Origin of the sequence: Sedimentibacter sp., from assembly GCF_038562225.1 — a bacterium.
Classification (GTDB): domain Bacteria; phylum Bacillota; class Clostridia; order Tissierellales; family Sedimentibacteraceae; genus Sedimentibacter.
Genome location: NZ_JBCFAS010000002.1, coordinates 865,072 through 922,742, shown reverse-complemented (window position 1 = coordinate 922,742; position 57,671 = coordinate 865,072). Strand labels below are relative to the sequence as shown.

The 57,671-nt window shown below is 41.0% G+C and carries 54 protein-coding genes, 1 tRNA gene and 2 riboswitches (2 of these 57 only partly in view); of the genes, 40 read left to right on the top strand and 15 right to left on the bottom strand.

Annotated elements, in window-relative coordinates:
* From AAGU76_RS10715 to AAGU76_RS10695, 5 genes are all read left to right on the top strand, one after another.
* Nucleotides 1–542 carry the 3' portion of a DegV family protein gene (locus tag AAGU76_RS10715; protein WP_342485474.1) on the top strand. Its footprint begins 283 nt before the window's first position, so the window shows 542 of its 825 coding nt (coding positions 284–825); its start codon lies beyond the left edge, outside the window; its stop codon occupies nt 540–542.
* 78 nt (nt 543–620) lie between these two features.
* Nucleotides 621–1,484: a nitroreductase family protein gene (locus AAGU76_RS10710; RefSeq protein ID WP_342485473.1), complete on the top strand. Its 864-nt coding sequence runs from the start codon at nt 621–623 to the stop codon at nt 1,482–1,484.
* A gap of 170 nt (nt 1,485–1,654) precedes the next feature.
* Nucleotides 1,655–2,560 (top strand): D-2-hydroxyacid dehydrogenase, encoded by a 906-nt coding sequence (locus tag AAGU76_RS10705; protein WP_342485472.1) that lies wholly within the window; start codon nt 1,655–1,657, stop codon nt 2,558–2,560.
* Nucleotides 2,561–2,572: 12 nt separating this feature from the next.
* Entirely contained in the window at nt 2,573–3,598 is a 1,026-nt protein-coding gene (locus AAGU76_RS10700) for a P1 family peptidase (RefSeq protein ID WP_342485471.1), read from the top strand.
* Nucleotides 3,599–3,618: 20 nt separating this feature from the next.
* A complete protein-coding gene (locus AAGU76_RS10695; protein WP_342485470.1) occupies nt 3,619–5,586 on the top strand; it encodes a sulfatase-like hydrolase/transferase in 1,968 nt (655 codons plus the stop codon).
* 22 nt (nt 5,587–5,608) lie between these two features.
* On the opposite strand, the gene AAGU76_RS10690 is transcribed toward AAGU76_RS10695, so the two are convergent.
* Nucleotides 5,609–6,478 (bottom strand): hypothetical protein, encoded by an 870-nt coding sequence (locus AAGU76_RS10690; protein ID WP_342485469.1) that lies wholly within the window; start codon nt 6,476–6,478, stop codon nt 5,609–5,611.
* 149 nt (nt 6,479–6,627) lie between these two features.
* On the opposite strand from AAGU76_RS10690, the gene AAGU76_RS10685 reads away from it, so the two are divergent.
* Together AAGU76_RS10685 and AAGU76_RS10680 are read left to right on the top strand one after the other, a co-directional pair.
* Complete coding sequence (locus AAGU76_RS10685; RefSeq protein ID WP_342485468.1) at nt 6,628–6,852, top strand: glutaredoxin family protein; 225 nt, start codon at nt 6,628–6,630, stop codon at nt 6,850–6,852.
* 42 nt (nt 6,853–6,894) lie between these two features.
* Nucleotides 6,895–7,962, top strand: a complete 1,068-nt coding sequence (locus AAGU76_RS10680) for a D-cysteine desulfhydrase family protein (RefSeq protein ID WP_342485467.1) — start codon at nt 6,895–6,897, stop codon at nt 7,960–7,962.
* 142 nt (nt 7,963–8,104) lie between these two features.
* Here AAGU76_RS10680 and AAGU76_RS10675 read toward each other — a convergent pair whose 3' ends face one another.
* Complete coding sequence (locus tag AAGU76_RS10675; RefSeq protein ID WP_342485466.1) at nt 8,105–8,290, bottom strand: DUF1858 domain-containing protein; 186 nt, start codon at nt 8,288–8,290, stop codon at nt 8,105–8,107.
* Nucleotides 8,291–8,544: 254 nt separating this feature from the next.
* Between AAGU76_RS10675 and AAGU76_RS10670 the strand changes: the two genes are divergently transcribed.
* The 3 genes from AAGU76_RS10670 (at nt 8,545) to pflA (ending at nt 12,596) form a co-directional block, all read left to right on the top strand.
* The gene (locus AAGU76_RS10670; RefSeq protein WP_342485465.1) at nt 8,545–9,480 is read left to right on the top strand and encodes a hypothetical protein; all 936 of its coding nucleotides are present in this window, start codon (nt 8,545–8,547) and stop codon (nt 9,478–9,480) included.
* A gap of 36 nt (nt 9,481–9,516) precedes the next feature.
* A riboswitch (ZMP/ZTP riboswitch) is annotated at nt 9,517–9,599 on the top strand.
* A gap of 41 nt (nt 9,600–9,640) precedes the next feature.
* Entirely contained in the window at nt 9,641–11,869 is a 2,229-nt protein-coding gene (gene pflB, locus AAGU76_RS10665) for a formate C-acetyltransferase (RefSeq protein ID WP_342485464.1), read from the top strand.
* A 1-nt stretch (nt 11,870) separates the two neighbouring features.
* The gene (pflA, locus tag AAGU76_RS10660; RefSeq protein WP_342485463.1) at nt 11,871–12,596 is read left to right on the top strand and encodes a pyruvate formate-lyase-activating protein; all 726 of its coding nucleotides are present in this window, start codon (nt 11,871–11,873) and stop codon (nt 12,594–12,596) included.
* A gap of 48 nt (nt 12,597–12,644) precedes the next feature.
* On the opposite strand, the gene AAGU76_RS10655 is transcribed toward pflA, so the two are convergent.
* A complete protein-coding gene (locus tag AAGU76_RS10655) occupies nt 12,645–14,006 on the bottom strand; it encodes a short-chain fatty acid transporter (RefSeq protein WP_342485462.1) in 1,362 nt (453 codons plus the stop codon).
* A gap of 607 nt (nt 14,007–14,613) precedes the next feature.
* A riboswitch (SAM riboswitch) is annotated at nt 14,614–14,716 on the top strand.
* A 91-nt stretch (nt 14,717–14,807) separates the two neighbouring features.
* On the opposite strand from AAGU76_RS10655, the gene AAGU76_RS10650 reads away from it, so the two are divergent.
* The 5 genes from AAGU76_RS10650 (at nt 14,808) to AAGU76_RS10630 (ending at nt 18,743) form a co-directional block, all read left to right on the top strand.
* Nucleotides 14,808–15,281, top strand: a complete 474-nt coding sequence (locus AAGU76_RS10650; protein ID WP_342485461.1) for a YbaK/EbsC family protein — start codon at nt 14,808–14,810, stop codon at nt 15,279–15,281.
* A gap of 33 nt (nt 15,282–15,314) precedes the next feature.
* Nucleotides 15,315–16,070, top strand: a complete 756-nt coding sequence (locus AAGU76_RS10645) for a tRNA threonylcarbamoyladenosine dehydratase (RefSeq protein WP_342485460.1) — start codon at nt 15,315–15,317, stop codon at nt 16,068–16,070.
* Nucleotides 16,071–16,083: 13 nt separating this feature from the next.
* On the top strand, nt 16,084–17,100 hold the full coding sequence (locus AAGU76_RS10640; RefSeq protein WP_342485459.1) for an ATP-binding cassette domain-containing protein: 1,017 nt from the start codon (nt 16,084–16,086) through the stop codon (nt 17,098–17,100).
* Nucleotides 17,090–17,752, top strand: coding sequence for a methionine ABC transporter permease (locus tag AAGU76_RS10635; RefSeq protein WP_342485458.1), 663 nt, complete (start codon nt 17,090–17,092; stop codon nt 17,750–17,752). The genes AAGU76_RS10640 and AAGU76_RS10635 overlap by 11 nt, the downstream gene beginning before the upstream one ends.
* Nucleotides 17,753–17,867: 115 nt before the next feature.
* Nucleotides 17,868–18,743, top strand: coding sequence for a MetQ/NlpA family ABC transporter substrate-binding protein (locus tag AAGU76_RS10630; protein ID WP_342485457.1), 876 nt, complete (start codon nt 17,868–17,870; stop codon nt 18,741–18,743).
* 75 nt (nt 18,744–18,818) lie between these two features.
* Here the strand turns inward: AAGU76_RS10630 and AAGU76_RS10625 are convergent, their stop codons facing one another.
* From AAGU76_RS10625 to AAGU76_RS10615, 3 genes are read right to left on the bottom strand one after another with little or no spacing between them, the layout of a single operon-like run.
* On the bottom strand, nt 18,819–20,204 hold the full coding sequence (locus AAGU76_RS10625) for an FAD-binding oxidoreductase (RefSeq protein ID WP_342485456.1): 1,386 nt from the start codon (nt 20,202–20,204) through the stop codon (nt 18,819–18,821).
* Between the two features lie 8 nt (nt 20,205–20,212).
* Nucleotides 20,213–21,181 carry an electron transfer flavoprotein subunit alpha/FixB family protein gene (locus AAGU76_RS10620; protein ID WP_342485455.1) on the bottom strand — a complete coding sequence of 323 codons (969 nt, stop codon included), beginning with the start codon at nt 21,179–21,181 and terminating at the stop codon, nt 20,213–20,215.
* A gap of 4 nt (nt 21,182–21,185) precedes the next feature.
* Entirely contained in the window at nt 21,186–21,980 is a 795-nt protein-coding gene (locus tag AAGU76_RS10615) for an electron transfer flavoprotein subunit beta/FixA family protein (RefSeq protein WP_342485454.1), read from the bottom strand.
* Between the two features lie 229 nt (nt 21,981–22,209).
* On the opposite strand from AAGU76_RS10615, the gene AAGU76_RS10610 reads away from it, so the two are divergent.
* Entirely contained in the window at nt 22,210–22,908 is a 699-nt protein-coding gene (locus AAGU76_RS10610; RefSeq protein WP_342485453.1) for a FadR/GntR family transcriptional regulator, read from the top strand.
* Between the two features lie 25 nt (nt 22,909–22,933).
* Here AAGU76_RS10610 and AAGU76_RS10605 read toward each other — a convergent pair whose 3' ends face one another.
* The 4 genes from AAGU76_RS10605 to AAGU76_RS10590 all read right to left on the bottom strand — a co-directional run bounded on the left by AAGU76_RS10605 (nt 22,934) and on the right by AAGU76_RS10590 (nt 28,214).
* The gene (locus tag AAGU76_RS10605; RefSeq protein ID WP_342485452.1) at nt 22,934–24,295 is read right to left on the bottom strand and encodes a YjiH family protein; all 1,362 of its coding nucleotides are present in this window, start codon (nt 24,293–24,295) and stop codon (nt 22,934–22,936) included.
* Between the two features lie 18 nt (nt 24,296–24,313).
* Nucleotides 24,314–25,474, bottom strand: a complete 1,161-nt coding sequence (locus AAGU76_RS10600; RefSeq protein WP_342485451.1) for a pyridoxal phosphate-dependent aminotransferase — start codon at nt 25,472–25,474, stop codon at nt 24,314–24,316.
* Nucleotides 25,475–25,682: 208 nt separating this feature from the next.
* A complete protein-coding gene (locus AAGU76_RS10595; protein ID WP_342485450.1) occupies nt 25,683–27,038 on the bottom strand; it encodes a YjiH family protein in 1,356 nt (451 codons plus the stop codon).
* A 12-nt stretch (nt 27,039–27,050) separates the two neighbouring features.
* Complete coding sequence (locus AAGU76_RS10590) at nt 27,051–28,214, bottom strand: pyridoxal phosphate-dependent aminotransferase (protein WP_342485449.1); 1,164 nt, start codon at nt 28,212–28,214, stop codon at nt 27,051–27,053.
* A 374-nt stretch (nt 28,215–28,588) separates the two neighbouring features.
* On the opposite strand from AAGU76_RS10590, the gene AAGU76_RS10585 reads away from it, so the two are divergent.
* On the top strand, nt 28,589–29,908 hold the full coding sequence (locus tag AAGU76_RS10585) for an HD domain-containing phosphohydrolase (RefSeq protein WP_342485448.1): 1,320 nt from the start codon (nt 28,589–28,591) through the stop codon (nt 29,906–29,908).
* 16 nt (nt 29,909–29,924) lie between these two features.
* Here AAGU76_RS10585 and AAGU76_RS10580 read toward each other — a convergent pair whose 3' ends face one another.
* Complete coding sequence (locus AAGU76_RS10580) at nt 29,925–30,482, bottom strand: NAD(P)H-dependent oxidoreductase (protein ID WP_342485447.1); 558 nt, start codon at nt 30,480–30,482, stop codon at nt 29,925–29,927.
* Nucleotides 30,483–30,679: 197 nt separating this feature from the next.
* On the opposite strand from AAGU76_RS10580, the gene AAGU76_RS10575 reads away from it, so the two are divergent.
* Nucleotides 30,680–31,552 carry a DegV family protein gene (locus AAGU76_RS10575; RefSeq protein ID WP_342485446.1) on the top strand — a complete coding sequence of 291 codons (873 nt, stop codon included), beginning with the start codon at nt 30,680–30,682 and terminating at the stop codon, nt 31,550–31,552.
* Nucleotides 31,553–31,772: 220 nt separating this feature from the next.
* Here the strand turns inward: AAGU76_RS10575 and AAGU76_RS10570 are convergent, their stop codons facing one another.
* Nucleotides 31,773–33,263, bottom strand: a complete 1,491-nt coding sequence (locus tag AAGU76_RS10570) for a sigma 54-interacting transcriptional regulator (protein ID WP_342485445.1) — start codon at nt 33,261–33,263, stop codon at nt 31,773–31,775.
* Between the two features lie 571 nt (nt 33,264–33,834).
* Here AAGU76_RS10570 and AAGU76_RS10565 point away from each other — a divergent pair.
* The 18 genes from AAGU76_RS10565 (at nt 33,835) to AAGU76_RS10480 (ending at nt 51,320) form a co-directional block, all read left to right on the top strand.
* Entirely contained in the window at nt 33,835–34,710 is an 876-nt protein-coding gene (locus AAGU76_RS10565; RefSeq protein WP_342485444.1) for a DUF6282 family protein, read from the top strand.
* 82 nt (nt 34,711–34,792) lie between these two features.
* Complete coding sequence (locus tag AAGU76_RS10560; protein WP_342485443.1) at nt 34,793–35,176, top strand: cupin domain-containing protein; 384 nt, start codon at nt 34,793–34,795, stop codon at nt 35,174–35,176.
* A 148-nt stretch (nt 35,177–35,324) separates the two neighbouring features.
* The gene (dctP, locus tag AAGU76_RS10555) at nt 35,325–36,347 is read left to right on the top strand and encodes a TRAP transporter substrate-binding protein DctP (protein WP_342485442.1); all 1,023 of its coding nucleotides are present in this window, start codon (nt 35,325–35,327) and stop codon (nt 36,345–36,347) included.
* A gap of 81 nt (nt 36,348–36,428) precedes the next feature.
* Nucleotides 36,429–36,938: a TRAP transporter small permease subunit gene (locus AAGU76_RS10550; protein WP_342485441.1), complete on the top strand. Its 510-nt coding sequence runs from the start codon at nt 36,429–36,431 to the stop codon at nt 36,936–36,938.
* Complete coding sequence (locus tag AAGU76_RS10545; protein WP_342485712.1) at nt 36,938–38,221, top strand: TRAP transporter large permease; 1,284 nt, start codon at nt 36,938–36,940, stop codon at nt 38,219–38,221. The genes AAGU76_RS10550 and AAGU76_RS10545 overlap by 1 nt, the downstream gene beginning before the upstream one ends.
* A gap of 42 nt (nt 38,222–38,263) precedes the next feature.
* Nucleotides 38,264–39,043: an aldolase/citrate lyase family protein gene (locus AAGU76_RS10540; protein ID WP_342485440.1), complete on the top strand. Its 780-nt coding sequence runs from the start codon at nt 38,264–38,266 to the stop codon at nt 39,041–39,043.
* A 16-nt stretch (nt 39,044–39,059) separates the two neighbouring features.
* Complete coding sequence (locus tag AAGU76_RS10535; protein WP_342485439.1) at nt 39,060–39,980, top strand: 3-keto-5-aminohexanoate cleavage protein; 921 nt, start codon at nt 39,060–39,062, stop codon at nt 39,978–39,980.
* 34 nt (nt 39,981–40,014) lie between these two features.
* The gene (locus AAGU76_RS10530; protein ID WP_342485438.1) at nt 40,015–41,976 is read left to right on the top strand and encodes an NAD(P)/FAD-dependent oxidoreductase; all 1,962 of its coding nucleotides are present in this window, start codon (nt 40,015–40,017) and stop codon (nt 41,974–41,976) included.
* Nucleotides 41,977–42,141: 165 nt separating this feature from the next.
* Nucleotides 42,142–42,231: transfer RNA gene (locus tag AAGU76_RS10525), tRNA-Ser, on the top strand.
* Nucleotides 42,232–42,639: 408 nt separating this feature from the next.
* Nucleotides 42,640–43,011 (top strand): VOC family protein, encoded by a 372-nt coding sequence (locus tag AAGU76_RS10520; RefSeq protein ID WP_342485437.1) that lies wholly within the window; start codon nt 42,640–42,642, stop codon nt 43,009–43,011.
* 15 nt (nt 43,012–43,026) lie between these two features.
* Nucleotides 43,027–43,401 (top strand): VOC family protein, encoded by a 375-nt coding sequence (locus AAGU76_RS10515; RefSeq protein WP_342485436.1) that lies wholly within the window; start codon nt 43,027–43,029, stop codon nt 43,399–43,401.
* Between the two features lie 138 nt (nt 43,402–43,539).
* Complete coding sequence (locus AAGU76_RS10510; RefSeq protein ID WP_342485435.1) at nt 43,540–44,067, top strand: hypothetical protein; 528 nt, start codon at nt 43,540–43,542, stop codon at nt 44,065–44,067.
* Between the two features lie 276 nt (nt 44,068–44,343).
* Nucleotides 44,344–45,528, top strand: a complete 1,185-nt coding sequence (locus AAGU76_RS10505; RefSeq protein ID WP_342485434.1) for an amidohydrolase — start codon at nt 44,344–44,346, stop codon at nt 45,526–45,528.
* 13 nt (nt 45,529–45,541) lie between these two features.
* Nucleotides 45,542–46,492 (top strand): ABC transporter permease, encoded by a 951-nt coding sequence (locus AAGU76_RS10500; protein WP_342485433.1) that lies wholly within the window; start codon nt 45,542–45,544, stop codon nt 46,490–46,492.
* Nucleotides 46,493–46,517: 25 nt separating this feature from the next.
* Nucleotides 46,518–47,447, top strand: coding sequence for an ABC transporter permease (locus AAGU76_RS10495; RefSeq protein ID WP_342485432.1), 930 nt, complete (start codon nt 46,518–46,520; stop codon nt 47,445–47,447).
* An 84-nt stretch (nt 47,448–47,531) separates the two neighbouring features.
* On the top strand, nt 47,532–49,208 hold the full coding sequence (locus AAGU76_RS10490; RefSeq protein ID WP_342485431.1) for an ABC transporter substrate-binding protein: 1,677 nt from the start codon (nt 47,532–47,534) through the stop codon (nt 49,206–49,208).
* A gap of 94 nt (nt 49,209–49,302) precedes the next feature.
* The gene (locus AAGU76_RS10485) at nt 49,303–50,358 is read left to right on the top strand and encodes an ABC transporter ATP-binding protein (RefSeq protein ID WP_342485430.1); all 1,056 of its coding nucleotides are present in this window, start codon (nt 49,303–49,305) and stop codon (nt 50,356–50,358) included.
* Nucleotides 50,355–51,320 (top strand): ATP-binding cassette domain-containing protein, encoded by a 966-nt coding sequence (locus tag AAGU76_RS10480; RefSeq protein ID WP_342485429.1) that lies wholly within the window; start codon nt 50,355–50,357, stop codon nt 51,318–51,320. Before AAGU76_RS10485 ends, AAGU76_RS10480 begins: the two co-directional genes overlap by 4 nt.
* Before the next feature lie 49 nt (nt 51,321–51,369).
* Here the strand turns inward: AAGU76_RS10480 and AAGU76_RS10475 are convergent, their stop codons facing one another.
* The gene (locus AAGU76_RS10475; protein WP_342485428.1) at nt 51,370–51,594 is read right to left on the bottom strand and encodes a hypothetical protein; all 225 of its coding nucleotides are present in this window, start codon (nt 51,592–51,594) and stop codon (nt 51,370–51,372) included.
* Nucleotides 51,591–51,914: a hypothetical protein gene (locus AAGU76_RS10470; RefSeq protein WP_342485427.1), complete on the bottom strand. Its 324-nt coding sequence runs from the start codon at nt 51,912–51,914 to the stop codon at nt 51,591–51,593. The genes AAGU76_RS10475 and AAGU76_RS10470 overlap by 4 nt, the downstream gene beginning before the upstream one ends.
* A 223-nt stretch (nt 51,915–52,137) precedes the next feature.
* Here AAGU76_RS10470 and cooS point away from each other — a divergent pair, with 223 nt between their 5' ends.
* Together cooS and AAGU76_RS10460 are read left to right on the top strand one after the other, a co-directional pair.
* Complete coding sequence (gene cooS / locus AAGU76_RS10465; protein WP_342485426.1) at nt 52,138–54,051, top strand: anaerobic carbon-monoxide dehydrogenase catalytic subunit; 1,914 nt, start codon at nt 52,138–52,140, stop codon at nt 54,049–54,051.
* 106 nt (nt 54,052–54,157) lie between these two features.
* Nucleotides 54,158–54,703: a TetR/AcrR family transcriptional regulator C-terminal domain-containing protein gene (locus tag AAGU76_RS10460; protein ID WP_342485425.1), complete on the top strand. Its 546-nt coding sequence runs from the start codon at nt 54,158–54,160 to the stop codon at nt 54,701–54,703.
* On the opposite strand, the gene AAGU76_RS10455 is transcribed toward AAGU76_RS10460, so the two are convergent.
* Complete coding sequence (locus AAGU76_RS10455) at nt 54,681–55,724, bottom strand: hypothetical protein (protein ID WP_342485424.1); 1,044 nt, start codon at nt 55,722–55,724, stop codon at nt 54,681–54,683. The two genes, AAGU76_RS10460 and AAGU76_RS10455, sit on opposite strands and share 23 nt — an antisense overlap.
* A gap of 211 nt (nt 55,725–55,935) precedes the next feature.
* On the opposite strand from AAGU76_RS10455, the gene AAGU76_RS10450 reads away from it, so the two are divergent.
* Both AAGU76_RS10450 and AAGU76_RS10445 read left to right on the top strand, forming a co-directional pair.
* Complete coding sequence (locus AAGU76_RS10450) at nt 55,936–57,309, top strand: radical SAM protein (RefSeq protein ID WP_342485711.1); 1,374 nt, start codon at nt 55,936–55,938, stop codon at nt 57,307–57,309.
* Between the two features lie 77 nt (nt 57,310–57,386).
* On the top strand, nt 57,387–57,671 hold the 5' portion of the coding sequence (locus tag AAGU76_RS10445) for a CCA tRNA nucleotidyltransferase (protein ID WP_342485423.1). The gene runs 936 nt beyond the window's last position; 285 of the gene's 1,221 nt are visible here — the first part of the coding sequence; the start codon lies at nt 57,387–57,389; the stop codon falls past the right edge of the window.

Genomic DNA, 57,671 nt, shown 5'->3' with positions numbered 1-57,671 from the left:
TAGAATCATTCAGGGAAAAGTTTCCGGAATCATTTGTCCATGTTTTTGACTCCAAGTCTGCATCATCGGGAGAAACACTTATTGCCTACAAGGTGAAGCAGCTCATGGAGCAAAACATCAACACAGCTGAAATCGTTGAGCAGACCAACAAGTACATCTCCAAGGTGAGAACGTTCTTCATACTTGATTCTCTGGACAATCTGGCCAAGAACGGAAGAATTACGAACTTCAAGGCAATGCTGGCAAACATCATGCACATAGTGCCCATCATGGGAGAAGACGGGGAAGGCAAGATTGTGCTTAAGGAACAGGTCAGAGGGAAGAAGAGGGCCTTTGCCAGACTGGTGGAAATGATATCGGAATACAACGTGGATTTTGAAAACACCATACTGGCTATAACCCATGTGAACTGCCTGGAAAAGGCTGAAAAGCTCAGGGATGAAATAATGGCGAAATATCCCTTCAAGGAAATAAAGATATTCAAGTCCGCGGGCTTAAGCACGGTCTACGCAGACGATGGCGGTATAGTAATAGCCTTCTGATTACAGAATTTTCATAAATTGTGTTATTTTATGCCATAAGTGGGTATATATAAAATATAACTTACATGGAGGTATAAAATGAATTACAAAGATATCATAGCTACAATCAAATCTGTCAGAAATTACAAGAAAGAAGAAATCAGTCCTCAGAAGCTGGACCAGCTGAAGGAATACTTCACTGAAGGAAGACGTCTGGATAAGGACATTCAAATAGAGGTTCTTTTAAAGAACAAGGACGAAGTATATGAGCAGCTTAAGGACATTGCAGGTTACAACGGCCTCATGCTTGAAGCGCCCCACTACCTGATTTTCCTTTCGGAAGAAAAGGACCACTTCATCGAAAACACGGGATATGCGGCTCAGGACATCATGTTCAAGGCATGGGAGCTGGGAGTCGGCTCATGCTGGATAACATTTAAGGATGGAGAGGAAATAAAGGGAAAACTGAACATCAATTCGGATAAAAAGCTTACAGCCCTTATATCCCTGGGATTTGACGACAACAAGAACAAGGTCGTTTACGACACCATGTATGAGCACAATCCGTCAAAGACGGACGTAAAGATCGTTGAAGACAATGTTTCAGAAAGAATAGGATTAAGGGATTTCGTATTCATGAATAAGTGGGGAGAAATTGCCGATCCCGATGAGCTGACAAACATGGGGCTTCTGGAAGCACTCGTAAGCGCAAAAAGAGCTCCGTCCACCATGAACAGACAGCCCTGGAGGTTTATTGTAGACAGCGGAACAATTGTACTGGCACTGAGATCCGATTCATATACAGATGAATACGAGGAAAAGATAGATGCTGCAGAAGTGATGTTTTACTTTGAGACTATAGTTGACACAACACTGTTTGATATGCACTGGAATTTCGGAAAACCGGAAAAGGATTACGAGGTTCCGGACGATTATAGGATTGTTGGATACTGCATCAGTTAATAAATTTATGCTGATGGGACTGTTACATTAAACAATTCATGTCATCCTGAGCGTCAGCGAAGGATCTCATCTGTTGAAATTATGAGATTCTTCGGGCTAAAGCCCTCAGAATGACATCATTAATGCAACAGCCCCTTTTGTTTTTTTGTTTTGGATAATGAGGAGGAATCATGAAAATAATAATTGACAAACACTATATCGGATTTGCAAGAAATGAATTTCCGGAGGTAGAATTCTTCGAGGATGTAAATGAATGCGCCGAAGCAGAAGCTTACATAGGAGAACCTGACAACATAAAACCGGAAATTCTGGATAAGCTGCCCAATCTCAGGTGGGTTCAGAATTTCAGGGCAGGCTACGACAACATTGACATGGAGTACATCAGAAAAAGAAGGATCACATTCTGCAACGGCAAGGACATATTTTCGGTTCCCATAGCCGAAGACGTTGTGTGCAGAATACTCATGCACAATACCAATGCATTGAAATACATCAGGAATCAAAGGGAACATAAGTGGGAGCGGGTCAAAAGAACCGAGCTGAAGGGTCAGACCGTGGGTTTGATTGGAACGGGCTCCATAGCCATGGAAATTGCCAAAAGGCTTCAGGCCTTCGGTGTGAGGATCATAGGCTACAAGAAGACTCCAGTACTGACGGTTGCATATTTTGATGAGATATATTCCGGCAAAAGGGGATTGGAATATGTCATGTCAAACAGTGACTACATTGTTGTGACAGTTGACCTGAACAAGGAAACGTATCACATGATAAACAGCAGCAACCTGAAGCTCATGAAGAATACTGCTGCATTGATAAACATTGCAAGAGGCAGTATAATAAAGCAGGAAGATCTTCTTGAAGCATTGAAGGACAATTCCATAAGCTATGCGGGACTGGACGTGTTTGAAAAGGAACCACTTGAAGAAGACAATCCGCTGTGGGACCTGGACAATGTGTACATAACACCGCATGCCACCGGCATAGTGAAAAACAACAAATCCAGATGGGAAAGTCTTATAAAACAGAACATTCAAAACTTCATTGACAATGAAGACTTGATAAATACAGTGAAATAAACGGAGGAACAAATGGGATTACAAAAGGACAGCAACATATCAATCGGAAGTCTTAAAAAGGGAAGCAAAAACCTCATTACTGACGTTAAGGGTGTGAAGGTCGGTCATGTGACGCTTGACGACGGTAAGGTCAAGACTGGCGTAACAGCCGTACTGCCCCACGAAGGCAACATTTTTAAGGAAAAGGTCATGGCTTCCTCCTGCGTAATAAACGGATTCGGAAAAAGCGTCGGCCTGGTACAGCTGGAAGAGCTTGGAACAATTGAAACGCCCATATTGATGACTAATACCTTAAGCGTTGGAACCGTCTCTGCAGGCCTGGTAAGGTACATGCTGGAGCAAAATGACGACATCGGAACAACTACCGGAACGGTCAACTGCCTGGTAACGGAATGCAATGACGGAAGGCTGAACGATATTAGAGGGCTTCACGTTAAGGAAGAGCATGTTTTTGAAGCACTACAAAATGCGTCGGAAAATTTTTGCGAAGGGGCAGTAGGTGCAGGCACGGGAATGGTGTGCTTCGGCCTGAAGGGCGGAATCGGCTCTTCTTCAAGGATTGTTGAGCTTGACGGCAGCGAGTATGTGCTGGGCGCGCTGGTGCTCTCAAACTTCGGTTCCCTGAAGGATCTGACCATTAACGGCGACAGCATAGGCGAAAGGATTTACAGGGAACAGAAAGAGGAGCAGGACAAGGGATCCATAATAATGCTTATTGCTACCGACATACCCTTAAGCGAAAGGCAGCTTAAAAGGGTGGCCAAAAGGTCCGTCATCGGCCTGGGGAGAACAGGCTCCCATCTTGGCAACGGAAGCGGTGACATTTGCATAGCCTTCACAACAGCCAACAGGATAAAACATTATTCTCAGACAAACATCATAGATGTGAAGATGCTTGACGATGATTCCATCGACAAGGTGTTCAGGGCTGCGGTTGAAGCAGTGGAGGAATCCATAATAAGTTCCATGTACCATGCGCACACAACCGTGGGCATCAATGGCAACACAAGAAGAAGCCTCAGGGAGTATCTGAAATAATATAGAAGGAAGCAGCAAACGTGAATGCAGATTATAAAAAGACAGTCAGAGCATTGTTTTTTCCTGCTCTTATAATATATTTCGAGACAGTTTTGAAATTCTCGGCATACGATGAGGTGTTCAACGTCGGATACCTGCTCATGTGCCTTTTTTCCGTACCTGCGGGACTACTTTTATACATGCTGACATCAGCTTTTGGCGAGAAGACCAACAAGGCAGTCTACATGTGCACGGTTTTCCTTCTGACGTTCTTCTACGGTGCGCAGCTTGTTTACTATCAGATATTTTCAACGTTCGCCAGCCTTTATTTCTTCATAGGGGCAGGCAAGGCCGCTCAGTTTATGGATGTGCTCATTGATGCAATATTAGGAAATTTCCATATGATATTGCTGGTGCTTTTACCTGCAGCCTTGTCACTCATATTCTTCAGAAAAATTAATCTTCAAAGGAACGAAGTAAAAAAACGCTTTGTTCTTGCAGCAGCTGCTGTGGTACAAGCGGCTGCGGTAATGATAGTTCTTGCCTCAGACAGCGGCATGCTCAGTTCTTCCTACCTTTATACGGAAACGTTCCTGGTTGTTGACTCCATTGACAGGTTCGGCCTTCTGACCACAGAAAGGCTTGATATTCAAAACATCCTGAAGGACAGCCAGGTGCTTGCAAGCGAATCTTCTTCCGAAGAAAAGGACGAAGTAAAGTCAGAAGAACAAGTCCCGGAGGAAGAAATTGAGAAGGCTATTGAAGTAAAGACGGTGGAATACAACGTCATGGACATAGATTTCATCTCCCTGGCACAGTCGGAACAAAGACGGGAAATAAAAGAAATGCACGAGTATTTCAACAGCCTGGAGCCTACAAAGAAAAACAGCTACACGGGAATGTTCAGGGGCAAGAACCTGATCCTCATAACAGCGGAAGGATTTTCGCCCTATGTCGTTGATGAAAAACTCACTCCCACCCTTTACAGGCTGAGGGAGGAAGGCTTCAAGTTCACAGATTTCTACACTCCGCTATGGGGCGTGAGCACATCCGACGGGGAGTATGTGGCATGCACAGGACTGCTTCCCAAGGAAGGAATATGGAGTTTTTACAAGTCATCAAGAAACTACATGCCCTTCGCCATGGGCAATCAGCTTAAAAAGCTGGGCTACGCTGCCAATGCGTACCACGACCACTACTTCGACTATTACTTCAGAAATGAGTCCCATCCCAATCTGGGATACAACTACAAGGGGTTGGGAAACGGCCTTGACGTGACTGAAACGTGGCCGGAATCCGATGTGGAGATGATGGAGCTTACAGTAGACGAATACATTGACAGCCAGCCGTTTCACACGTACTATATGACAGTCAGCGGACATTTGCAGTATACATTTTCCGGAAACTACATTGCCAGCAAAAATCGTGAGCTGGTTGAAGACCTGCCCTATTCGGAGAGGGTCAAAGCGTATCTTGCCTGCAACATAGAGCTGGACAGGGCTCTTGAGAAACTGGTTAAGCGCCTTGAGGAAGCAGGAATAGCAGACGACACTGTTATAGCCATCAGTCCGGACCATTACCCCTACGGTCTTGAGAAAAACGAAATAAGCGAGCTGGCGGGACATGATATCGGTTCTGAATTTGACCTTTACAAGGGTGTTTTCCTGCTCTGGACAAAGGGCATGGAGCCTGTTGTTGTTGACAAGACATGCTCAAGCCTGGACATAATTCCTACTTTATCAAACCTGATGGGTATTGAGTACGATTCAAGGCTTTTGGCAGGAAGAGACATATTGTCGGATTCGGAGCCGCTGGTCATGTTTTCTGACAGAAGCTATGTTACAGATAAGGTTTTCTATAACGCCAGAACAGGGGAAGCAGTTTCCAGGGACGGAACTGAACCGGATGCTGAATACATAGAGAAAAAGTCGGAAGAGGTCAAACAAAGGTTCAGATATTCATCAAGGATTCTTGACGACGACTACTACAGAATAGTACTGGAAAATTAAAAAGTGCAGATTTTTCTGCACTTTAGTTTTCTTCCAACCTTATGCTCAATTGGCAGCTTGAAGGGCACTGGGTGTATTCGGAGCTGTTGATGCAGTTAGAGTTCAGCTTGTTTCTAAGCACTGTTCCGGGTACCATTCCCGGAACTTCATTCATGCTGACCATGTAGCCTATGCGCCTTGATTCAGAGGGCTGAAGGCTTCCGATATCCCATTTGATGATTGTTCTTCCGTTTTGTTTGTAGACGTTGCGTGGTTCGATGTTGCAGGAATCACCCACATATTCGAGGCCTTCGTCAAGGATGCTCCTGACGTAGACGTTCCTTGCCACGTCGTACTGTCCGCAGTCGCAGTGCAGGTAGAACTTTGTGGCTTCGCCGGGTTTTATGTATTCATCCTGGCACATGGCTTTAAGCTCATAGTCCATGGCCGTTGTTGATGCGCCTGCAGAAATTGCGTTCTCACCTTCTATGAGATGGGCGAAGAAGCTTATGCTGCTCCTGTGAGGTATTTTGTCGCCGGAATTTTCCATGCTGCTCTGTGTGTACCTGTCACAAAGGGCTATGTCAAAAGTAATGCAGTTATATGATTTGGGTGAAAGAACAAAGTTGTCGGCAAACAGGATCACGTTGTTGTTTCCCAGTGCCTCGCTTGGCTCCACTGCCGAAATCCTTCCTGCCAGGGAGGTGTCCGGGCCTTCATGATTTATATTATTCAAATACCTTATTCCGTTGCCCAGCGTTGAGCTGAAGGAACAAATCCTCGGTTCATCACCGGTATTTGAAAAATATATTTTAAGCCCGTAAACGTGCGACGGAACAAAGGTGCTTCCGGGTATTCCTGCTCCTTTGAGCATTTTTTCCGGAACGGCTATGGAAATGGTACATTCTTTCATAATATCATTCCTTTCTTTTTATGCGCATGATTTATTTTATTCCGCTCATGGTTTTTTGTGAAAAAAATAGAATTAAATATATGGAGTTTTAAGGTGTTTTGTGTTAAAATTACTTACCATAATCATTTGATCGTATGAAGGAGGAAAAAATGAAAAACATCAGAGTTTATTCAAGCAACACATGCTCAAACTGCACAGCTGCAAAGGAATATTTGAAAGAAAAAGGTTATGAATACGAAGAAAAAAATGTATCCACAGACCAGGCAGCAAGAAAAGAACTGATTTCCATGGGTTACATGGGAGTTCCGGTAATCATGATTGACGAGGATGTTGTTGTAGGATTCAACAAGAGCAAATTGGACGAATTGTTATAATTTATAGGCGGCTTTGGCTGCCTTGTTTTTTGGGAGGACTAAATGAAACTTGAAAAGATGGAAAAGATTACGACAGGATTCTATAACACGCCCATACATAAACTGGAGAACTTAAGCAAAAAATACGGAATAAACATGTACATAAAAAGAGACGACCTTACGGGATATGCCACAGGCGGAAACAAGCTGAGAAAACTTGACTACCTTTTAAAGGATGCTCTTGACAAAGGCTGCACCGTGCTTCTTACATACGGTGGTCAGCAGACAAACCACGGAAGGCTTACGGCTGCTGTGGCAGCAAGGTTCGGGCTCAGGTGCGGCATTATCATGGACGGTGCTGCTCCTGCAAAGGCTACCGGGAACCTTATTCTTGACAGGATGATGGGCGCGGATTTATTCTTCATGGACGACACAAGCTTCAGGTATGAGGAGCCGGAAATTAAGGCGGCAAGGTATCAGGAACTTGTGGAAAAGACGACGGATGAAGTGGTGAAGATGTACGAGGATGCGGGAGAAAAGGTGTACATGATTCCAATAGGAGGAAGCTCACCGGTGGGAGCAGCCGGATATGTGATGGCAGCAAAGGAAATAAAGGATCAGCTTCAGGAAATGAATGTGAAGATTGATTACGTGTTCACCGGCTTCGGCTCAGTGGGAACGTTCGGCGGACTGTATCTTGGAGCCAAGTATTTCAAAGCTGATTTCATGCCCGTAGGAATCTGCGTATCACACAAGACAGAAGAAGAACTGCTGGAAAAAGTTGACTACATAAAAGAAACAAACCAATTTCTCGAGCTTGGTGTGGATGTGTCAAGAGAAGACATGTGGATTGAAGACGGATATGTGGGTATTTCATACAATGTTCCGGATGAAATCACGCGTCAATACATGTATCTCATGGCCAGAGAAGAAGCAATCATCCTGGACCCATGCTATACGGGAAAAGTTTTCAGGGGAATGATAGAAATGATCCAATCGGGAAAAATTTCCAGAGGTGACAATGTTATGCTGATGCATACAGGAGGAATTCCCGGAATCTTCTCAGAGAGCCACTCTGAATCAATGCAGCATGAACTTTGGGGAGAAACTCAAAAGGAATTCAGACTTTAATAAACAGTATTAGCAGTAATTGACATATTATAAATGGCAAATATGAATATAATATGTTCATAAGCAACCGTTAAACAGCTGTTTGTCTGATTGCTTTTCAAATAAAAAACCGGCGTAAGCCGGTTTTTGCATTGCATTTATTTTATTTATTTAATGCAGCCAATAGGTGTTCAAGATTCATTCCATGAACTGCTGCAGCTTCTTCCAATGTTTCCATCTGAGCTCCAGGACATCCTACGCAGCCCATTCCGTGTGCCATCAATATTTCAGCTGCTTCCGGTGTAGCCATTATAACTTCACGGATAACCATGTCTTTAGTTATAGCCATCGCAATTGCCTCCTTTAGTACAAACTTTAAATATTATTATACATTAGGTCAATAATATATTCAACAAATTATTTTAAAATTACCAACGTATTCCCGTTTTCATCTGCTAAAAACTGTTTGAATAGAGAAATGATGTATGCTATAATTTAGAAGGTTATGAAACTTATATTATAAATTCAACCGTTAGGCTATCTAATATACATATTCACAACTATGGTTTAAATTGTATGGCAAGAAACGAAGGAGATTCTAATATGCATCGTGAATATAATGAAAAAATCAGTTACATGAAGAAGTGTATACAAAAGAGAAACAAGCTGAAGGGGCTCTTGAAACAGACAGAGCAGGACATGATACGGGAAAAACTTCTTTTGAACAAGCTTCAAAGTGATATAGAAAAAAAGGACCAGGACGTTTTGAAACTTGAGTCTGATAACATAACTTCATTATTTTACGCCATATTGGGAACCAAGGAAGAAAGGCTTGAAAAAGGGAAACAGGATCTTCTAAAAGCCAGGCTCAGATATGACCAATGCATTCACAACGTTGAATACCTTGCGGAGGAAACTAAGAGACTTGTGGACGAAATTGCGGAGATAGATGCATGCGAGTCTGATTTTGAAGACCTGCTGAACAAGAAGATAGAAACTGTAAACATAGAAGACAGGGAAACAGGCGAGGAGCTGAAGAAGCTCATAAAACGCAAGGAAAGCATGAAGGCAAACATAAAGGAAATTGATGAAGCCATAGCCTGCGGGGAAGAAGCCATTATATCAATAGAAAATACAATCACAGAGCTTGAAAGAGCGGAAGGCTGGGGCATTGAAGACATAATGGGCAGCTTTGCATCAATTGCCATGAGCCGCACCCATGTGGACGAGGCGAGAAAATTTGCTGAGGAAGCCCAAAGGAAGCTCAGCCGTCTTAAAAGAGAAATTGCCGATATCATCATGATAATAGGCTCGGAAATAACCGTAGGAACTTTCGAAACTTTTGCGGATTACTTCTTTGACGGTCTCATATTTGACTGGGTTGTTCAGACAGATATAGGAAAATCGCTGGATGTTGTAAAGAACATAAAGAATCAGACAGACAAAGCAATGTCAAAGCTCTATGAAGAAAAACTCACAGAGGAATTCATGATAAACCAGATTGAGGAACAGGTAAACCTCATCATAGATAATGCATAGAAAATTGTTGACAATAAAAAATAATTAATGTAATATAAATTATCACATGACTGGCGGAATTGTGGGTCACCACGAGGGAGTGTGAATAATATTTAAAGTCGACCGCCTGGGCTACCCAGGTGGTTTTTTGTATTCCTGGGGATTTACTTAGGAGGATAACATGAAAGAAGCATGGAAAAGTTTTAAGGCAGGTACATGGACAGAAAGCGTTGATGTAAGGGATTTCATCCAGAAAAATTACACACCCTATGAAGGAGACGAGCATTTTCTAAGCGAACCCACCCAAAGAACCAGGACCTTGTTCCAAAAGGCATCAGATCTCATGAAGGAAGAGCTCCAAAAAGGTGTTCTTGACATTGATACGGAGCACATTTCCGGAATAGACAGCTTTGAACCGGGCTACATGGACAAGGACAACGAGATTATCGTCGGCTTTCAGACTGATGCTCCCTTAAAGAGGATGATGAATCCTTACGGAGGCGTAAGGATGGTGGAACAGTCCCTGGAAGCATACGGCTACGACGCTCCCCAGGAGCTATTGGACATTTTCCATAAGTACAGGAAGACCCACAACCAGGGAGTATTCGACGTGTACACCCCGGAAATCAAAAACGCCAGAGGCGTAGGCCTTTTAACAGGATTGCCGGATGCGTACGGAAGAGGAAGAATCATTGGCGATTTCAGAAGAGTCGCACTTTACGGCATAGAGTTTTTAATAGAAAAAAAAGAAGAAGAATATGAAAGCATCACGCTTCCCATGAATGAAGAAAACATAAGGGCAAGGGAAGAGATAAGGGAACAGATAAGCGCCCTAATGTCCATGAAGAGCATGGCATCAAAATACGGCTGTGACATTTCAAAGCCATCTGCCAGCGCCAGGGAAGCCGTGCAGGCAGTATACTTTGGATACCTGGCAGGCGTAAAGGAAAGCAACGGAGCAGCCATGTCCCTGGGAAGGGTAAGCACGTTCCTGGACATCTACATCCAAAGGGATATTGAGGAAGGATTATTAACTGAGTCTGAGGCTCAGGAAATAATTGACCAGTTTGTGCTGAAATTAAGGATGGTAAGGCATCTGAGAACTCCGGAATACAACGAGCTGTTTGCAGGAGACCCCAACTGGGTAACAGAGTCTCTGGGCGGAATGGGCATTGACGGAAGGACGCTTGTTTCAAAAACAACCTTCAGATTCCTGCACACGCTGACAAACCTGTCTTCGGCGCCGGAGCCCAACATGACTGTTTTGTGGTCAAACGCTCTGCCTGAAGGGTTTAAGAAATACTGCTCAAAAATGTCCATTGAAACATCAGCCATACAGTATGAAAACGACGATGTCATGAGACCCATGCATGGAGACGATTATGGAATAGCATGCTGCGTATCGGCCATGCGGATAGGAAAGGACATGCAGTTTTTCGGGGCAAGGTGCAACCTTGCAAAATCTCTTTTGATGGCATTGAACGGTGGAATAGACGAGATAAAGAAAACAAAGGTAATAGAAAATATAGACAAAATAACATCAGAAGTTCTTGACTACGAAGAGGTTTGTGAAAGCTACAGGAAGGTTCTCAGATATGTGGCAGAACTGTACGTGAACACAATGAACATCATACACTACATGCACGACAAGTATGCCTATGAATCAGGACTCATGGCTCTTCATGATTACAGGGTTGGAAGGCTCATGGCGTTTGGAGTGGCAGGCCTTTCCATAGTGGCTGATTCGCTGAGCGCAATAAAATATGCCAGGGTAAAGCCTGTAAGAGATGAAGACGGCATTACTGTTGACTTCAACATAGAAGGCGAATTTCCCATGTACGGAAACGACGATGACAGGGTGGACTCCATAGCCGAAGAGATGCTTGAATTTTTCTCCGGCGAGCTTAAGAAGCACAAGACATACAGGGATGCTCACCACACCCTTTCCGTCCTGACCATAACATCCAACGTGGTGTACGGCAAGAAGACCGGATCAACTCCTGACGGAAGAAAATCCAGGGAATCCTTTGCACCCGGGGCAAACCCTATGAACGGAAGGGACAGAAGCGGAATACTGGCATCTCTTAATTCTGTGGCGAAGCTTAAGTACAGGGACGTTTGTGAAGACGGAATATCCAATACATTCACGGTGGTTCCGGACACTCTGGGCAAGCTTGACAGACACAGAATCGACAACCTTTCCAACATACTGGATGGTTACTTCGTGCAGGACGCCCACCACATAAATGTTAATGTAATGAACCGTGACACATTGTACGATGCCATGGAGAATCCCGACAAATATCCGAACCTTACAATCCGTGTATCAGGATATGCGGTAAACTTTAACCGACTGACAAGGGAACAGCAGCTTGATGTAATAAGCAGGACGTTCCATGACAGGATGTAGTATGGACGGCTTCATTCACTCCATAGAGACTCTGGGAACACTGGACGGGCCGGGACTCAGGATGGTTGTGTTTTTCCAGGGGTGCAGGCTTAGGTGCTCTTACTGCCACAATCCCGATACTTGGGCTTTCGGCAGGGGCACCCTAATGAGTGCTGAAGAAATAGTGAACAAGGCCAGGAGATACATGCCTTACTTCAGATTCAACAGCGGAGGAGTAACTTTTTCCGGTGGCGAGCCTCTCATGCAGCCTGACTTTCTGCTGGAATGCCTCAAATTATGCAGGGAGGCAGGGATACACACGGTCATAGACACAGCCGGCGTCGGGAAGTGTGATTACAGCCAGATTCTAAAATTTGCGGACCTGGTCATTCTTGACATAAAGCATTCAGATCCAAACAAGTACAAAGATATCACAGGCCATGAAATAGACAGTTATTACCGGTTCAAAAAAGCCCTCATTGAAAATCGCAGCCGCATATGGATAAAGCAGGTGGTCACACCGGGCATAAACGATACCTGCTGCGACATGGAGGAGTTTGAAAAGGAAGTAAACTCCTTTCCAAAGGACATGATCGAAAAAGTGGAGCTTTTGCCATACCACACGCTGGGAGTGTTCAAGTATAAAGAGCTGGGCATTGATTACTGGCTGGAAGGACTTGAGCCTCTTTCAAAGGAAAAACTTGAAGAACTGAAGAAATGCATCACAATTGAAAAGCTGGTCAAATAAAGAATGCTGCCTGACGGCAGCATTCTTATATTTTTCAATATTAACTTTTTAGAAAATCAGGAATCCGGCAGATATAATAACACCGCTGAACAGCAGAGTAATTACGCAGTATCCCATTACATCCTTTGCGCTCAAGCCTGCAATTGAAAGTGCCGGAAGAGCCCAGAACGGCTGAATCATGTTAGTCCATGCATCACCCCATGCAATTGCCATGGCTGTTTTAGCAGGATCAACTCCCAGAGCATGTCCTGCGGGCATCATTATAGGAGCCTGAACTGCCCATTGTCCTCCGCCTGAAGGAACGAAGAAGTTTACAATACCTGCGCTCAGGAATGTGTACAGCGGGAATGTCACAGCATTGGAAATACTTACGAAACCGTTGGAAATAACACCTGCCAGCGATACGCCTGTTTCAGGATTAGCGCCCACCATCATGCCCATTATACCTGCATAGAACGGGAACTGCAGAATAATTCCGGCTGCGCTTGCTGCTGCTTCATTTACTGCATCTATGTAATTTCTGAGGCTTCCATGGAGCAATACACCAACAAACAGGAATATGAAGTTTACGAAGTCAAGGCTCAGGTTCAAACCAACCTTAGTAAAGTTGTAGATTATGTATACGAAACCGAAAGCTAAAGTGATGATCCACAAAATTTTGCTGCGTTCAAGTTTGTCTGCAGGAGAAAATTTGCTTGGATCTTCTTCACGACCTTCTTTTTCCACCAATTTTGCAGGATCAACTTCAATAGTATGTTCCTTGTCAGGCATCATTGCCTTGCATACAAAAGGAAGTCCGAAGATTATGATTCCTGAAATAAACAGGTTCATTGGAGAGAATATTGTGTTGCTTGTTGCAATGGTAAATGCGCTGTCAAATACCTGAGGAGCAACTTTTTCAAGAGCGCCTGCATTTGCTACCTGCAGAGGAATCGAACCTGATATACCGCCGTGCCATACAACGAATCCGGAATATGCGGTTGCTATCAACAGTCTGTAGTCAATTCCCTTAACTTCCTTAGCTATTTCCCTTGCCAGCAATGCGCCGATTACCAAACCGAATCCCCAGTTGATCCAGCATGCTACTACTGATACAAACGCTGTGATCATAATGCCTCTTACAGGGGTTTTTGCTGCTTTTGCTATTTTTTTAAGAAGATTTTTAAATACTTTTGCCTGTGCCATAGCACTGCCAAGCACAAGAACTAAAACCATTTGCATAGTAAAAGAAAGAAGTCCGAAGAAGCCTTTTGCTCCTGCCCAGTGCAGAATCATCTGAAATGGGGATTGTCCCGTCAGTGTTATACCGCCTATGAAGGTGATGATGGTTAAAACAATGGCGAAGATAAATGCGTCCGGCAGGTATCTGTTCATAACGTATACGCAGCCGTTTGTAAATTTTTTAAACATAAAAAAGCCTCCTAAATTTTTATATTTGCCCAGCTTGACGTCCACAATGCAGACTGATACATTTTGGGCGTTTAAAACCTTGTTAATTTTATTACTATATTGAAATAAACACAAATTTGCTAAACGTTTACAATGTGTGGTAAACCAGCGCAAAAATGTTAAAAATATGTCAAAAATTGTTGTATCTTAAAATATCTCGCGTTTACTTCGTTTTTCTTTTACTTAATCAATTATCCAAAATATCATACCAATATTAAATATGAAAAAATTTCCAATAATATGCGTTTTTATTTTAAATTAATAACACAATCTATATAAAACGTTTGCATAAGGTTGGGAAAAATCAACCACACCGGTTTAAGAGTCAGTTTGATTAATACGGATTATCAATTTAAACTATTTGATGGCAGTAACAGCGAAATTTGTCGAAAACAGTCAAAAATTTATCTTTTCTAAATCAAGGCCTGTTAATCTGCTGCAAATCAGTAAAGGAATTTTAAATAAACATAAGAAACGTTAGCATAAATAAAATTAAAAAAAATTGATTTTACCATTGACAAATAATAACGAATGGTATAAAGTAATCACAACAATTAAATACAAAAACTTCTTATCAAGAGAGACGGAGGGATCGGCCCCGTGATGTCTCGGCAACCTGCAGCAAGCTGAAAGGTGCTAATTCCGGCAAAGAATTCTTTGAGAGATGAGGAGACGGTCTGAATTATGCCCTCTCTTTGCAGAGGGTTTTTATTTTAGGGACGGCAATAATATTGTCAGTCTCCTAGAGATCAGGAGGATGAAATGTCTGTAGAAACAGTGAGGGAATATTTGAAGCAATTTGGAAAGGATGATTCTATCCTGGAGATGGATCAGTCCACAGCAACGGTTGAACTGGCAGCAATGGCACTGGGAACCGAAGAAGCACGCATAGCCAAGTCGCTTACATTTTACAACGGTAAAGATGCAATGGTTATTGTTGTGGCCGGTGATGCCAAGATAGATAACAAGAAATTCAAAGAAGAATTTGGGTTCAAGGCAAAAATGCTTGCAACGGAAGATACGGTCAAGTTTACCGGACACGCAGTAGGCGGTGTTTGTCCATTTGCTCTTCCGGGCAGCGTAGATGTATACCTGGATGACTCAATGAAAAGATTCAAGACCATGTTTCCTGCATGCGGAAGCAGCAATTCAGCCATTGAGCTGACGCTTGATGAATTGGAGAAGATATCGGGAAGCAAAAAGTGGATTGATGTCTGCAAAAATTGGGAACAATAATATTAAAATGAAATTAAGTTGCGAAAGGATGCTATGTTAAACGAATTTTCAAGAACACAGCTTCTTCTTGGGGAAGAGGCAATGGAAAAATTAAAAAATGCCAAGGTTGCGATTTTCGGAATCGGAGGAGTGGGCTCATATGCTGCTGAAGCACTGGCCAGATGCGGTATTGGTAGTTTTGCCCTCTTTGATGACGATAAGGTATGCCTTACGAATATAAACAGACAGATAATAGCCACAAGAAAAACCATAGGCATAAAAAAGGTGGATGTCATGGCCGAAAGGATACTGGACATAAACCCTAAAGCCAAGGTTGAAGCAAATGCATGTTTCTACATGCCTGACAATGCAGATCAGTATGATTTGTCACAGTATGATTACATCGTGGATGCCATAGATACGGTTACGGCCAAGCTGGAGCTCATAGTCAGAGCCAATGCTCTTGGCGTTCCCATAATGAGCAGCATGGGAGCAGGTAATAAACTGGACCCAACAAAATTTGAGGTTACAGACATATTCAAGACTTCCATGGACCCGCTGGCAAAGGTAATGAGAAGCGAGTTGAAAAAGCGCGGCATTAAAAAACTTAAAGTGGTATATTCCAAGGAAAAACCCATAACTCCCATGGACAGCGAAGAAACAAGCTGCAAATCCAACTGCGTGTGCCCTCCCGGCACCACAAGGAAATGCACCCAAAGAAGAGCCATACCCGGAAGCGTATCCTTTGTTCCTTCGGTAGCAGGACTGATAATAGCAGGCGAGGTAGTGAAGGACATTGCAGCAAAATAAAGGAGGAAACAACGTGGGGACGACTCCATTGATACAAATAAAAAATTTAAAAAAACAATATTTCAGTCAGAACAACAGGGTAACCGCACTGTCAGGAATCAACCTTGACATAAACAAGGGAGACATTTTCGGAATAATAGGAATGAGCGGTGCAGGAAAAAGCACATTGGTAAGGTGCATCAACTTTCTGGAGAAACCAACGGGCGGAACAGTCATAATCAAGGACAGTGATTTGTCCCTTATGAACGAAAAGGAGCTTAGATGCGTCAGAAGGGAAATCGGAATGATCTTTCAGCAGTTTAATCTGCTCATGCAGCGCAGTGTTGAAGACAACATATGCTTCCCGCTTGAAATAAGCGGAATGAGCAAAAAGGAAGGAAGAAAGAGAGCAGCCGAACTGCTGGAGCTGGTGGGACTTTCCGACAAGAAAAAGTCATATCCGTCTCAGCTGAGCGGAGGTCAGAAACAAAGGGTAGCCATAGCAAGGGCTTTGGCCACAAACCCTGAAATTCTCCTGTGCGATGAGGCAACAAGCGCACTGGACCCTACAACCACGCGCTCAATACTTGCTTTGCTTAAAGACATAAATAAAAAGCTAGGTATAACCATCATCATAATAACACATGAAATGACCGTGGTTGAAGAGATATGCGACCGCGTGGCCATAATAGACAAGGGTACTTTGGCAGAGACAGGCACAGTTGAGGAAGTGTTCTCCAAGCCAAAGACAGATGCCGCAAAGAAACTTGTTTACCACAGCGGCTCTGCAATCAGCGAAATGACTGGCAGGAGATGTGTGAGAATAGTATTTGACGGGAAGTCATCCTTTGAGCCTGTGATAGCCAACATGGTTTTGGAGTGCAGAGCACAGGTTAACATACTGTTTGCCGACACAAAGGACATAAACGGCAAGGCATTCGGACAGATGGTCCTTCAGCTGCCGGAGGATGAAATGCTGTCGGACAAGATTGTGCATTACCTGGAAAGCAAAAATGTGAATGTGGAGGAACTGGTTGATTATGTTGGATAGCAAAACAATAGCAATGCTTGCGGACGGTACTTTGGACACGCTGTACATGACCTTTGTGTCAACCATATTTGCGTATCTTCTTGCCTTTCCTATTGGGACAGCATTGGTGATAACAAAAAAAGACGGTTTATATCCTATGGGATTTTTATATAGAGTTTTAGATATCGCCGTGAACATCGGCAGGTCCATACCATTTCTGATACTGCTCATAGCAGTCATACCGCTGACTAAAATCATAGCCGGCAAAAGCTATGGTTCAACTGCCACCATAGTGCCCTTGGTGATAGCGGCCACGCCGTTTATTGCAAGGCTCATTGAATCTTCCCTTCAGGAAGTGGATCAGGGGGTAATAGAAGCAGCCCAGAGCATGGGAGCGCCGCTTTCAACAATTGTGTTCAAGGTGCTGATTCCTGAGGCAAAGACGTCGCTCATTGTGGGCGGAACAATTGCCATCGGAACGATCCTGAGCTACTCTGCCATGGCAGGGGTTGTCGGAGGTGGAGGGCTTGGAGACATCGCAATACAGTACGGCTACTACAGGTACAAGACTGACATAATGCTGATCACTGTAGTGCTCCTGATAATTCTCGTCCAGCTTCTTCAGATCATAGGTATGAAAATTGCCAGAAAAACCGATAAGAGGGTTGTTTAGTTAATAAGTACGAGAAATACAAAGTATAGTGCCAGTCCATACCCGGGAAAGTGACCGAGCAGATATATTCAAATTTTCTGAGTACTCAAAATAAAGACATTATAAGGAGAAAATTATGAAAAAAATCAAAAAATTATTATTGTTAGCATTGGTTGCAGCTTTCGCCATAGGCGCAGCAGGCTGCCAGAAAGAAGAGGCTCCAAAGGAAGAGCCCAAGGCAGAAGCACCTGCTCAGACACCTGCAGAAAATAAAACAGAGCTAAAAAAGATTACAGTTGCAGCCACACCGGTTCCACATGCTGAAATATTGGAACAGGTTAAGGAAGAATTGGCCTCAAAGGGATATGAACTTGAGATAGTTGTGTTCTCTGACTATGTTCAGCCAAACCTTGTTGTTGAAGCAGGAGACATAGATGCAAACTTCTTCCAGCACAAACCGTACCTGGATGACTTCAACAAGGAAAACAAGACATCAATAGTTCCGGTTGCAGTTGTGCACTATGAACCTCTTGGAATTTATCCTGGAAAATCAAATGACCTTGCCAACATTCCTGACGGAGCTGCAATTGCAGTTCCAAATGACACCACAAACGAAGCAAGAGCTTTGCTTCTGCTTGAAGCTAACGGACTCATCAAGGTTAGGGAAGGTGCAGGACTTTCAGCCACTAAAAATGACATAGTAGAAAATCCACACAACATAGAAATAGTTGAACTTGAAGCTGCACAGGTATCAAGGGTTGTAGGCGAAACAGACTTCGTCGTGCTCAACGGAAACTATGCACTTGATGCAGGATTCAACGTTGCAACAGATGCATTGGCAAAAGAAGAACAGGATTCAGAAGCTGCTCAGGTCTATGCAAACATCCTTTGCGTAAAGGCAGGAAATGAAGAAAAAGAAGAAATCAAGGCTTTGATTGAAGCGCTGAAAAGCGACAAGTTTAAACAATTCATTGCAGACACTTATGAAGGTGCTGTAATAGCAATGGACTAAGAAATCAGTAGAGTAAAATCATAAAACAAAAGAACCTGCATTTGAAAATGTAGGTTCTTTGTTTTGGGCGAAGAATTATAAGTCAAATACAGTACCCGGATTTAAGATGTTGTTGGGATCAAACAGCTTTTTAATTCCTCTCATGAGGTTAAGCTCCGTTTCTGACTTCTGAAGTTTAAGATCATCGATTCTGAGCTTTCCTATGCCGTGTTCTCCGGTTATGGTTCCCTTGTGATTGAAGCAGGCCTGGAATATTTTATTTTTCAGTTCTTCAGCATAGGGAGGCATCTTGCCGTCCACAAGCACAATGTCGCTGTGGATGTTGCCGTCAGCTATGTGAGCTGTAATGTTTGTGATGGTGTTGTATTCAGCAGCCAGGTCCTTAAGTTCCTTCAGGTAAGCTGGTACATCGGCAACCGGAACCGCAGTGTCGAAGGAATGGCCGATTATGTCCTTTATGAGCTCATAATGCTGGCTCCTTATGAGAAGCAGCTCGTCCTGCTCGCTTTTTTTACCGGCAAACAGAGTTTCATAGGAATTGTTCTTTTCACAGATTTCATTGATGGTGCGGCATGCTTCGTAAAGCAGATTCTCAGTCTTTTCTGAAATTATTATCATGAGGTCTGCGTTGCCTTTTTCTGCCTGCCACCTAGTTCCCAGCATTTTTGCCGTTTCCGTGAACAGGTGTTTGTCCTGATATTCAACGGCAAGCGGAGTCACTCCGCTTTTCAGAATTTCAAGAACAGCCTTTGAAGCATCATCGAAGCATTCAAAGGGAGCTATGATTGTAGCAGTGTACTTGTCCTTGGGATAAAGCTTCAGGATTATTTTAGTGACCACAGCCAGCGTGCCCTCACTTCCGATTATGAGCTCCATTAGGTTGTAGCCTGCGTTGTTCTTGATGAGCTTTCCGCCCAGCTCCATTATTTCACCCGACGGAAGCACTATTTCCATTCCCTGTATGTGCTTGCGCATTACTCCATGCCGCACTGCGCGGGCACCTCCCGCATTGGTAACTGCCATTCCGCCCATCTGAGCCCCTTCGTCTCCCGGATGAACAGGAAAGCCTGCACATTCATGTTTTTCAAGCTCTTCTAAAAGGTCGAACAGCGTAACGCCTGCTTCGAGAACAGCAACCATGTTGTCCTCATCTATTTCTATTATCCTGTTAAGCCTTTCTGTGGACAGGATGATGCTTTCCCTTGTGGGAGTGCATGCTCCGCAAAGTCCTGTTCCGCCGCCTCTGACCACTACAGTTATTTTGTTGTCGTTGGAGTACTTCATTATCTTGGATATTTCTTCTGAGCTGCGGGGCTTTACCACTATGGACTCCTCATTGGCTGAGGGTCTCATGGTTTTTTCGATTTCATCGTACAGGTACGAAGCTTTCTGATGCAAGTCGGTTATGACGTAATCTATTCCCACTATGCCGGTCATTTCATTTATTATTTTCTGATTCATGATCCCTCCTAAGGCAAGTCCCTGATCAATGCAGGCACAATTTCGTAGATGTCTCCCACATATCCGTAATCTGCAACAGAAAAAATGGGTGCAGAAGGGTCCGAATTTATTGCCACAATTATTTCTGACTCCTTCATGCCTGCCAGGTGCTGCGGAGCTCCTGAAATTCCGCAGGCAACGTAAACCTTCGGCTTCACTCTGTTTCCGCTGTATCCCACCTGACGGGTACTTTTTACCATGCCTGCGTCAACCAGAGCCCTTGATGCCCCCACTGTGCCCCCAAGCTTTGCTGCAAGTTCCTCAATCATCTTCAGGTCTTCCTTTTTCCTTATTCCTCTTCCTGCAGCCACGATTATTTCAGCCTCGCTTATGTCGATGCTTTCTTCACTGAAGATATCTATGACCTGAGATTTTTCAAAGAAGGATACGTAAGGTTCTATTTCAACTATGTTGATTTTTTTTGATGAATCTATCTGGGCTTCTTCAAATTCCTTGTAGCGTACAGTTGCCATCTTTGGATAGGTCACGGTATTTATGTGTGCAAGGATGTTGTCGCTGAAGGCAGGCCGAATCTGAATGAAGTTTCCGTCCTCATCTATTTTCAGATCCGTGCAGTCTGCCGTGAGGCCTGTTCTTAAGGCTGCTGCAATTCTCGGAGCAAGAGAGCGTCCGAAGGAGGTGGCGCCTGTAAGCACTATTCCCGGTTTGTGCTGCTTAATGAACCTTGTTATATTTTCCTTGAAGAGGTATTCCTCAGGATTTTTGAAGACAGGAGACTGCATGTAGTACACGGTGTCTGCACCTCTTAGGTTAAGCTCGTTTAAGTCTTTGCCTGAAGGTCCCAGCAAAAGACAATCTACAGGTTCATGGAGCCTTTCCTTCAGCTCCATAGCTTTGTTCAGCAGCTCGAAGCTGACCCTGTGCACCGAATTGCCTGCAAGTTCGCATATTATCAGTATTCCTCTGTGTGTATTCATCTTATCACCTTCTTGACTTGAAAATTTCAGTCTTCATTATTTCACAAAATTTTTGGTAATCATCTCTAATGATGAGGCTTTCGCGCCTGGTCGGTTCAGGAACCTCAATTTTTGAAACCTTTGTGGGAGAACCCCTGAAGCCTGTGTCTTCTTCGGATATAAAACATGATAAATCATCGAGGCCCATCCTCTGAGCTTCCATTTCCAGCGACTTAAGCTTCCTGTTTACAGTGGGAAGCTGGGGAGAGTTGATGTTCTTTGTAACCGCAATCAGTGCAGGGAGCTTCAGCTTTCGTGTTTGTCTGCTGCCGCATATGTTTTCTACAGAAACTGTTATTTCATTTTCGTTTAAGTCTGTTATGTTTTCAACGTAGTACGCATGCGGAATATCCAAAAATTCGGCAACTTCGGCACCAACCTGAGCTGTGTCGCCATCTACGGATTTTTCTCCGCAGATTATCAGATCAAAACTTCCCATGGACTTTATAGCAGATGACAAGGTCATGGCCGTAGCACAGGTATCGGCTCCTCCGAACCGTCTGTCTGTGAGCATAATCAGCCTGTCGGCACCACGGGCATAAGCATCACGCAGTGATCTTTCTGATTTTGGCGGTCCCATGGTCAAAACAGTAACGCTGGCACCCCAGGTGTTTTTCAGATTAACTGCAGCCTGAAGGGCATTCATGTCGAAGGGATTGATTTCAGATTCAGCTGATGATCTGTCAACTATGCCTTTCTCGCAGTCAAACTTAACTTTTGTCATGTCAGGCACTTCTTTAACAAGAACAAGAATATTCATTTCGCACTCCTTGATTTGATAATTTATGTAATAAAATTTGTATTAATCTATGGACTTGTGGTCTTACCATTGTATTATTATAGCACATAAATCTTTTGGCTGCAATAAAAGGTTATAAAATTTTATCATTATGAATATTTAACAATTAATCAGACTGATTCAACATATTCATTGAAATATTTACTCAGATGATATAAAATTATATATAATAATATGGTAAGGAGCAGTCATGTTCGAAACAATAGAAAATAAAAAAATTTCACAGATGGTCATAGAACAGATTCAAGGGATGATTATGAGGGGAGAGCTGAAAAACGGAGACAAACTTCCTCCGGAAAGAGAGCTTACCCAGACCCTTAATATCGGGCGGCCTGCACTGAGAGAAGCTTTGAAGGCCCTTGAGGTGATGGGCGTTATAGAAAGCCGCCACGGCCACGGAAACTTCATTGTGAACAACACAGAAAACAGTGTGTTCAAGCCCCTCTCGCTTTCATTCAAGCTGTCCAACGGAAACATTGAGGAAATACTTGAACTCAGACGCCTCATAGAAGATTATACAGCCAGGCAGGCTGCACTCTTTGCTGAAAAAGACGATACGGACAGGCTTTATGAAATACAAAGCTCAATGGTTAAAGCAGGGACAACTGAGGAAAAATCCTTTTATGACAAGGAATTTCACTATGAAATCGCCAAGATAAGCAAGAACATTCTCATAAACAGCCTGCTTCAAAGCACTTCATACCTGTTCGACAACTTTATAAACAAGACGGTTCGCATGTCCTATTTCGGTGAAGACTCAATAGACAAGATATACAAGGAACATCTTGAAATAATCAGGGCCATCGAAAAGCACAGCCCTGAAGATTCTGCAAGATGTATGCAGGCCCACCTTGACAACATCAATGTATGCATGCTGAACGAGCAGTAAGGTGATTCGATTGAATCATCTTTTTTTATGAAATCTGAAACAGGTTGGTCAGGATGACGATTATGGGCAGAGCGATGATTGTCTTTTCAAGGAATAATGCAAGCACACCCTTGAAGTCTACAGGCATCTTTGAAGTTATGATCAATGTTCCCACCTCAGTCATGTAAATGATCTGCACCAGGGATAACACTCCTATGACGAATCTTGTTTTCAGGGAAACTATTTTTGCAGCCAGGACTGCAGGAAGGAACATGTCCACGAATCCCACGATTGTGGCGGGAGCAGCGGCAAAGGCTTCCTCCAGACCCAGAAGCTGCAGATAGTATCCGAAAGGAACAGACAGCCAGTCAAATATGGGAGTGTAGGTGGCCAGGATGCAGGCTATGGTTCCAAAGGACATGACAAGGGGAGTGAGCTGGAACACAATGCCCAGGAACATGTCAACCCCTTTGTAGAGCACCTGAGAGAAGGTCGGTGCATTTTCGGCCCTTTCCACACCCAGCTGCAATGCCCTTTGAAACTTCGTGATTCCTTCAGGTACCACTTCGTTTACCTGTTTTCCAGCAGGAGCATAATACTCGTCTGGATACTTGGTTAAGGGAGGTATTCTTGTCATTATTACAACGCTCAGTACTCCTGTGATAGAAAGTATGGCATAAAACGGAATGAACAGGTGGTCTACCTTGAGCATGGCAGCAATAACAAGGCAGAAGGGCAGTGATACGGCTGAGAAGCATGAAGCAATTGTTATGGCTTCCCTGGCTGTGTAATACCCCTGCTCATACTGTGTTGTTGTTAAAACAACTCCAACGTTGCAGTTCCCAACCCAGGAAGCAAGCAAATCTATGGAGGATCTTCCCGGAAGTCTGAAAAGCGGCTGAGTGAAATTTCTCACCAGCGTTCCCGTGAAGTCCATGATGCCGAAGTCCATGAGAAGAGGGATTAGAAATGATGCGGCAAAGAACCATGCAACCAGTGTTTTTAAAAGAGAAAGCATTGTTCCGCCAGTATCTCCGGAAATGATGTATTCAGGGCCTGTCTGCGTGTATACCATAACCACAACCACGGCTCCGATTATCTTGAACACCAAGTAGAATGGGCTGGATATAAAAAGTTTTGATAAAAGCTTGTTGTCAAGTATTGCTTTTGGCTTGAACAAGGTCGTAATAGCTGTGAGAACAGCCGATGTAAGTATAAACAAGGTTATCATTGCCGGAGCAAAGGGCTTTATGAATGAGGCCAGCCATTCCGAGATTATTCCGATGGGTATGTTTATTGAACCTTTCCAGGGAAGGGGAAAGAGAAAAATGAACACGCCCAGGGCAGAAGGTAAAACAAATTTAAGAATATCCTTACTATCAAATTTTTTGGCAGATTTATTATCCATGTTTATCCTCCATGAGTTCTATTTGAATATTTTCATATTTTGAATCCGGTCAAATGCTTCTTTCAACTTGTCGATGCTTAAGGTGCACGCTATTCTCACATACCCTTCGCCGCAGTCTCCGAATGCAATGCCGGGGATAGTGAGAACATGGGCCTCCCTAAGAATCATGTCGCTGATCTGTGCAGAAGATAAACCTGTTTTTTTGATGTTTACAAAAAGATAGAAGGTTCCCTTCGGTTTCAGGACGGACATGTTAGGGATGTTGTTTATTCTTTCTGCTGCATAAAAAACTCTGTCTCTGTACTCTCTTATCATGTCGGGTTGTATTATATCCCTGTTTTTCAAAGCGTAAATGGCACCGCGCTGAGATATGGAAGGAGATGTAAATACAACGTTTTCATTAATCTGCTGAATTACCTTGATTATGTAATCAGGAGCAATTATGTTTCCTATACGCCATCCTGTCATGGTGAAGTTCTTGGAGAAACTGTTTATTATAATTGTCCTTTCTTTCATGCCCTCTATTGAAGCTATGGGAACAAAAGGTTCGTCGAAGCAGAAGGATGTGTAGATATCATCGGATATGACTATAAGGTCATGTTTAACTGCAATGTCCCGTATGTTTTCCAGGGTCTTTCTCGACAGAACATTACCTGTGGGATTGCTTGGAGAATTGATCACTATGGCCTTTGTGCGCTCAGTGATTATTTTTTCAAGCCTTTTCACGTTAATCTGAAAATCTTCCTCTTCACAGGTGATTAGCGGGACAGGAACTCCCCTTGCCAATTCAACCTGCTGGGGATAAGGAGTGAAGTACGGAGACTGCAGGATAACTTCATCGCCGTCGTCCAGTATGGCTTCAAGGGCAAGATACATTGCAAGACATCCGCTTGCAGTAATGAATATCTCTTCATCCGCTATCGGTAAATCGTATTCCTCGCTGTAATACCTGATTATTTCCTTCCTTAGTTCAGGATCTCCTCTGAAGTCTGTGTACTTAGTGTGACCTGCTTTTGCATCTTTGAACGCATTGTCGATTATTATGTCATGGGTAACAAGGTCAGGGTCTCCGAGGCTTAAATTAATCACATCATCGTAATTCTTTGCAAGTTCATCAACCTGACCCATGGGTGTTGACTTGTCTTTCCAATATCTTTTTGATATAAATCTGTTTTTCATGTTTCACCTCCGTTGGTTGTTTTAAGGTCAGACCACAATCTGTATCATAATTATACCATAGACAAATAAATATGCAAGCGTTTTTTTAATGATTTTACCGCTTTTTTATTTATACTAAAATGATTTAAAGCTTATATCATAGCAACCCTTCCAGCGGAACAGCAGCAATAAAAAATGAGATTCCGAAGAATCTCATTTCAATCACTATTTATGCAATGCCAAACAAATTGGTCAGGATGACGATTATGGGTAGTGCGATGATCGTCTTTTCAAGGAATAATGCAAGCACACCCTTGAAGTCTACAGGCATTTTTGAAGTGATGATCAATGTTCCCACTTCAGTCATGTAAATGATCTGCACCAAGGACAAAACTCCTATGACGAACCTTGTTTTCAATGAAACTATGTTTGCAGCAAGAACTGCAGGAAGGAACATGTCCACGAATCCCACTATTGTTGCAGGAGCTGCGGTAAAGGCCTCTTCCAGACCCAGAAGCTGCAGGTAGTATCCGAAAGGAACAGACAGCCAGTCAAATATGGGAGTGTAGGTAGCCAGAATGCAGGCTATGGTTCCGAAGGACATAACAAGGGGAGTAAGCTGAAATACAATACCCAGAAACATGTCGACCCCTTTGTAGAGCACCTGTGAGAAGGTTGGAGCATTTTCTGCCCTTTCAACACCCAGCTGCAGAGCCCACTGAAACTTCGTTATTCCTTCAGGTACCACTTCGTCCACCTGTTTGCCTACAGGAGCATAGTATTCATCAGAATATTTGTTCAAAGGCGGAATTCTTGTCATTATTACAACGCTCAATACTCCGGTGATTGAAAGTATGGCATAGAACGGAATGAACAGGTGGTCTACCTTCAGCATGGCAGCAATGACCAGGCAGAAGGGCAGCGATACGGCTGAGAAGCAGGAAGCGATAGTTATGGCTTCTCTGGCAGTGTAGTATCCCTTTTCATACTGTGTTGTTGTAAGAACAACTCCAACGTTGCAGTTTCCAACCCAGGAAGCGAGCAGGTCTATGGCTGATCTTCCGGGAAGTCTGAAAAGCGGCTGAGTGAAGTTTCTTACCAGCGTTCCCGTGAAGTCCATGATTCCGAAGTCCATGAGAAGAGGAATGAGAAATGATGCGGCAAAGAACCATGCAACCAGAGTTTTTAAAAGTGAGAGCATTGTCCCCCCTGTATCTCCGGAAATGATGTATTCTGGTCCTGTCTGCGTGTATACCATGACCACAACCACGGCTCCGATTATCTTGAATACCAGGTAGATGGGGCTGGATACAAAAAGTTTTGATAAAAGCTTGTTGTCCAGTATTGCTTTTGGCTTCAGCAAGGATGTAAATGCTGTAAGTATTGCTGATGTTAATATGAAAATCATGATTAGCAGCGGTGCAGCAGGCTTTATGAATGCAGCCAGCCATTCCGATATTATTCCTATGGGTATGTTTACCGAACCCTTCCATGGAAGAGGGAACAGGAACAGAAACACGCCCAGCGCCGATGGCACAGCAAACTTCAATATACCTTTGCTGTTTATTTGTTTTGTGTTGTTCATGATGTTCTCCTTTTAATTTTTGAATATATCCATATTTTCAATTCTGTCGAATGCTTCCTTCAGCTTGTGGATTCCGACAGTGCATGCCATTCTTAGGTACCCCTCGCCGCAGTCGCCGAATGCTATGCCGGGGATAGTGAGAACATGGGCTTCCTTGAGTATCAGGCTGCTTGCCTCTGCAGAAGATAAACCGGTTTTCTTGATGTTGACAAAAAGATAGAATGTTCCCTTCGGGTGAAGCACAGACATGTTTGGGATGCCGTTGATTCTTTTGGCCGCATAGAGTACCCTTTCTCTGTATTCCTGTATCATTTGCGGCTGAATCTGCTTTCTGTTTCGCAAGGCGTAAATGGCGCCTCTCTGGGAAACTGACGGAGCCGTGAAAACAAGGTTTTCGTTTATCTGCTGTATTACACTGATTAAGTAATCAGGAGCAATTATGTTTCCTATGCGCCAACCTGTCATGGTGAAGTTCTTCGAGAAGCTGTTTATTATAATTGTTCTTTCCTTCATGCCTTCAATTGAAGCAATGGGGATGAACGGTTCATTGAAGCAAAATGCTGTGTAGATGTCATCGGATATGACTAAAAGGTCGTGTTTGACCGCAATGTCCCGTATACTTTTAAGAGTCTTCTCCAATAGTATGTTTCCGGTTGGATTGCTTGGTGAATTAATTATGATTGCTTTTGTTCTTTCATTTATTAATTTTTCGAGACGTTCCATGTTTATCTGGAAATCTTCATCTTCGTAGGTGTCAAGCACCACCGGTATTCCTCTGGCCAGTTCCACCTGCTGCTTGTAGGGAGTGAAGTACGGTGCCTGAAGTATTACTTCGTCGCCGTCGTCAAGTATGGCTTCAAGGGCAAGGTACATGGCAAGACATCCGCTGGTGGATATGAAGATTTCTTCATCCCTTATGTCAAGTGAGTATTCTTCCTTGTAATACCTGATTATTTCATTTCTCAGTTCCGGATCTCCTCTGAAATCCGTGTACTTAGTGTGACCTGCCTTTGCATCCTTGAATGCATTTTCGATTATTATGTCGTGAGTGATCAAATCCGGATCGCCAAGGCTCAGGTTAATTACGTCATCGTAATTTCTGGCCAGCTCATCCACCTGCCCCATGGGCGTGGACTTATCTTTCCAGTATCTTTTGGATATGAATTTGTTTTTCACGTTTCACCTCCGTCTGGTTATTTTAAGGTAAGACCTCTAAATGTATAACTATTATAACATGTTTTTATAAATGCACAAGCATTATTTGCAAAGATATAGAAGTTTTTGAAAAAACTATGGAATCCATTACAATAAGAAACTATGAAACGCAAAAGATACTGCTTTAACGCATCAATCAGATAATGCGGCGAAACACTGCAGCAGACTGTTATTTCTGCATACATTTACGAATGATGCATAAATAGTCATTTGCTTTCGGCTGCTGCAGATGTGCAGCATTTCTCCATTAAAACTGCCTGTTTCTAATGCCTCTAAACAATTGTTCATGTGTGCCGATATGATATATATACAGCAATAATTTAAAGGGAAATGACATGGACAAAACAGAAAATGGTTTTTACAGATACCTTGCCAAGCCAATAAACGAACTTATTGAAAGAATTAGTGTACTGGGACTGTCAAACAAGGACAGCAGAAGCTCGTTGAATGTCAAAAAAGAACTTTCTCCTGTTTTTGAAGAAATAGAATCAGGTTTTGGCAAACTGAACAATCTTGTTGAACTTATAGAAAACATGAACCGAAACGTATCCTTTGAAGGGATACTCAAGTACATCTATACAAATTTCTCGGCGTACATACCGTACACCCACATAGGAATAGCACTTCTGAAGGACGAGGGGAGGACTCTTGAAGCATCTTACGGCATTTCAGACCCTTCACTGAGCGAGCTGCCGAAAAAGCTTGCAGGATTAAGGACGGAAATAAGCAGCACAAGTCTTGGAAACATAGTAGACAAAGGAATTCCAAGGGTGATAAACGACTTGGAAGGTTACACCAAAAATAAAAATGCATCCTACAACAGAATCTTAATTGAAGCAGGAATCAAGTCTTCCATAACGCTGCCGCTTAAAATAAATGAACGGCCAATCGGAATAATATTTTTTTCAAGCACAAAAAAGAATGCCTATAAAGATGAGCACATCATGTTTTTAGAAACCCTGTCAAGCAGCATTGCAATAAGTCTCAACAAGAATATATTCATTGACGAGATGCAGTACAGCACATTGCTTGCCCTGACGAAAATGGCCGAAGCAAGGGATGAGGATACGGGAGACCACCTTGACCGCATGACTGCCTATGCAGTCAGGATATCTGAATTTCTCCTTGAGGACAATTTGTTTCAGGATGTGATTACAGTATCGTTTTTAAAGAACATCCAGCGGTTCAGTCCACTTCATGACATCGGAAAGGTTGGTATCAAGGATGGAATACTTCTTAAACCGGGAAAACTGACCGACGAAGAATACAACGAGATGAAGAAACACGTGAAGTACGGTTCAGAGGTGCTGAGGGCTGCAGAAAGCAACATGGAAAAGCTCAGCTACAGCGTGTTTAAGATGGGCATAGAAATTGTTGAATGCCATCATGAGAAGTGGGATGGAACTGGATATCCCCACTGCAAAAATGGCAGAGAAATACCGCTGAGCGCCAGGATTGTGGCGGTTGCGGACGTGTTTGACGCTCTTACAAGCAAAAGGCCTTACAAAAAGGCTCTTACCTTTGAAGACAGCTTCAGCTATATTTTACACGAAAGAGGCATGCACTTCGATCCGGAAATAGTTGACTGCCTTGAAAGACACAGGTCAGAGTTCTATAAAGTATATTCAAGCTTTGAAAGAAACAAGCCGGCTTAGCTAAGCCGGCTTTAAATTACTGTCGTATGGTTTTTAATGCACTGCTCCATGAGATAACCTGATCTATTACCTCATTGACCGTGTTTTCATGGCGCGGATTCGGTTTGAAGAGGCTCATGTTCTCAAAGTCAGTAAACAGGGAGAGCATCACCTGAGCCCTTACATCGGCCATCTTAAGCTCTCCGGCCACCAGTCTCAGGTGCTCAGCCGAACGGGCTCCGCCGGCGCTGCCGTAACTTACGATTCCCATGGCTTTGTTTGCCCATTCTGCGTTTAGATAGTCTATGGCGTTTTTAAGGGCTCCCGGGATGCTGTGATTGTATTCTGCCGTCACGAAGATAAATCCGTCGAATTCCTTTATTTTCTCGGACCATCTCTTTGTATGGTCCTTGGTGTACTGCTGCATCATTGCCGGGTATGGTTCGTCGTAAAGGGGAAGATCGTAATCCTTTATATCTACAAGCTCAAACTGAGCGTCGTTTCTTTTTGCTGCTATATCATAAACCCATTTTGCAACTGCTTCTCCGTTGCGTCCTGGTCTTGTGCTTCCTAAAATTATACCTATTTTGTTCATTTTAAATCCTCCTGTTTTAGTAGAGTTAATTGTTGCTAACTTTATATTCTAAAGATACCCCCAAAAGCAATTTTTAAACATATTTTATTTGTTTTTTGTATAAAGACATTATTGTTGTTGTAAAGGAAACCACCATGTGTTAATATGTTTCTGATACCTTAAAATGGTGAATATTATTAACAGAAGGGATAAAAACAATGAGAAATTATGTAATCTTTACAGAATCCACTGCAGACCTTCCCATTAATCTCATAGAAGAGCTGGATATCAAAGTAATACCCATGGTTTTTGGTTTTGAAAACGAAAGTTATTTGGACTACCCCGATCACAGGGAACTGGACATAAATAAATTCTACGAAAGGCTCAAAAACGGTGAAAGATCTACAACGGCACTGATTAATGCCATGACTTTTCAGGAATATTTCGAACCCGAGCTTAAGAATGGAAATGACATACTGTACTTAGGATTTTCTTCGGGACTCAGCGGAACATATCAGTCCTCCCTCATTGCAGCACAGGAACTGAGGGAAAAGTATCCTGACAGCGTCATAAAATGCGTGGACACAAAAGCAGCAAACATCGGCCAGGGTCTGCTGGTATACTCAGCAGCTCAGAAGAAAAAGGAAGGCCTTACACTTGACCAGGCGGAAAGCTTTGTTCTGGAAAAGGTTCCTCACACATGCCACTGGTTCACTGTTGATGATTTAAACCATTTGAAGAGAGGCGGAAGGATAAGTGCCGTGAAAGCAACCGTCGGAACAGCGCTGAACGTGAAACCCATACTGCACGTAGACGACGAAGGTCTGCTTAAGCCTGTTGACAGCGTGAGAGGAAGAAAAAAATCCATAAACGCACTTTTGGATAAAATGACTGAAACCTGCGTCGACCCGCAGGAGCAGACAATATTCATCGGACACTGCAACTGTCTGGAAGATGCGGAATATCTTGCAAAACTGGTGAGGGAATCTTTCGATGTAAAGGAAGTCATAATCAATGACATAGGACCTATTGTAGGTTCACACCTGGGTCAGGGTGGATTGACACTGTTTTTCTTTGGCACAAAACGATAATAATTTCGGGGAATATGTAAAATTGTTCAGGCTACCGCACACTAACTAACATTGCAATTCTTTTATATGTGAACACTTGGAGTAAGATTAGGAGCACTCTTTTTTGATCTATCAAAGAAGGTGCTCCATTATTTGTGTTAATAAAACACGAATATTAAATCTGATATAAATAAGTCTGACAAGTTGAAAAACACGAAAGTATGTGTCTAAAGATATTATGTTATTGCTCCCAACTTTTTTTGATTCCAAGCAATTTTGCTTTTCTTACTATTGTTGGTTGAGTAGTTTTAAGAGCTTCTGCTGCTTTATATGTCGTCTTATGTTTTTCAAGTGCTTCTAGAATTAATTTTCGTTCTAAGTTTTGAACAGCATCTTTTAAAGAAATATTTTCATTAGGCTCAAAATATTCATCAATATTAAGAACTTCATATGGCTGAGTGATCAATTTAACTTGTTCTGAAGTAATGGTATCTTTTTCACCTACAACAACTAGTCTTTCTATAGCATTTTTTAATTCTCTTATATTGCCGGGCCAGTCATATTGTTCTAAATAAAATAAGGCTTTGCTGCTGAAAATTTTGTTTTTACCATATTTCACATTAAACTCTTCTAAAAATTCAAGGCAAAATAATTTTATGTCATCTTTTCGATCTCTTAAAGATGGAATTTTTATTGGAATTACGTTTAATCTATAATATAAATCATTACGGAAATAACCTGCTTTTATGCGATTAAATAAATCTTCATTTGTAGCAGCTATAATTCTGACATTTAGAGGTATTTTTTTTGTTCCGCCTACACGCATAAATTCATTTTCCTGCAATACTCTAAGGAGCTTAGGCTGCAAACTTAAAGGCATTGTACCAATTTCATCAAGTAAAATTGTACCACCGTTTGCGAGTTCAAATAAGCCTTCTTTAGTTTTTACTGCTCCTGTAAAGGCGCCTCTTTCATAACCAAACATTTCGGATTCCAAGAGATTTTCTGGAATAGCAGCACAATTAACTGTAATAAAGGGTCTGTCTTTTCTAAGAGAATTTATATATATTTCATTTGCTAAAACTTCCTTACCTACACCGCTTTCACCTAAAATCAATATGGAAGCATCTGTTTTTGCTACAGAAGGAATCAATGCTTTTATTTCTTCAATTTTTTTTGAGTTTCCTATCATTTTGGATTCGTATTTGCTTTGCTTAAGAAATTTGATTTTATCACATAAAATCTTATTTTTTTCTATTTCTGAATCCAACCTTTCTTTCCAGTCAGAAAGTTTTGTTAAGTCTTGTACTAACGTAAAGACATATTCTATTTCATTTTTACCATTAAAAATTGGAGTGCTTGTAACCATTACTTTGCTATCGTCAGGGGTACTTGTAACCATAGAAATTTTTTTTCTTTCATTTAATGCCCTTATAGCAGTAGATTGTGAAGAAATCTCTTCAATGTGATCATAAGATATATCTTTATCTATATTTGTTTGATTGGATTCATTAATAGTAAGAAAATATTTCAGGTTGCTGCTCATTATTTCTTGAATTGGTTTTCCGTACGCTTCTTCTTTTTTTATGTTATATACTTTACTCCAGGATTTATTGACAAATATAATACAACCTTCATTATCAATAATATGAATTGGAAGATCAACTAAGTCTGATACGAAAAAGGCATTTAGATATTTAAAACTTTCAGGAAAACTGTAATTATATTTCATTAAGAAGAACCTCCGTTAATTTATATAAAGTGTAAACGTATTATATCATAAAAATATTAATTATCAAGCTTAAATGATACGTTAATTTATCAATGATACAAAATTAAATCATTTGTTGGTGAAATTACAAACAAATAATAAAGCAATAAAATAGTATACTCTGTTAATGTTTAATATTTATTTTGTTTAATGTTAATACGAATATCGGTTATATACTTGTTTCAACACAATATATGGACACTAATTATTAATTTTGATTTTATAAAAATATTCTATTTAATATTTGGCACAAGGTTTGCTATATATATAGTCAGGTTTCAACAAACAGTATAGGGAGAATGTATAACCAGAAAGCAAAGAGTTGGAGAGCATCCAATTACGCTGCTGTTGAAGTTAGTGAACCTTTAATCATTGAGAGTTAGGTTGATTTAATTAAAAACTAAATAAGAAAATTAGTTTAAATTTTTTAAATCATTAATACAAAAATGAATTAAGCTTAAAAAACGCTTTATCAGATTAGGTAGTAAAATTGTAGGATTACTGCAAAATGCAAATATATGGAGGAACAATTATGGAAAGAGAAATTCTCAAGGGTATTATTGATATTCATGTTCATGCTGGCCCTTCTGTAGCAAATAGGGCTGTTGATGCAGCTGATATGCTTAAAGAAGCTCAAGAAGCAGGATATGCAGGATTTTTAGTTAAGGATCATTACTTCCCAAGCATGCTTGGCGCTAAAATGGTAGAACAGCACTTGGGAAATGGAAGTTGTAAAGTATACGGATCCATTGCGCTAAATAATTCAATTGGACTTTTCAATTTAAAGGCGCTGGATACTGCAAGGCAGATGGATGCAAAAATTATTTATTTTCCAACAGTATCCACTAAAAAGCATATCGATGACCATAAAAAGGCTTCATTTGTTGGAGCGGGAAAGGCATCAATTCCAGAAAATCCAATTGTTTATGTTGATGAACAGGGAAATATGGATCCGGCAGCTATTGAATGTCTTAAATACATGGCAGAGTATGATATGGTTTTAGGCACAGGACATGGCAATCTATGGGAAGTTGATCATTTGATAACAAAGGCAGTAGAGTTAGGAATAAAGAGGATTCTTGTGAATCATCCGCATTACAATGTGGGAGCTAGCTATGAAGACATGTCTAGATGGGTAAAGATGGGAGCCTTTATAGAATTGAATGTATGTGTGTTCAAAGGAGGTTCTAGGCTCGGTACAGTTGAGAATATAGTTGCTAAAGAAATGATTGAAGCCTGTGGAGCGGAAAATATAATTCTTGATTCTGATATGGGTCAAAGTGGAAATGGCTCTCCGGTAGAAGGAATGTATAATTTTATCGAACTTTTGATAAATGAGTTTGATATTACAGAAGAGCAAATTAATGTTATGGCTAAAAAAAATCCGGTTAAGCTTTTAAAATTATAAACCAAGTTTAGAAATAGATGGTATTAATAACCACTATTCTATATATAAAAAAAATTCTATTATATATTTGGAGGAATATGAAATGACTAAGGTAGCATCAGGCAATTGGAATGAATCACCATGGCAGGAAATCAGAGCAGGTATTACAAGAGTGGTGTTTGCGATGGAGGCTGATAGTGTTTGCTGCACTATAGGAAAGGTAGAAAATGGTAATGAAGTAAAACCTCATTCTCATCCAAACGAGCAAGTAGCTCTTGTTTTAGAAGGGGAATGTGATTACTACGTGGATGGAGTTCCTTATAGATTGAAACCAGGTAGCTGGGTTACAGTTCCAGCCAATGTAGAACATTATATTCACGTTTATGACAGCCCAGTTCCATGCGTGAACATGGACATATTTACACCGGACAGACCAGAATATACAGAGTCATATACAAAATTTCTAGCAGAACAAGAGAATAAATAGTTAAAGCTATAAAATATGCTGGGGTAACTTGATTAATTTAGTATCTCAGCAATACTATGATAAACAACATAATTGCTTTAAATAACTAAAGATAGCATTAATCCAAAGTATAAATTTAAAAAATATATTATTGAGGAGAAACTAAATTATGAAAAGATTAAAAGCTCTTACAGCAATGATCCTTGTATTTGTAATTGTTTTAACAGGATGCAGCGGAAACAAAACCCAAGCTCCGGCAGCGACAGACTCAGGAAAAACCATTGAGGTTACATTTGCTGATTATGGTTCAAGCAAGACTGCAGCAGCAAAAGAATATACTTTTGCAACCGAATATATTAACAAAAACAGTAATGGAAGATTAAATGTTAAATATGTACCAGATGCTGTATTGGGTAATGAGACAGAGATGATTCAGCAATTGATGGATGGTACTATGAAAATGGCTACATTAGGGACAAGTACATTCAGTAAATTTACAGACAAATTAGAAGTATTCCAACTGCCGTTCCTGATTACAGACTATGAAAAAGAAGCTATAGCCTTTACCAGTCCTGAAGGTCAAGCTTTATTAGATACAGCTGAAGAATTAGGGCTAAAAATTGTAGGATATTCAGAAAATGGTTTAAGACACTTTGCTAACAATATAAAGCCTATTAATAAACCTGAAGACCTAAATGGTATTATCATGAGGATCGTACCAAGTACAATGCTGCAAAAATCGATGGAACTATTAGGCGCGAACCCAACACCTTTAAATTATGGCGAAATATATACTGCACTGCAAAACAAAGTTATTGATGGAGAAGAAACTAACTTTGCAACACTTTATGCTATGAAGCATTATGAAACAATTAAATATGTATCTGAAATTGGTATGTATCCTTTCCCTGTACTTATTGTATGTAATCTTGATTTTTGGAACTCATTATCAACTGAAGATCAAGCTTTAATAACAGAAGCTTTTGATAATGGTGTAGATAACTTATTTACAGATTATCTTCCAAACTATGAAGCTGAAGCGAGAGCAGTATGTGAAAATGTTGGACTAGAATTTAATGTTATAGAGGATAAGGCACCATTTATTGAAAAGGTTAAACCAGTTTATGAGGAATACAAAGCAAAAGATCCGAAAATCAAAGCATTTATTGAAATGATGGAAGGATTACAATAAATAATCACTTAACTAAGTCCCAGTTCTTACTTGTATTTGGGCTGGGACTTAGTGTAATAACTATTTAGTGGAGGTATTAATTTGGATGATAAAGTAGATGTTTGGGATAAAGCGCTTGATAAATTAGCTAAGTTAGTAAAGTACTTTTTAGGCGTCTTGCTTGGTATTATGTTGATTTCCGCTCTTTTTGCAGTATTTACACGTTATTTTATAGGAAAGTCTTTTGCATGGTCAGAGGAGCTCATCCGTTATTTAATAATTTGGGTTTCCATTCTTGGAGCAGCTGTTGGATATAAAGAAGAAGGTTTAGTTTTTTTTGATATGATAGTAAATGCTTTTAAGGGCAAAAAGAAAAGGAATATGCTGTTGATGAATAATACCGTTACTCTGATTTTTATTATTTTCATTTTTATAAATTCAATTAAAACGATTCAGTTGCCATCTGTTGCAAAACAAATAAGTATAGGCTTGCAAATTTCAATGGTGATACCATTCTTAGCTGTTCCTTTAGGATTGGGACTGATGATCATTTTTGGAGTTAATCATTATAGGGTAATTTTAAGAAAATATAACGAAGGGATGTATAATTGATGGTTATAGCTTTAATATTATTTATTTTAACTTTACTATCTGGTGTGCCAATAGCGATTGTTTTAGGAATCGTTGGAGTAGCTCATATCTTTGAAATAGGAAATCCTGCATACTTAAGTGTTATTACCCAAAGAATATTTGCCGGAATGGATGTTGTTGGACTTACTTGTATTCCATTTTTTATAGTTGCAGGTGAAGTAATGAATGCTTCTGGGGTTACATCAAAGCTATTGGAGTTTATTCGATCTTTAATAGGACATGTTCGCGGCGGTCTTGCATATTCAGCTGTAATGATAGCAATGATATTAGCTGCTATATTAGGATCTGCAAATGCAGTCGCATCTATACTTTGTGCTGTACTAATTCCTGAAATGACTAGAGATAAGTACCCTGAAGAATTTAGTGGTGCACTTATAGCTTCGTCAGGCATTCTTGGACCTGTTATTCCTCCTAGTGTTACATTTGTATATTTTAGTGTATTAAGCAATGTATCTGTAAATGCTTTATTTATGGGTGGTATTGTACCAGGGGTTTTATTAGGTTTAGGATTTATAGTGGTAATTTTTCTCAGCATTAAAAAGTTCAACTTACCAAAGGGAGATCCCTTTGATCTAATGAAATTAATAAAAACATTTTTTTTAGCTTTACCTGCTTTATTAGTTCCAATAATTATAGTTGGTGGTATCATGGGTGGAATATTTACTCCAACTGAATCTGGAGCCGTATCTGTTTTGGCAGCTATTATCGCTGGACTAATTTATCGTAAATTTAAGTTCTCTATGTTACCGGCAATTTTTGTAAGATCTGCGGTAGCTACTGCGGGCATTTTTATAATTATCGGATTCGGCAATGTTATTGGATGGTCGATGGCTATTGACGGAATTCCACAGGCAATTCAAGCAGCAATTCTCGGATTAACAACTAGTAAGACATTAATTATTTTAATAATGTTAGGTATTTTAATACTGGTAGGATGCTTAATGGAAGCAACAGCAGCTATGCTTATATTTACGCCGGTTATGTTACCGATAGCAACACAAGTTGGAATGGATCCAGTACACTTTGGTTTGATATTCTGTATTATGCTTACCATAGCTTTGGTTACTCCTCCAGTTGGAATGACTCTGTTTGTAACCTCTAATATATCGGGAATTTCCTTAAATAAATTGAGCAAAGCAGTTATACCATTTGTTTTGACTGCATTTATAGTAACCTTTGCTTTAGCTTTTTTGCCTGACCTTGTATTGTTTATACCGAGAGCTCTTGGAATCGTCGCAGGGTAATTAATAAATCAAAATCTATAAGAAATAGCGAGGTATGAAGAAATGAATAATGCATATTCGGTGAGAGAAAGAATCTTAAATAAGGAAGTTGTTATTGGATTGTTTTATAAATTTAACAGTCAGGCAATAGTTGAAATGGTTGGTAATGCGGGGTTTGATTTCATAATTATTGATACAGAGCATTCAAATTATTCCAATTATGATGTGGAAGGACTTATTCGTGCTGCGGAATGCGTTGGAATGAGCACTGTTGTAAGAGTAAAAGAAGCTATTCCAGAGGATGTGTTACATGCCCTTGATTCAGGTGCTGATGGAGTACAAGTTCCAAGTATTACTTCAATAGAAACAGCAAAAGAAGTTTGCCGGTCATCTAAGTATTATCCGGAGGGTAACAGAGGTCTTTCAACAAATCAAAGAGCAGCAATGTATTCCGGATGGAATAAAGAAGTTCCATATATCCAATATTCTAATAAAAATTCTTTAGTTGTAGTTCATGTGGAAAATAAAGAAATGGCAGACAAGGTTGACGAATTACTGGAAATTCCGCAAATAGATGTAATTTTTGTTGGACCAGCTGATTTAAGCCAGTCAATGGGAAAACCAGGTCAACTCAATGATCCTGAAGTTGTCGCTGTTATAGAGGAAGTATTCAGAAAAACATTAGCTATGGGCAAAGCAGTAGGAATTTATTGCGGAACACCTGCTTCTTTAAAGAAATATGTAGGTCTTGGAGCAACGTATATTGCATACGGTTCAGACGTAACAACAATGGTTGGAGCTTTAAAAGAGCTAAAAAAATCAGCTGACGAAGCATTAATTTAAGGAGCTTGACGGATAAATGAGTAAAATTATTATTACAGCGGCAATCACAGGTGCAATACATGTACCATCATTATCACCATATTTACCTATTACACCAGAACAAATTATTGATAATGCCGTTGGCGCAGCTGCGGCAGGTGCGGCTATAGTACATATTCATGCTAGGGATCCAAAAACAGGAGAACCTAGTTCAAACTTAGAACTTATGAGAGAAATAGTTTCTGAGATAAAAAAGAAATCAGATGCTGTAATCTGTATTACTACTGGAGCAAGTCAGATGATGACAATTGATGAAAGATTAGCTCCTGTACCTGAGCTTCAACCAGAATTGGCTTCCTGTAATGCAGGAACTATGAACTTTGTGTTATCCGGAATGATTAAAAAACTTAATGAAAATTCACAAGAATGGGAAAAGCAATATTTACTTGGAACTAATAGCTCAATGTTTGCTAATACCTACAGCAACATGGAGCAATATATTAAAACCATGGCAAAGTACCGTACACGTATGGAGTTTGAAGTGTATGATGTAGGAATGATAAATAATATAGCACATTTTGTTAATGAAGGTATAGTTGATAAACCTATTTATATACAATTTGTTATGGGGGTTCAAGGCGGAATCCCAGCTAGTGTTGAAAACCTGGTTATATTAAAAAATACAGCAGATCGTCAATTGAAGGATTTTGTCTGGTCTGTTGCAGTAGCAGGCAGGAAGCAGCTCCCATTAACCGCAACAGCATTGGCGCTAGGCGGTAATGTTCGTGTTGGGCTGGAAGATAATATATATATTAGACCGCATGAACTTGCTAAAAATTGTGCTGAGCAAGTAGTGGCAATTCGAACAATAGCAGAAATCATGGGCAAGGAAATTGCTTCTCCGGATGATGCTAGAGAAATGCTATTGCTAAAGGGAGGCAATTTAGTTAAATTCTAAATAAATATTAATATGAAAGAAAAGGTAAATTAGAATGAATAGATATAAAACACTTTTTACCCCAATTAAAATTGGAAACATGAGTGTAAAAAACAGGATTTTTCTATCACCTGTAGGTACACATTTAGCTACAGAACATTATGAGGTTACAGATGAAATACTAGCTTTTTATGAGGCAAGGGCAAAGGGCGGAGTAGGACTTATTACGACAGAATGCGTATTAATAGCACCGAATACACGATATTCAACGTTTCACAATATGGGACTTTTTGAAGACCGTATGATAGAAGAAATGAAAAAGATACCTGAAGTAATGCATAGATATGATGCAAAGGCTTGTGTTCAACTTATGCACCCTTCATCTGTTGCAACTCCAAAATATAACAATGGATTGCAACCTATTGCTGCATCTCCACTAGAATGTAGGTCAGTCGGAGAGATATCAAGAGCTGCAACTATTGAAGAACTTAAAGAAATTGTAATTCAATTTGGTGAGGCTGCATTTCGTGCAAAAAAGGCAGGTTTTGATGCAATTGAAATACATTGTTGTCATGGACATGGATTATTGGGGAGATTTATTTCACCAGTTGAGAATAAGAGGGTTGATGAGTATGGTGGTAATGTTGATGGAAGATTAAAACTAGCTTTAGATGTTATTGCTGAAGTAAAAAAGAATGTAGGAGATCAATTCCCAATTATAGTTCGAATGTCATGCACTGATGCAATTGAAGGCGGACAATCAATTATGGAAGCTAGATACATTGCACGAAAGTTTGAAGAAGCAGGTGTTTCATTGATACATTTATCAAATGGTACAATGAATAAACCTTGGGATCTTACTGCGCCTTCAGGAATACAAAAAGCATTCAATGCAGAATTAGCTGAACAAATTAAAAAGGTGGTAAAAATACCTGTAGGATTTATTGGCAGAATCAATGAACCTTGGGTTGCTGATATGTCCATTGAGTTAGGAAAAGGTGATGTAGTATACGTCGGAAGAGCCATTCTTTGTGATCCGGAATTTCCAAATAAGGCCGAAGCAGGTCTTGAAAATACTATTCGACCATGTATTGGTTGTAATAATTGTATAGTTTCAATAAATAATGATTTAAGTATTAGATGTACGATGAATCCAGAAGCTGGCAATGAAATTACTGAAAAGTCGATGAAAAAAAATATTTTTAATTTGAAGAATATACTTGTTATTGGCGGAGGTCCGGCTGGGTTGACTGCATCTGCTTATGCAGCTGAACGTGGGCATAAAGTTACTTTGATTGAGGCTAGCAACAGACTAGGTGGACAAATGTATTTAGCGGCATTTCCGCCGTGTAAACAAGACATAGCATTTGGTACTAAGTATATGATTGAACGTTGTATAAAAGCAGGCGTTAATATAGTTATGAACTGTCCGTTTGATGCTTCCATACTAAATAAGAATGAATATGATGCAGTTATTGTAGCTAATGGAGGAAAACCTGCTGTTCCTGAATTTTTAAAGGATGCAAAACATTTAGTGACAGCATGGGATGCTTTAGAGGGTAAAGAAGCAATAGGTATAAATACAGTTATTATTGGTGGTGGACTAGTAGGCTGTGAGACGGCAGACTTTCTTGCACATCCTGTAAATGACCTTAATGCTAATAGCAGAAAAGTTACAATAATTGAAATGGATAGTATAATAGCACGCGAAGAAAAATCATCATTCAGACCTCTAATGATTAGACGTTTGTTGGAAAAAGGTTGTAACATCATTACATCTGCAAAAGTATTAAAAGTCTTTGACAATAAAATTGATTATGAAAATGGTGGAAAAGTATATACAATAGAAAATGTTGATACTGTTGTCTGTGCAGTTGGTGTTAAATCGGACAATGTAGTTAAAGAGAATTTGTTTTCGGAAGAAATTTCTGTACAAATAATCGGAGATGCAAAAAAATCTAGAAATATTTATTCAGCTGTTGCAGAAGCTTATCAAGCTGTAAATAATCTAGAATAATTCGGCAGGATTGAGTAAGAGATTACTCTCGATTGTATAATATTATAAAGCAAGACAAGCTAGGTGGCTATAATGGCTTGTTTTGAGTTGGATTTATTATGTAAAAAAAACCATTGACATTAGCTGCCCTAATAGGTTATAATAACTTTTGCTGTAAGGCACTTAGGAGAGATGTCCGAGTGGTTTAAGGAGCACGCCTGGAAAGCGTGTATACGGGAAACTGTATCGGGGGTTCGAATCCCCCTTTCTCCGCCAAAAATGAATTTTTAAGCCTTACAGCTTTTTTATTGCTCAAAAAATAACTCAAGAAGCAAAAAACAATATACACGCCTAAAGCAAATAAAATGTGGAGGTGTGTATTTTTTATAAAAAAATTCTGTTAGGTGACATTTTCCTTGATATCAGATGAAGAATAACTTTTCTTTGGGTATGCTGTTCCAAATGCACAATACATAGGATTGCTATCGCAGCAAGGAAGAGAAATATCATTTTTACAGCAGAGGGATAAAATGCCTCCAAACTAAGTCCTATGTTTTTTGTCCTTTTATTTTTGCTAAATTACTGATAAAATAAATACAGATTATATATGATTCAGAACATAACATACTATTGTCTTGTTCACTATTGTAAAATAGTCATATGCTTTTAGAAGGGGGAGAACATGTGAAATTTTCAAATATTTGTATTATTACAGAGAATGTTTCAGGTCTTGCAAGGTTTTATGAAGCAGTTTTTCAAACAAAGGCCGAAGGAGATGATATTCATTGTGCCTTGTCAACTGATGGAGCTGTTATAACCATTTATTCAAAAAAAGCAGCTGAAAATGATATGTCTTTTAATTTTTCGGAATATTGGGGTTCAGGAAATTTTACAATAGGATATAATGTTGATGATGTTGATGAGGAGTACGAAAGGCTAAAAACGATGAAGGTCGATTTTGTAACAACTCCAACTACTTGGCCGTGGGGTGCCAGGTCTGTACACTTCAGAGACCCCGATGGAAACATCATCAGTTTTCGGAGCTTATTAGGATAACGATGGGAGGTTATTATGCTTGTACCACACTTACACTTAAATGGCAAATGTCAGGAAGCCATTTCTGTATATGAAAATGCATTTAATACAAAATGTGATTCAGTGGAATATATGTGTGAAGCAGAGCCAGAGAAAGGTATTCAACATGCTGAAATACACATTCATGGACAAAGGGTCATGCTGAATGACCGCGGCGGCAATGAAGCATTGACTGCTAACTCCACCGTTCATTTGGTAGTCGTTTTTTCTGATGAAACAGACCTCAAGCATACATATAAGTATCTTTGTGATGGCTGCGTTATCATTTCTCCAATACAGGCGGTTAGTTATAGTCCATGTACTGTAAGTTTCATCGATAAATTTGGTGTTCGTTGGAGCTTAATGGTATAGCAATTAATATTCCGACTCCTTGCTGCAATTGAAGTTTAATGAAATGCAATAAATACAAGTATTGCACACGCCAAAATGTTAATATTACGGAGGCGTGTAGCTATTATAGTGCTAATGAAAAAATTATAGAGGTGTAACATGTCCGTTTATAAATCAAACTGCTGTCCTCACTGCAACGAAATCATAGAGACGAAGTTCAGGAAGAATACCATAAAATTTAATATTGACAAAAATTTCGGTAATCCCATCAGTATATGCCCTTATTGCAAGAAGGAATATCTTGATGATACAGTTCAGGAACCTGCGTTGATGTCACCGTCTGATCTTCTCATGAAGGGTTTGTCGTCAACTGTTTCAGCATTGGCAGCATCAGCGGTAATTTCAATTCTTGCCGGCAGTTATCTAGCCCGGATCATGTCCGGAGATATTAATGCTGAAATAAATGATGCAACAGCCTTCAGGTTTATTTTGCCGCTTGTGGTAATCAGCTCAGCAGTTGCATTGGTGGTTTTTAAGCCTTTGAATTTGAAAAGCGAAGTGGATGCGTCACTGGAAAGATTAAAGGACAAAGAATATGCCGGGAAACTGCTTAAATTAAATAAGAACATCGTGTCACCGGGTTCTGCCTATGAAAAATATCTGGCAAAAAAGTCGGTTGATGCTTAAGATGCAGCGACGTCAGGATAATGTTACTTTAAATTATTTTTAAAAAGTGCTTGACATTGTCCAGGCATGTGACTATAATGTAAAAAAGTTGATAGTTAAACAGTATAGCAAAGGCGCTATAGGAAGGAATACCCCACCTATAGCGCTTTATTGATTTTAATTGCTTTTAGTACGGCATTAACTTAAATTTTAATTATGTAAATAGCAAAGGCGCTATGGGATATACCCGTAGTGCCTTTATTTATTGGAAATGAAATCATTATTGAGGAGTTTAGCATGGGTTACGAACAATGGGTACATGAGTTAAAAAGGAATTATGATGATACTGTTCAATGGAGGAGACATTTGCATGAATATCCTGAACCTTCATTTGAAGAAAAGGAAACTGCCAAGTTTATTGAAGACAAGTTAAGAGAATTTGAAATAGAAGACATTAGGACAAACGTGGGAAACGGATATGGCTTGGTTGCCAGGATTAAGGGCTCCAGACCCGGTCCCACAATAGCATTCAGAGCAGATATTGACGCACTCAGACTTCAGGAGGAGGCAGATGTTCCCTTTGCTTCTAAAAATCCGGGCATCATGCATGCATGCGGCCACGAAGTTCACACAGCAGCTCTGCTCAGTGTGGCAAGGGTGCTTCAGAACAACAGAGACGAGTTAAAGGGAAACCTGGTGCTGCTGTTTCAAAATGCGGAGGAATGTCCTCCGGGAGGAGCAGAAAGCATGGTAAAGGCAGGCTGCTTGGATGGAGTGGATTATGTGTTCGGACTTCATGTCATGTCCAGCGTTGAAGTTGGAAAGGTCGGATACCTAAGACACTATGGATCTGCCTGCTCTGATACATTCAATATTAGAATACAAGGTAGGGGAGGGCATGGTGCAATGCCTCACACGGCCATAGATCCTGTTGTAATAGGTGCTAATGTAATTACACAGCTTCAGTCTCTGGTTAGCCGCTACGTTGATCCGCTTAAACCAGCAGTCCTTACATTTGCAGGATTCCAGGCAGGCGGTGTTGCTGATAACATCATTGCAGACAGCGCATTTTTAAACGGAACGGTTCGTACCTTAAATTCTGAAGTCCGTGACTTAATGGAAGAACAAATAAGAAAAATGAGTGATGCTATTATCAGCTCCTTTGGCGGAAAGGCACAAATAGAATATCGCAGGGGTTATCCTTCAGTGGAGAACACTCCTGAAGAGACAGAGAAACTTAAAAAAGTGCTGTTGTCCAAATTCGGTGAAAGCAATGTTTTGGAGCTTACAGTCTCAATGGGCGGTGAAGACTTTGCTTATTATCTTAAGCAAAGACCGGGAGCATTCTTTTATGTGGGTGCAGGCAACAGTAAAATCAATGCCGATTTTCCCCATCATCACCCGAAATTCAAGGTTGACGAAACATCAATGATATGCGGCGGAGAAGCATTTCTGGCACTGGCAGAAGATTATCTATTATAAGGATGGTGGTTTGATGAAAAAGTATATTATTAAGAGGCTTTTGATTGTTATACCGGTTTTGTTCATGATTTCCGTAGGAGCATTTATGATTGTAAACCTTGCTCCCGGCAATCCTGTGGACCTGTACGTTTCTCCGGATATGACGACGGAACAGATTGAAGCAACCAAGCAGGCGCTGGGGTTAAACGATCCTCTTACGGTTCAGTATGCAAAGTGGCTGATGAACATTCTGAAGGGAAATCTGGGATTCTCGTTTTCAAGCAGGCTTCCCGTTTCCACAATCTTGGGACAAAGAATAGGACCAACACTACTGCTCATGTCTCTCTCCATGGTCGTGGCATATTCCTTTGCTATACCAATGGGTATACTAAGTGCAAAAAAACAAAATTCAATTGTTGATTATTTCGTAACAGGCCTGTCATTTACCGGAATCTCACTGCCAAGTTTTTTCTTCGGTCTGGGACTCATATACGTCTTTGCAGTTAAACTTAAACTGCTGCCTACGGGAGGAACCAAACTTCTGGGAGTGGACGGCGGAATTGCAGATCAGATTCGACACCTGATTTTACCGGTAATAGTCCTGGCATCTCAGTTTGCTGCCAATATGATACGCTATGCACGTTCCAGTATGATAGAGGTGTACAACGAAAACTATATACGAACAGCAACTGCAAAAGGGTTGAAACCCATGCAGATTCTTGGCAATCACGGTGTAAGGAACGCGCTCATTCCCATTATAACCGTAATAGGTGCCGATATACCAAAGATTGTGGGCGGAGCTATTGTAACTGAACAGATTTTCCAGTGGCCGGGAATTGGTTCACTAATGGTAGCATCAATAAATTCCAGGGATTATCCCGTGTTGATGGCAGTCACAATGATTTCTGCGGTGGCTGTATTGTTGGCAAATATTCTTGTGGACATAATGTATGCTGTGGTTGACCCAAGGATAAAGTTCAACTGATTTGTAATTGAAAGGAGATAATAGCATGGAATTAAATTCAAAGTTTAAACTGGCATCATTTAATGATTACCATAATTATGATGAAGATGCAGACAAGATTAGTGCCAAAGGCGAAAAAAGCTACTTTAAGACAATTGCCGGACGTTTTGCCAGAAATAAGGTCAGCGTAATAAGCCTTCTGCTTTTTATACTGCTTATTACCGCAGCCATACTTGCGCCTGTTATAGCACCTTATCCTCCCAACAAAACTGTTGGAGGTTTTGAAGCAGCACCCGACAAGAGCTTTGCGCTGGGAACGGACGAAGTTGGTCGTGATGTGCTCAGCAGGCTCATATACGGAGCTAGGGTTTCGCTGATTGTCAGTATGGGTTCCGTTGCTATATACGTGATAATTGGAACAACACTGGGTTTGATATCCGGATATTTCGGAGGTTTAACAGATTCGGTAATAATGCGTATAACAGAAGTTTTTATGGCATATCCCTATTTTATGGTAATACTTGTTTTGGTTAGTCTCATAGGACCAAGTATCTGGACTGTCACGTTTGTGCTTGGCTTTCTGGGATGGCCGCCATTGTGCAGACTGGTGAGAGGGCAGGTCCTTTATATAAAGACAATAGATTTCATATCAGCTGCCAAAGCTACCGGTTATTCCACATGGTCAATACTGTTCAAACAGATATTACCCAATGTTTTATCCATAATTCTTGTAAATGCAACATTTGGAATTGCCAATGCAATTTTAACAGAAGCTTCTTTAAGCTTCCTGGGTATGGGAGTGCGTCCACCGGCAGCCAGCTGGGGAAACATGCTGTCCAACGCCCAATCATTGACGGTTTTGTCCACGCAGCCATGGAGATGGGTGCCAGCCGGAATTGTAATATTGATTTCGGTCTTGATTGTAAACTTCATCGGCGACGGCTTAAGGGATGCGGTGGAAGGAGAAACAAAATAGGTTAATAATTGGATATTATAATTTTGCAGCAGCAGAAGTTGAAATATTTCAATTAATAATAAATTTAATTTTAGGAGGAAAATTATGAAAAAAAATAACAGAACAAAAAAATCTTTACTTGCTTTAATGATGGCGCTGATACTGATTTTTACAGCATGCAGCAGTGGTGAAACAGCTCCGGCAGGAGGCACAACAGCTAACACACCGGCAGCCAGCGAAACTTCTGGCAGCCAAAGCAATGCTTCATCAGATATACTGTATATAGGAATGACCAATGCACCTGCAAGCTTCAACATAATAAATACGTCTGATATCGCAGGAAGATGGGTTCAAAGATTCATGTACGATTCTTTGTTGCTCATGCCTACTACAACAACTTTTGAGCCTGGACTTGCAGACAGCTTTGAAACAGAAGACGACCAGAACTTCACCATCAAAATAAATGAGAAAGCAGTATGGAGCGACGGTACACCGGTTACAGCAGACGATGTTGTGTTCACATTGAACTATATTGCAAATCCTGAAGTGGAAACTGCAAGAGGATCAAACATCGCTATGCTTGAAGGTACAACGGCAGCAGGAAAGCTGGAAGAAGGACTTACAGAAATACCTAACCTGGTAGCTGTAGATGCTAAAACTGTAACCCTCAAAACTAAGAAACCTGTTGACCCAGCTTATATCAAAGAATTTTTGGGATTTGAAATAATGATACTTCCAAAACACATTGTTGAACCTATTCCGGTAAAAGATTATGGAAACTCAAATGCTGTAAACAATCCTACAGTAACAAGCGGCCCATTCAAGTTTGTACAATATCAAAACGGTTCATATGTGGAACTTGCTTCAAACCCTGATTACTACAAGGGAGAACCAGAATTTAAAAAGGTATTTATAAAGATCATGAACGGTACAAACCTTGTTACTGAGTTCCAATCCGGAGGAATACACATGGCGGCCGGCGGTGGAATTGGCGTTGTTCCTGTTCAGGATTTAGGAATATTGCGTGATGATCCCAATATGCAGATTGATGCCAACCCGGGATTCAATTCACAGTTCATGATGATAAACAACACAAAATACACAAATCAGAAATTCAGACAGGCATTAGCCTATGCAATCAATCGTGATTTAATAGTTCAAAACTTGCTGAAAGGTGAAGGCGAAGTAATGTCCAGCGTTTACCCAATAGCCAGCCCATACATGAACGAAGACTTGAAACCAATTGAGTACGATCCTGAAAAAGCTAAAGCACTTTTGGCTGAATCCGGATTTGACACATCTCAGGAAATCAACTTGATAGTACCTATCGGAAACAAGGTACGTGAACAGTCAGCCAACCTGATTGAACAGGATTTGGAAGCTATAGGACTTAAGGTTACACAAACAACTTATGACTTCCCGACAGTTATGGCTACAATAAAGACCAACGAATTTGATATGTGCCTCATTGGTTTTGGATATACTGTAGAGCCTGATGTAGCGACCTACTATTCGTCTTCAGGATCAATGAATTTCGGTAAGATATCTGATGCACATCTTGATGAGCTTCTGGAAAAAGGAACTTCACTTACAAACTTTGACGAGCGTAAGGCTGTATATGATGAAATTCAACAATACATGCAGGACAACACATTTATTTTAGGATTGTATTCTGATTATCAGATTGCATCAAGAGTCAAAGCCCTCAATGGAGGAATAACATCTTACTGGGCAGGATCACTTGCCGGTATAGAAAAGTGGAATATTAACGGATTACAGTGATATAAATTACCGAAGAAACAGGGCACTCCCATTCCCTGTTTCTTCAACTTTAAGGAAATTACATTCAAGAAAATTATATTTAGAGGTGAAATTGATGAAAAGAAGCAAAGTATTGGAAGTAAAGGACCTCGCCATTTCATTCAAAACATTTGAAGGAGAAGTAAGTGCCGTAAGAGGCGTAAACTTTGACCTGTACAAGGGAGAAACCCTGGCTATTGTGGGAGAATCAGGCTCTGGCAAATCTGTTTCCACAAAGGCCATAAACAGAATATTGCCGAAGAAGAACACTTGTTTTAAAGGCGGTCAGATTATTTTTGAAAACAAGGATCTGCTGAATATATCCGAAAAAGAAATGCAGGGAATCAGAGGAAAGGAAATAGCAATGATTTTTCAGGATCCCATGACTTCATTGAATCCTACCATGAAAATCGGGATGCAGATTGCTGAAAGCATTATAATTCACCAGAACGAAAGCAAGGAAAATGCGGGAAAGCGTGCTGTTGAGCTTCTTGACATGGTAGGAATCAAGAATCCCGAGAAGAGCAGCAGCCTGTATCCCCATCAATTTTCTGGCGGTATGAGGCAAAGGGTAATGATTGCCATTGCTCTGGCATGCAACCCCAAAATACTCATAGCAGATGAACCTACCACAGCGCTGGATGTTACCATACAGGCTCAGATACTGGACCTTATGAATGAACTGAAGGAAAAGCTTGATACTTCAATATTGTTTATTACACACGACCTGGGTGTTGTGGCTCAGATGGCCGACAGAGTTGCTGTAATGTATGCAGGAAAAATAGTTGAAATTGGAACTGTTGACGAAATATTTTACAATCCTCAGCATCCATACACCTGGGGCCTTTTAGCCTCAATACCGACCACTGATCTGAATAACAGAGAACTGTACAATATAAACGGAACTCCTCCAAACCTGCTGCATGTGCCCAAGGGTGATGCTTTTGCTCCAAGGAACGAATATGCCCTGGAAATTGATTTTGAAGAGGAACCACCAATGTTCAAAGTATCAGATACTCACTATGCAGCCACATGGCTGCTTCATCCCGACGCACCACAGGTTACTCCTCCCAAAGAGGTAGTAATAAGAAGAGAAAAATTCCTTTCTCTTAAGATGAAGGAGGTGATATGATGACCATAGTACAAGGAAGACAAATAATACTCAGCGTCAGAAATCTTAAGCAATATTTCAACGAAGGAAAAAAGAATGAAGTAAGGGCCCTCAACAACATCTCCTTTGATGTTTACAAGGGGGAGACCTTTGGACTGGTGGGTGAATCAGGCAGTGGGAAATCAACTACCGGAAGGGCAATTATAAAACTCAGCGATATAACTTCAGGAAGCATAACATTTAAGGGAAAAGATATAACCAAGATAAACAACAGAAAGGATTCCCTTGAATTCAGAAAATCAATGCAGATGATTTTTCAAGACCCTTATGCATCTTTAAACCCAAAGATGTCTATTATGGAAATCATCGGAGGGGCGCTGGATGTTCACGGCATGTATCCATCAAGAAAGGAAAGAAATGAAAGGGTCTATGAACTATTGGAAACTGTGGGACTGAGCAGAGAATTTGCGTCAAGATATCCAAGGGAGTTTTCAGGTGGCCAGTGTCAAAGGGTTGGAATAGCCAGGGCTCTAGCTGTGAAGCCTGATTTTATAATAGCAGACGAGGCAATTTCAGCTCTGGATGTTTCAATTCAGGCTCAGGTAGTGAATTTGCTGAAAAAATTAAAAATAAACAGGGAACTCACTTACATGTTCATTGCACACGATCTGTCAATGGTGAAATACATCAGTGACCGAATAGCAGTAATGAATGCAGGCAGGATACTGGAACTTGCAACATCCGATGAGCTGTACAAAGCTCCGCTGCATCCCTATACGGAATCACTGCTGTCAGCTAATCCAACTCCTTATCCCGATGATGAACGAAAAAGACACAGAATTTATTATGACAGCAAGTATCATACCTATGATGATGAAACAAAGGTGGGCCTTAACGAAATTGCTCCCGAGCATTTTGTATACTGCCATGAGGATGAAATTCCGCACTACGTAAAAAAATATAAGCAGCTGTGCAAAAAATAGATGCTTATCATGGAAATAAAACACGCCATGACTGGCGTGTTTTTATCAATTAACGCATAACTTCTACGGGCAATACATAGCATATGTTGTCGCAGCACGTTATGCTTATTCCGCCGTAAATATATTCAATTATCAGAAGGTTATCCCTTACATCCAATATTCTTCCTGCAGTGCCGAAGTATGTGGGGCATTTGAATTTTATAAACACGGTTCTTCCTACGTAGTCTCTTAAAAGACTTTTACAAATGTTGCAGTTTCTATCGCATTCACTCATTTGCCGTCTCCTCCTTCTTCGCTGCCTTCAAGTTTTTTCAGCAGGCTTAATCTTTGCTCAGCCATTGTTGCTGCATCCACTCTTGCACCTGCATCGTTTGGGAAAATATAAAGCTCGAATATATTGTCGCAGCATGTTGTGAATATTACATTACCACCGCTGGGGCTGCTATACAATCTCAAAATGTTGTGGTTGAACGACCTTCTTTGTATATATCCATCTCTGTAGATGTGGTCGTTGGTGTCGCAGTTGCATACAACACCTACTCTGACATATTCACCGATATAATCGTATAAAAAACAACAAAACGGACATTCCATTATCCATACTCCCTTATTGCAAATAAAGCTGACAGCACCGGACATTGTACCGGAATTCTCTGTCCACTTGTTACATTATATGTCCACATTTTGTTCTTGTTAACATATTTTGAAATTTTGAGTTTTTTTATGGGGTTTTTATTTTCAAGTAAATTCTCAAAACAACTGAATTATATTTTTCCATGTGGCAATCCTAAATAAAAACAAATATACGGAGGATAGTATGCCTGAAACAATGTTAGAAAAGCCCAAGGATCGTGTGAGCTACCATGATTCTGTGGAAGAGATGATCAAAAGGATAAAGGAAGACGGTCTTTCCAGCGTGTTTTCCAGATGGGATGAGCAGGAAAAAATACGATGCACCTTTTGTCTGCAGGGACTGAGCTGCCAGCTCTGCACACAGGGACCGTGCCGAATAAGCGAAAAGACGGGGGCTCTGAAGGGAGTCTGCGGAATAGGCCCTGATGCAATGGCCATGAGAAACCTTCTCATGCGAAACATCATGGGTGCGGCAACATACGGTCATCATGCCTATGAAGCATTCAGAACTCTCAAAGCTACTGGGGAGGGAAAGACACCTTTTAAGATAACCGATACGGAAAAATTGAAGTGGATGTGCCAGGTGACGGGCATCAACACAAACCAGGACACAAATCAGATGGCCATACAGCTGGCTGAACTGCTTGACAAGGAACTGAAGATTAATCCGGACTGTGAAAGCGTCATGGTTGAAGCCTTCGCACCCAAAAAAAGGAAAAAGCTCTGGAGAGATCTGAACATTTATCCCACCGGCGTTCAGCATGAAGTGGAAAACTCCATCGCAAGCTGCCTTACAAATGTGGACGGAGACTATGTTTCACTGGCCAAGAAAGCTCTCAGGCTGGGGCTGTCAACAATCTACACTGCACAGATAGGATTGGAGATGACTCAGGATATCCTGTTTGGAACCCCGATGCCTCACGAGGTCGATGTGGATATGGGAATAATGGATCCGGATTATGTGAACATAGCCTTTAACGGTCATCAGCCATGGATTGGTGTTGCAGCCCTTTTGAAAGCTAAAAAACCGGAGTACCAGCAAATGGCAAAAAATGTCGGAGCTAAGGGAATACACATTGTGGGATCCATTGAAACAGGACAGGAAATGCTTCAGCGATTTGAAGTGGATGATGTATTCGTCGGGCTTATGGGAAACTGGCTTGCCATAGAACCGTTCCTTGCCACAGGAACCGTTGATGCCCTGGTTATGGAAGAAAACTGCTCACCGCCGGCCATAGACCAGTATGCTGAAAAATATCAGGTTGCTCTCGTAAGCGTAAGCACGATCATCGGTGTTCCCGGAACAGAGCACAACATGCCGTACTATCCGGCTAAGGCTGATGAGATGGCAGAACAGTGCATCCAAATAGCAATTGAAAACTTCAAGAAAAGACACGGGAAAATAAAACCGATGGTTCCTCAGAAAAAAATGAAGGCCATTGCAGGATTTTCAACGGAAGCCGTTCTTAAGGCAATAGGAAACGACCTTAACGTTCTTGTTGATGTCATTGCCAACGGGCAGATAAAAGGAGTCGTGGCTCTGGCCAACTGCTCAACGCTTCGAAACGGACCCCAGGACTGGAACACTGTAAACATAACCAGGGAACTTATAAAGAGGGATATCCTGGTGGTTGCCGGAGGATGCGGAAATCACGGGCTTGAAGTTGCAGGAATGTGCAACCTGGACGCTGTGGAAATGGCCGGAGAAGGTCTGAAGGGTGTCTGCAAGGCACTGGGAATACCGCCTGTTTTAAGCTTCGGAACCTGCACAGACACAGGAAGGATATCGATGCTTGTGACTGCGCTGGCTGACCATCTGGATGCTGACATTTCGGATCTGCCTATTGCTGTGACCGCTCCTGAATGGATGGAACAAAAGGCAACCATCGACGGGTTGTTTGCTGTTGCGTACGGAGCATACACACATCTGTCTCCTACACCTTTTATTACCGGTGCTCCGAATCTTGTGAAGCTTCTCACCGAAGATGTGGAAAGCCTTACAGGAGGAAAGGTAGCGGTTGGTGACAATCCGTTCCAGGCAGCCAAGGACATCGAAAGTCATATTCTCAAGAAGCGCCAGAAAATGGGTCTCAACTAACAAGGGCCGGTCAATTTGGACCGGTCTTTTTATTTGCAATTTCTGCTTTGTTTTTTTGGAAAATAATGATAAAATGTATTTTAGCATAAATGAAAGGAATGATAACATGTCTGATTCGCAAATAACAAAAAAAGCGCTGGCAGATTCAATGAAAAAGCTCATGGAAGATCGCCCCATGAAAAAGATCAGCATCGGGGACATAGTTGAAGGCTGCGGAATGAACAGACAGAGTTTCTATTATCATTTTAAGGACAAGTATGATCTGGTCAACTGGATATACTATACGGAATTCATATTGACCATCAAGGATGTTTCGCTGAAGTCCTGGGAAATACTTGAGGAAATATGCGAATTTTTCTACAGGAACAAAATTTTCTACAAAAATGCATTCCAAGTCACAGGACAGAATTCATTTTCTGAATATTTCATAGAAGTGCTTCATCCGATTCTTGAAGTTCACCTTAACATTGTGTTTAAAAACAAGAGAAATATGGATTTTTACGCCACATTTTACGCTGATGCCATCAGAGTATCCATATCCCGCTGGCTCATAGAAGGTGCTGTAATTCCGCCGGAGCAATTTGTAGAACTCATCAAGTCGTCCATTGAAGGTGTTGCCATGGGACTTCTCAATGACACTGGAGATTTTTAAGGATATTTTCCAGCGTGTCGCCCCGCACGTTGCAGTCTGACTTTTTTTCGGACAGTCTTAAAGATGCGGCCTGACCTGAGGAATCTATGCTCAAGAAAAATGGTTCTTCTGAAATTATTCCGTCTATTCGGGCTATATCGCCATAAAAGTCAATTAAACACAAAGGTGAGCTGAGTCTTGTCCTGGAGCTGCATATGTGTTCGCAAACTTCCTTTACAGTGTCTTCGCTGCAGTCTTCCTTCTTTATGAACATGGCGAAGTTTATACCGGCTGCAACCATCCGTATTGAGGCTGTTCCGTCAAAAATGCATGGGGCATTCACTTCATCGTAATACATGAATCCTCCGCATAAACATTCCTGTTTCTTCAAAAAACTTATTCTCTCAGCAGTTTCCCCGTCATGCTCCATGTTTTCTTCAAATCCCACAAAAATGAAAAGATTGTTAAACAGACTCAATTTTTTTGCTGTCTCTTCTGTGATGATGCATGGATTTAACAAGATCAGAAATGCGCAGTCCGCATTTTTTCGTATAACATCCATCATCTCGTCAAGCATGCTTAGATTTTCTTTTAATATCATTATATGGCTGTAAATCCCGATTTTTTTTCCTTCCTTCACCACATTGTCTACTTCATCCGTCAGAAGGTGATCCTTGCAATCCTCTTCAAAGTCAAACACCACCACCCAGGGTACATTGTATCCCTTTTGGGATTCATGTTCCCTTATTATGTTAGCCCCATACGTGAAGCTGTGGTAGCCTATGTTGATGCCGTATCCGGCAATTGTTCTGTGGCTGGTGCTGGTTACCAGATTTTCTATGATGTCATAATAGAAGCTGTTTTCGTTGTTTAAGATTTCATGTGCTATTTCAAAAAAATACTTCTGGAATCTGCCTTTGGCGAAGTACTCCCCCAGGTCCAGCAAATTTCTGACACCTCTTTTAGGATTGTCATCAATGTAGCGTATGCCGTTTTCAACGGCTGATTTTATTAACGCATAAGTCAGCTTGTAATTATCCATGATTATCTCCAATAATGTTTTCAGTATCATCATATATCTTTTCAGCAGCCGTAAATATAGACAAATTTGAAAAATGTCTAAAAGTATGACAAATTTGCAAAAACGTCTGATTTTGAGACACATGGGTATTTTGTCTAATGCTAGAATGGAAAATGGAAAATATAATGTTAGTATAAAAGATTTTATGACAGGGGGTATTTTTATGAGCGAAATGAGCATGGCTGAAAGCTTGAAGTCATACGGCCTGAAAAAGGTGCTTGCTTATCTGGATGAAGATCCTGACAGCAACATTCCAAAGGTCCTGGACTGGGTTGAAAAGTTTGACAAGAACAAAGTCGCCAAAAGACAGATCGATTCAGTGAAGAATGTCATTGCAGACAAGGACGGTAACTGGTATAAGCTGGTCAAGAGCCTGTATACTGACATAGATGCAGGCGTAAGAAGGACCATGTTTGAAAATTTCATAATCAACGCAACCATAATAGGAGGACACAGGCAGAAAAAGTCAAGGGAAGAAAACAACTGCAACATTCCCTGGGCGATACTCATGGATCCCACATCAGCCTGCAACCTGCACTGCACAGGCTGCTGGGCAGCGGAATACGGGAACAGGCTCAATATGGACCTTGAAACCCTTGACAGCATAATCCAGCAGGGGAAAAAGCTCGGAACGTACATGTACATTTACTCCGGAGGAGAACCTCTTGTGAGAAAGGACGATATAATCAAGCTGTGCGAGAAACACAGCGACTGTGCTTTTCTTGCATTCACCAATGCGACGCTCATTGACGAAAAGTTTGCCAATGACATGCTCAGGGTCAAAAACTTCGTGCCGGCCATAAGCGTTGAAGGGTTCGAGGAAGAGACAGACTTCAGGAGAGGAAAAGGAACGTACAAATCCATTGTAATGGCAATGGATATACTAAAGGAAAAAAATCTTCCTTTCGGCATCTCGTGCTGCTACACCAGCAAGAATACCGATGTCATAGGAAGCGAGGAATACATCGATGACATGATAGAAAAAGGAGCAAAATTTGCCTGGTTCTTCACTTATATGCCAGTAGGTAAGGATGCTGTTCCAGAACTTTTGGCCACGGCTGACCAAAGAAAGTTCATGTACAGAAAGATAAGGGAGTACAGAAGCATGAAGCCATTGTTTACACTGGATTTCTGGAATGACGGCGAATATATATCAGGCTGCATTGCCGGAGGAAGATGCTATCTTCACATCAACGCCAACGGAGACATTGAACCCTGTGCCTTCATCCACTACTCTGACACAAACATCCATGACAGCACGCTGCTCCAGGCTTACAAGAATCCGCTGTTCATGCAGTACAAAAAGAACCAGCCATTCAACCAGAATCATTTGAGGCCCTGCCCGCTTCTTGACAACCCTGGAAGGCTCACCTCCATGGTGGAAAGGTCCGGTGCCAGATCAACGGATATGCAAAATCCGGAGGATGTAAGAGACTTAAGTGACAAGTGCAAAAGCGCAGCTGCCAAGTGGGCACCTATTGCCGATCGGCTTTGGGAAGAGTCCCACGGACTGGAAAAATGCAGCGTAGAAAGCTCCGCAAAATAACGGAAAGAACACTATGTGTTCTTTTTGTTTGCAATGGCATTTTTTTCGGGTATAATAAAATAAAAACGGGAGGAGCCATGAAAACAGAAATCAGAATGCCGGCACAGGTGGATAAAGCCCTGTCCATGCTTAATAACTGTGGATTTGAATCATACATAGTGGGCGGCTGCGTGAGAGATGCAGTGCTTGGCAGCGTTCCTTCCGACTGGGACATAACAACATCTGCGTCGCCAACGGAAATAATGGAGTGCTTTTCCGGCTTTAGGACCATAGGAACGGGACTTAAGCACGGTACAGTCACTGCAATTGTGGACAGTATGCACCTGGAGGTGACGACGTACAGGATTGACGGAAAGTACACG

Bases quoted from the DNA above. Each gene is read 5' to 3' on its own strand.
- AAGU76_RS10490 (WP_342485431.1), top strand. From the start codon at position 47,532: ATGAAAAAAAATAACAGAACAAAAAAATCTTTACTTGCTTTAATGATG.
- AAGU76_RS10620 (WP_342485455.1), bottom strand. From the start codon at position 21,181: ATGAATACACACAGAGGAATACTGATAATATGCGAACTTGCAGGCAAT.
- AAGU76_RS10580 (WP_342485447.1), bottom strand. From the start codon at position 30,482: ATGAACAAAATAGGTATAATTTTAGGAAGCACAAGACCAGGACGCAAC.
- AAGU76_RS10595 (WP_342485450.1), bottom strand. From the start codon at position 27,038: ATGAACAACACAAAACAAATAAACAGCAAAGGTATATTGAAGTTTGCT.
- AAGU76_RS10700 (WP_342485471.1), top strand. From the start codon at position 2,573: ATGGGATTACAAAAGGACAGCAACATATCAATCGGAAGTCTTAAAAAG.
- AAGU76_RS10515 (WP_342485436.1), top strand. From the start codon at position 43,027: ATGCTTGTACCACACTTACACTTAAATGGCAAATGTCAGGAAGCCATT.
- AAGU76_RS10575 (WP_342485446.1), top strand. From the start codon at position 30,680: ATGAGAAATTATGTAATCTTTACAGAATCCACTGCAGACCTTCCCATT.
- AAGU76_RS10485 (WP_342485430.1), top strand. From the start codon at position 49,303: ATGAAAAGAAGCAAAGTATTGGAAGTAAAGGACCTCGCCATTTCATTC.
- AAGU76_RS10615 (WP_342485454.1), bottom strand. From the start codon at position 21,980: ATGAATATTCTTGTTCTTGTTAAAGAAGTGCCTGACATGACAAAAGTT.
- cooS (WP_342485426.1), top strand. From the start codon at position 52,138: ATGCCTGAAACAATGTTAGAAAAGCCCAAGGATCGTGTGAGCTACCAT.
- AAGU76_RS10650 (WP_342485461.1), top strand. From the start codon at position 14,808: ATGTCTGTAGAAACAGTGAGGGAATATTTGAAGCAATTTGGAAAGGAT.
- AAGU76_RS10530 (WP_342485438.1), top strand. From the start codon at position 40,015: ATGAATAGATATAAAACACTTTTTACCCCAATTAAAATTGGAAACATG.
- AAGU76_RS10565 (WP_342485444.1), top strand. From the start codon at position 33,835: ATGGAAAGAGAAATTCTCAAGGGTATTATTGATATTCATGTTCATGCT.
- AAGU76_RS10585 (WP_342485448.1), top strand. From the start codon at position 28,589: ATGGACAAAACAGAAAATGGTTTTTACAGATACCTTGCCAAGCCAATA.
- AAGU76_RS10545 (WP_342485712.1), top strand. From the start codon at position 36,938: ATGGTTATAGCTTTAATATTATTTATTTTAACTTTACTATCTGGTGTG.
- AAGU76_RS10535 (WP_342485439.1), top strand. From the start codon at position 39,060: ATGAGTAAAATTATTATTACAGCGGCAATCACAGGTGCAATACATGTA.
- pflA (WP_342485463.1), top strand. From the start codon at position 11,871: ATGGACGGCTTCATTCACTCCATAGAGACTCTGGGAACACTGGACGGG.
- AAGU76_RS10505 (WP_342485434.1), top strand. From the start codon at position 44,344: ATGGGTTACGAACAATGGGTACATGAGTTAAAAAGGAATTATGATGAT.
- AAGU76_RS10670 (WP_342485465.1), top strand. From the start codon at position 8,545: ATGCATCGTGAATATAATGAAAAAATCAGTTACATGAAGAAGTGTATA.
- AAGU76_RS10475 (WP_342485428.1), bottom strand. From the start codon at position 51,594: ATGAGTGAATGCGATAGAAACTGCAACATTTGTAAAAGTCTTTTAAGA.
- AAGU76_RS10480 (WP_342485429.1), top strand. From the start codon at position 50,355: ATGATGACCATAGTACAAGGAAGACAAATAATACTCAGCGTCAGAAAT.
- AAGU76_RS10655 (WP_342485462.1), bottom strand. From the start codon at position 14,006: ATGTTTAAAAAATTTACAAACGGCTGCGTATACGTTATGAACAGATAC.
- pflB (WP_342485464.1), top strand. From the start codon at position 9,641: ATGAAAGAAGCATGGAAAAGTTTTAAGGCAGGTACATGGACAGAAAGC.
- AAGU76_RS10610 (WP_342485453.1), top strand. From the start codon at position 22,210: ATGTTCGAAACAATAGAAAATAAAAAAATTTCACAGATGGTCATAGAA.
- AAGU76_RS10510 (WP_342485435.1), top strand. From the start codon at position 43,540: ATGTCCGTTTATAAATCAAACTGCTGTCCTCACTGCAACGAAATCATA.
- AAGU76_RS10690 (WP_342485469.1), bottom strand. From the start codon at position 6,478: ATGAAAGAATGTACCATTTCCATAGCCGTTCCGGAAAAAATGCTCAAA.
- AAGU76_RS10680 (WP_342485467.1), top strand. From the start codon at position 6,895: ATGAAACTTGAAAAGATGGAAAAGATTACGACAGGATTCTATAACACG.
- AAGU76_RS10685 (WP_342485468.1), top strand. From the start codon at position 6,628: ATGAAAAACATCAGAGTTTATTCAAGCAACACATGCTCAAACTGCACA.
- AAGU76_RS10460 (WP_342485425.1), top strand. From the start codon at position 54,158: ATGTCTGATTCGCAAATAACAAAAAAAGCGCTGGCAGATTCAATGAAA.
- AAGU76_RS10495 (WP_342485432.1), top strand. From the start codon at position 46,518: ATGGAATTAAATTCAAAGTTTAAACTGGCATCATTTAATGATTACCAT.
- AAGU76_RS10600 (WP_342485451.1), bottom strand. From the start codon at position 25,474: ATGAAAAACAGATTTATATCAAAAAGATATTGGAAAGACAAGTCAACA.
- AAGU76_RS10540 (WP_342485440.1), top strand. From the start codon at position 38,264: ATGAATAATGCATATTCGGTGAGAGAAAGAATCTTAAATAAGGAAGTT.
- AAGU76_RS10675 (WP_342485466.1), bottom strand. From the start codon at position 8,290: ATGGCTATAACTAAAGACATGGTTATCCGTGAAGTTATAATGGCTACA.
- AAGU76_RS10470 (WP_342485427.1), bottom strand. From the start codon at position 51,914: ATGGAATGTCCGTTTTGTTGTTTTTTATACGATTATATCGGTGAATAT.
- AAGU76_RS10455 (WP_342485424.1), bottom strand. From the start codon at position 55,724: ATGGATAATTACAAGCTGACTTATGCGTTAATAAAATCAGCCGTTGAA.
- dctP (WP_342485442.1), top strand. From the start codon at position 35,325: ATGAAAAGATTAAAAGCTCTTACAGCAATGATCCTTGTATTTGTAATT.
- AAGU76_RS10500 (WP_342485433.1), top strand. From the start codon at position 45,542: ATGAAAAAGTATATTATTAAGAGGCTTTTGATTGTTATACCGGTTTTG.
- AAGU76_RS10705 (WP_342485472.1), top strand. From the start codon at position 1,655: ATGAAAATAATAATTGACAAACACTATATCGGATTTGCAAGAAATGAA.
- AAGU76_RS10450 (WP_342485711.1), top strand. From the start codon at position 55,936: ATGAGCATGGCTGAAAGCTTGAAGTCATACGGCCTGAAAAAGGTGCTT.
- AAGU76_RS10635 (WP_342485458.1), top strand. From the start codon at position 17,090: ATGTTGGATAGCAAAACAATAGCAATGCTTGCGGACGGTACTTTGGAC.
- AAGU76_RS10645 (WP_342485460.1), top strand. From the start codon at position 15,315: ATGTTAAACGAATTTTCAAGAACACAGCTTCTTCTTGGGGAAGAGGCA.
- AAGU76_RS10570 (WP_342485445.1), bottom strand. From the start codon at position 33,263: ATGAAATATAATTACAGTTTTCCTGAAAGTTTTAAATATCTAAATGCC.
- AAGU76_RS10630 (WP_342485457.1), top strand. From the start codon at position 17,868: ATGAAAAAAATCAAAAAATTATTATTGTTAGCATTGGTTGCAGCTTTC.
- AAGU76_RS10560 (WP_342485443.1), top strand. From the start codon at position 34,793: ATGACTAAGGTAGCATCAGGCAATTGGAATGAATCACCATGGCAGGAA.
- AAGU76_RS10605 (WP_342485452.1), bottom strand. From the start codon at position 24,295: ATGGATAATAAATCTGCCAAAAAATTTGATAGTAAGGATATTCTTAAA.
- AAGU76_RS10710 (WP_342485473.1), top strand. From the start codon at position 621: ATGAATTACAAAGATATCATAGCTACAATCAAATCTGTCAGAAATTAC.
- AAGU76_RS10625 (WP_342485456.1), bottom strand. From the start codon at position 20,204: ATGAATCAGAAAATAATAAATGAAATGACCGGCATAGTGGGAATAGAT.